General features: G+C 34.0%; 69 protein-coding genes (1 of these 69 running past the window's edge). 48 read left to right on the top strand and 21 right to left on the bottom strand.

The window, feature by feature from the left end:
• Window positions 1-1,255, top strand: the 3' portion of a protein-coding gene (locus ACFWV9_RS14835; RefSeq protein WP_411896013.1) for a TolC family protein. 149 nt of this gene lie to the left of the window's left edge; the window shows 1,255 of its 1,404 coding nt (coding positions 150-1,404); the start codon falls outside the window, past its left edge; it ends in the stop codon at window positions 1,253-1,255.
• A 66-nt stretch (window positions 1,256-1,321) separates the two neighbouring features.
• Window positions 1,322-2,674 (top strand): UDP-N-acetylmuramate--L-alanine ligase, encoded by a 1,353-nt coding sequence (locus tag ACFWV9_RS14830; RefSeq protein WP_411896012.1) that lies wholly within the window; start codon window positions 1,322-1,324, stop codon window positions 2,672-2,674.
• Between the two features lie 4 nt (window positions 2,675-2,678).
• Here ACFWV9_RS14830 and ACFWV9_RS14825 read toward each other — a convergent pair whose 3' ends face one another.
• The 5 genes from ACFWV9_RS14825 to ACFWV9_RS14805 form a co-directional block, all read right to left on the bottom strand.
• On the bottom strand, window positions 2,679-2,978 hold the full coding sequence (locus ACFWV9_RS14825) for an immunity 53 family protein (protein ID WP_411896011.1): 300 nt from the start codon (window positions 2,976-2,978) through the stop codon (window positions 2,679-2,681).
• Window positions 2,979-3,001: 23 nt separating this feature from the next.
• Complete coding sequence (locus ACFWV9_RS14820; RefSeq protein ID WP_411896010.1) at window positions 3,002-4,846, bottom strand: cystathionine beta-synthase; 1,845 nt, start codon at window positions 4,844-4,846, stop codon at window positions 3,002-3,004.
• Between the two features lie 77 nt (window positions 4,847-4,923).
• On the bottom strand, window positions 4,924-5,811 hold the full coding sequence (locus ACFWV9_RS14815) for a dienelactone hydrolase family protein (protein WP_411896009.1): 888 nt from the start codon (window positions 5,809-5,811) through the stop codon (window positions 4,924-4,926).
• Between the two features lie 34 nt (window positions 5,812-5,845).
• On the bottom strand, window positions 5,846-6,436 hold the full coding sequence (locus tag ACFWV9_RS14810; protein WP_411896008.1) for an FMN-binding negative transcriptional regulator: 591 nt from the start codon (window positions 6,434-6,436) through the stop codon (window positions 5,846-5,848).
• Window positions 6,436-6,879 (bottom strand): DUF1569 domain-containing protein, encoded by a 444-nt coding sequence (locus ACFWV9_RS14805; RefSeq protein WP_411896007.1) that lies wholly within the window; start codon window positions 6,877-6,879, stop codon window positions 6,436-6,438. The genes ACFWV9_RS14810 and ACFWV9_RS14805 overlap by 1 nt, the downstream gene beginning before the upstream one ends.
• A 52-nt stretch (window positions 6,880-6,931) precedes the next feature.
• On the opposite strand from ACFWV9_RS14805, the gene radC reads away from it, so the two are divergent.
• From radC to ACFWV9_RS14785, 4 genes are all read left to right on the top strand, one after another.
• The gene (radC, locus tag ACFWV9_RS14800; RefSeq protein ID WP_411896006.1) at window positions 6,932-7,630 is read left to right on the top strand and encodes a RadC family protein; all 699 of its coding nucleotides are present in this window, start codon (window positions 6,932-6,934) and stop codon (window positions 7,628-7,630) included.
• Window positions 7,630-8,925: a polysaccharide deacetylase family protein gene (locus tag ACFWV9_RS14795; RefSeq protein ID WP_411896005.1), complete on the top strand. Its 1,296-nt coding sequence runs from the start codon at window positions 7,630-7,632 to the stop codon at window positions 8,923-8,925. Before radC ends, ACFWV9_RS14795 begins: the two co-directional genes overlap by 1 nt.
• A complete protein-coding gene (locus ACFWV9_RS14790) occupies window positions 8,922-9,608 on the top strand; it encodes a YjjG family noncanonical pyrimidine nucleotidase (RefSeq protein WP_411896004.1) in 687 nt (228 codons plus the stop codon). The genes ACFWV9_RS14795 and ACFWV9_RS14790 overlap by 4 nt, the downstream gene beginning before the upstream one ends.
• 86 nt (window positions 9,609-9,694) lie before the next feature.
• Entirely contained in the window at window positions 9,695-10,546 is an 852-nt protein-coding gene (locus ACFWV9_RS14785) for a hypothetical protein (RefSeq protein WP_411896003.1), read from the top strand.
• Here the strand turns inward: ACFWV9_RS14785 and ACFWV9_RS14780 are convergent.
• On the bottom strand, window positions 10,543-11,820 hold the full coding sequence (locus ACFWV9_RS14780; protein ID WP_411896002.1) for a replication-associated recombination protein A: 1,278 nt from the start codon (window positions 11,818-11,820) through the stop codon (window positions 10,543-10,545). The genes ACFWV9_RS14785 and ACFWV9_RS14780 overlap by 4 nt on opposite strands.
• 114 nt (window positions 11,821-11,934) lie before the next feature.
• On the opposite strand from ACFWV9_RS14780, the gene ACFWV9_RS14775 reads away from it, so the two are divergent.
• Window positions 11,935-12,678 carry a rhomboid family intramembrane serine protease gene (locus ACFWV9_RS14775; protein WP_411896001.1) on the top strand — a complete coding sequence of 248 codons (744 nt, stop codon included), beginning with the start codon at window positions 11,935-11,937 and terminating at the stop codon, window positions 12,676-12,678.
• Here the strand turns inward: ACFWV9_RS14775 and rlmB are convergent.
• From rlmB to ACFWV9_RS14760, 3 genes are all read right to left on the bottom strand, one after another.
• Window positions 12,675-13,409, bottom strand: a complete 735-nt coding sequence (rlmB, locus tag ACFWV9_RS14770) for a 23S rRNA (guanosine(2251)-2'-O)-methyltransferase RlmB (protein WP_411896000.1) — start codon at window positions 13,407-13,409, stop codon at window positions 12,675-12,677. The genes ACFWV9_RS14775 and rlmB overlap by 4 nt on opposite strands.
• A 63-nt stretch (window positions 13,410-13,472) precedes the next feature.
• Window positions 13,473-15,110 (bottom strand): aryl-sulfate sulfotransferase, encoded by a 1,638-nt coding sequence (locus tag ACFWV9_RS14765; protein WP_411895999.1) that lies wholly within the window; start codon window positions 15,108-15,110, stop codon window positions 13,473-13,475.
• Between the two features lie 58 nt (window positions 15,111-15,168).
• The gene (locus ACFWV9_RS14760) at window positions 15,169-16,857 is read right to left on the bottom strand and encodes a POTRA domain-containing protein (RefSeq protein ID WP_411895998.1); all 1,689 of its coding nucleotides are present in this window, start codon (window positions 16,855-16,857) and stop codon (window positions 15,169-15,171) included.
• 178 nt (window positions 16,858-17,035) lie between these two features.
• On the opposite strand from ACFWV9_RS14760, the gene rpsL reads away from it, so the two are divergent.
• The 37 genes from rpsL to ACFWV9_RS14575 all read left to right on the top strand — a co-directional run bounded on the left by rpsL (window position 17,036) and on the right by ACFWV9_RS14575 (window position 43,245).
• Window positions 17,036-17,410, top strand: coding sequence for a 30S ribosomal protein S12 (gene rpsL, locus ACFWV9_RS14755; RefSeq protein WP_114299995.1), 375 nt, complete (start codon window positions 17,036-17,038; stop codon window positions 17,408-17,410).
• A gap of 22 nt (window positions 17,411-17,432) precedes the next feature.
• A complete protein-coding gene (gene rpsG / locus ACFWV9_RS14750; protein ID WP_411895997.1) occupies window positions 17,433-17,909 on the top strand; it encodes a 30S ribosomal protein S7 in 477 nt (158 codons plus the stop codon).
• A gap of 5 nt (window positions 17,910-17,914) precedes the next feature.
• Window positions 17,915-20,044 (top strand): elongation factor G, encoded by a 2,130-nt coding sequence (gene fusA, locus ACFWV9_RS14745; RefSeq protein WP_411895996.1) that lies wholly within the window; start codon window positions 17,915-17,917, stop codon window positions 20,042-20,044.
• A gap of 11 nt (window positions 20,045-20,055) precedes the next feature.
• Complete coding sequence (gene rpsJ, locus ACFWV9_RS14740; RefSeq protein ID WP_007650482.1) at window positions 20,056-20,361, top strand: 30S ribosomal protein S10; 306 nt, start codon at window positions 20,056-20,058, stop codon at window positions 20,359-20,361.
• 126 nt (window positions 20,362-20,487) lie between these two features.
• Window positions 20,488-21,105: a 50S ribosomal protein L3 gene (gene rplC / locus ACFWV9_RS14735; protein ID WP_411895995.1), complete on the top strand. Its 618-nt coding sequence runs from the start codon at window positions 20,488-20,490 to the stop codon at window positions 21,103-21,105.
• A complete protein-coding gene (rplD, locus tag ACFWV9_RS14730) occupies window positions 21,105-21,734 on the top strand; it encodes a 50S ribosomal protein L4 (RefSeq protein ID WP_411895994.1) in 630 nt (209 codons plus the stop codon). Before rplC ends, rplD begins: the two co-directional genes overlap by 1 nt.
• A gap of 7 nt (window positions 21,735-21,741) precedes the next feature.
• Entirely contained in the window at window positions 21,742-22,032 is a 291-nt protein-coding gene (gene rplW, locus ACFWV9_RS14725; RefSeq protein WP_411895993.1) for a 50S ribosomal protein L23, read from the top strand.
• Window positions 22,033-22,042: 10 nt separating this feature from the next.
• The gene (gene rplB, locus ACFWV9_RS14720; RefSeq protein ID WP_411895992.1) at window positions 22,043-22,870 is read left to right on the top strand and encodes a 50S ribosomal protein L2; all 828 of its coding nucleotides are present in this window, start codon (window positions 22,043-22,045) and stop codon (window positions 22,868-22,870) included.
• A gap of 11 nt (window positions 22,871-22,881) precedes the next feature.
• Window positions 22,882-23,160, top strand: coding sequence for a 30S ribosomal protein S19 (gene rpsS, locus ACFWV9_RS14715; protein WP_111685493.1), 279 nt, complete (start codon window positions 22,882-22,884; stop codon window positions 23,158-23,160).
• A 5-nt stretch (window positions 23,161-23,165) separates the two neighbouring features.
• Window positions 23,166-23,573 carry a 50S ribosomal protein L22 gene (rplV, locus tag ACFWV9_RS14710; protein WP_114300008.1) on the top strand — a complete coding sequence of 136 codons (408 nt, stop codon included), beginning with the start codon at window positions 23,166-23,168 and terminating at the stop codon, window positions 23,571-23,573.
• 9 nt (window positions 23,574-23,582) lie between these two features.
• Entirely contained in the window at window positions 23,583-24,293 is a 711-nt protein-coding gene (rpsC, locus tag ACFWV9_RS14705; protein WP_114300010.1) for a 30S ribosomal protein S3, read from the top strand.
• Window positions 24,294-24,313: 20 nt separating this feature from the next.
• The gene (rplP, locus tag ACFWV9_RS14700) at window positions 24,314-24,733 is read left to right on the top strand and encodes a 50S ribosomal protein L16 (protein WP_411895991.1); all 420 of its coding nucleotides are present in this window, start codon (window positions 24,314-24,316) and stop codon (window positions 24,731-24,733) included.
• Between the two features lie 12 nt (window positions 24,734-24,745).
• Complete coding sequence (gene rpmC, locus ACFWV9_RS14695) at window positions 24,746-24,937, top strand: 50S ribosomal protein L29 (RefSeq protein ID WP_224478996.1); 192 nt, start codon at window positions 24,746-24,748, stop codon at window positions 24,935-24,937.
• Between the two features lie 17 nt (window positions 24,938-24,954).
• Window positions 24,955-25,212, top strand: a complete 258-nt coding sequence (rpsQ, locus tag ACFWV9_RS14690; protein ID WP_114300015.1) for a 30S ribosomal protein S17 — start codon at window positions 24,955-24,957, stop codon at window positions 25,210-25,212.
• Window positions 25,213-25,214: 2 nt separating this feature from the next.
• Window positions 25,215-25,583, top strand: coding sequence for a 50S ribosomal protein L14 (rplN, locus tag ACFWV9_RS14685; RefSeq protein WP_411895990.1), 369 nt, complete (start codon window positions 25,215-25,217; stop codon window positions 25,581-25,583).
• A 13-nt stretch (window positions 25,584-25,596) separates the two neighbouring features.
• Window positions 25,597-25,908: a 50S ribosomal protein L24 gene (gene rplX, locus ACFWV9_RS14680; RefSeq protein WP_411895989.1), complete on the top strand. Its 312-nt coding sequence runs from the start codon at window positions 25,597-25,599 to the stop codon at window positions 25,906-25,908.
• A 2-nt stretch (window positions 25,909-25,910) separates the two neighbouring features.
• Window positions 25,911-26,462 (top strand): 50S ribosomal protein L5, encoded by a 552-nt coding sequence (gene rplE, locus ACFWV9_RS14675; RefSeq protein WP_411895988.1) that lies wholly within the window; start codon window positions 25,911-25,913, stop codon window positions 26,460-26,462.
• A gap of 2 nt (window positions 26,463-26,464) precedes the next feature.
• Entirely contained in the window at window positions 26,465-26,734 is a 270-nt protein-coding gene (rpsN, locus tag ACFWV9_RS14670) for a 30S ribosomal protein S14 (protein WP_411895987.1), read from the top strand.
• A gap of 103 nt (window positions 26,735-26,837) precedes the next feature.
• Window positions 26,838-27,236, top strand: coding sequence for a 30S ribosomal protein S8 (rpsH, locus tag ACFWV9_RS14665; RefSeq protein ID WP_411895986.1), 399 nt, complete (start codon window positions 26,838-26,840; stop codon window positions 27,234-27,236).
• A gap of 12 nt (window positions 27,237-27,248) precedes the next feature.
• The gene (gene rplF / locus ACFWV9_RS14660) at window positions 27,249-27,791 is read left to right on the top strand and encodes a 50S ribosomal protein L6 (RefSeq protein ID WP_411895985.1); all 543 of its coding nucleotides are present in this window, start codon (window positions 27,249-27,251) and stop codon (window positions 27,789-27,791) included.
• 10 nt (window positions 27,792-27,801) lie between these two features.
• A complete protein-coding gene (gene rplR, locus ACFWV9_RS14655; RefSeq protein ID WP_411895984.1) occupies window positions 27,802-28,158 on the top strand; it encodes a 50S ribosomal protein L18 in 357 nt (118 codons plus the stop codon).
• A gap of 6 nt (window positions 28,159-28,164) precedes the next feature.
• On the top strand, window positions 28,165-28,689 hold the full coding sequence (gene rpsE / locus ACFWV9_RS14650; RefSeq protein WP_411895983.1) for a 30S ribosomal protein S5: 525 nt from the start codon (window positions 28,165-28,167) through the stop codon (window positions 28,687-28,689).
• A gap of 13 nt (window positions 28,690-28,702) precedes the next feature.
• Window positions 28,703-28,882, top strand: coding sequence for a 50S ribosomal protein L30 (gene rpmD / locus ACFWV9_RS14645; RefSeq protein WP_114300031.1), 180 nt, complete (start codon window positions 28,703-28,705; stop codon window positions 28,880-28,882).
• A gap of 16 nt (window positions 28,883-28,898) precedes the next feature.
• On the top strand, window positions 28,899-29,351 hold the full coding sequence (rplO, locus tag ACFWV9_RS14640; protein ID WP_411895982.1) for a 50S ribosomal protein L15: 453 nt from the start codon (window positions 28,899-28,901) through the stop codon (window positions 29,349-29,351).
• 10 nt (window positions 29,352-29,361) lie between these two features.
• Window positions 29,362-30,723: a preprotein translocase subunit SecY gene (gene secY / locus ACFWV9_RS14635; protein WP_411895981.1), complete on the top strand. Its 1,362-nt coding sequence runs from the start codon at window positions 29,362-29,364 to the stop codon at window positions 30,721-30,723.
• Window positions 30,724-30,732: 9 nt separating this feature from the next.
• Window positions 30,733-30,948, top strand: coding sequence for a translation initiation factor IF-1 (gene infA, locus ACFWV9_RS14630; RefSeq protein WP_007094967.1), 216 nt, complete (start codon window positions 30,733-30,735; stop codon window positions 30,946-30,948).
• A gap of 26 nt (window positions 30,949-30,974) precedes the next feature.
• On the top strand, window positions 30,975-31,091 hold the full coding sequence (ykgO, locus tag ACFWV9_RS14625) for a type B 50S ribosomal protein L36 (RefSeq protein WP_008269159.1): 117 nt from the start codon (window positions 30,975-30,977) through the stop codon (window positions 31,089-31,091).
• 2 nt (window positions 31,092-31,093) lie between these two features.
• A complete protein-coding gene (rpsM, locus tag ACFWV9_RS14620; RefSeq protein ID WP_411895980.1) occupies window positions 31,094-31,468 on the top strand; it encodes a 30S ribosomal protein S13 in 375 nt (124 codons plus the stop codon).
• A 107-nt stretch (window positions 31,469-31,575) separates the two neighbouring features.
• A complete protein-coding gene (gene rpsK, locus ACFWV9_RS14615) occupies window positions 31,576-31,959 on the top strand; it encodes a 30S ribosomal protein S11 (protein WP_411895979.1) in 384 nt (127 codons plus the stop codon).
• A gap of 133 nt (window positions 31,960-32,092) precedes the next feature.
• Window positions 32,093-32,698, top strand: coding sequence for a 30S ribosomal protein S4 (rpsD, locus tag ACFWV9_RS14610; RefSeq protein WP_411895978.1), 606 nt, complete (start codon window positions 32,093-32,095; stop codon window positions 32,696-32,698).
• Window positions 32,699-32,794: 96 nt separating this feature from the next.
• Entirely contained in the window at window positions 32,795-33,787 is a 993-nt protein-coding gene (locus tag ACFWV9_RS14605) for a DNA-directed RNA polymerase subunit alpha (protein ID WP_411895977.1), read from the top strand.
• Window positions 33,788-33,853: 66 nt separating this feature from the next.
• Window positions 33,854-34,327 (top strand): 50S ribosomal protein L17, encoded by a 474-nt coding sequence (gene rplQ / locus ACFWV9_RS14600; protein ID WP_411895976.1) that lies wholly within the window; start codon window positions 33,854-33,856, stop codon window positions 34,325-34,327.
• A 104-nt stretch (window positions 34,328-34,431) separates the two neighbouring features.
• Complete coding sequence (carA, locus tag ACFWV9_RS14595; protein ID WP_411895975.1) at window positions 34,432-35,535, top strand: glutamine-hydrolyzing carbamoyl-phosphate synthase small subunit; 1,104 nt, start codon at window positions 34,432-34,434, stop codon at window positions 35,533-35,535.
• A gap of 152 nt (window positions 35,536-35,687) precedes the next feature.
• A complete protein-coding gene (gene eno, locus ACFWV9_RS14590) occupies window positions 35,688-36,980 on the top strand; it encodes a phosphopyruvate hydratase (RefSeq protein ID WP_411895974.1) in 1,293 nt (430 codons plus the stop codon).
• Between the two features lie 222 nt (window positions 36,981-37,202).
• Window positions 37,203-40,823, top strand: coding sequence for a reprolysin-like metallopeptidase (locus ACFWV9_RS14585; protein WP_411895973.1), 3,621 nt, complete (start codon window positions 37,203-37,205; stop codon window positions 40,821-40,823).
• A 159-nt stretch (window positions 40,824-40,982) separates the two neighbouring features.
• Window positions 40,983-42,269: a citrate synthase gene (locus ACFWV9_RS14580; RefSeq protein ID WP_411895972.1), complete on the top strand. Its 1,287-nt coding sequence runs from the start codon at window positions 40,983-40,985 to the stop codon at window positions 42,267-42,269.
• Between the two features lie 61 nt (window positions 42,270-42,330).
• Window positions 42,331-43,245, top strand: a complete 915-nt coding sequence (locus ACFWV9_RS14575) for a dimethylarginine dimethylaminohydrolase family protein (RefSeq protein ID WP_411895971.1) — start codon at window positions 42,331-42,333, stop codon at window positions 43,243-43,245.
• Between the two features lie 54 nt (window positions 43,246-43,299).
• Here ACFWV9_RS14575 and ACFWV9_RS14570 read toward each other — a convergent pair whose 3' ends face one another.
• Genes ACFWV9_RS14570 through ACFWV9_RS14555 form a run of 4 tightly spaced genes read right to left on the bottom strand, consistent with a single transcriptional unit; the run spans window position 43,300 to window position 46,778 of the window.
• Window positions 43,300-44,175: a sterol desaturase family protein gene (locus tag ACFWV9_RS14570; RefSeq protein WP_411895970.1), complete on the bottom strand. Its 876-nt coding sequence runs from the start codon at window positions 44,173-44,175 to the stop codon at window positions 43,300-43,302.
• A gap of 8 nt (window positions 44,176-44,183) precedes the next feature.
• The gene (locus ACFWV9_RS14565) at window positions 44,184-45,101 is read right to left on the bottom strand and encodes a sulfurtransferase (protein WP_411895969.1); all 918 of its coding nucleotides are present in this window, start codon (window positions 45,099-45,101) and stop codon (window positions 44,184-44,186) included.
• On the bottom strand, window positions 45,085-45,558 hold the full coding sequence (locus tag ACFWV9_RS14560) for a monoheme cytochrome C (protein WP_411895968.1): 474 nt from the start codon (window positions 45,556-45,558) through the stop codon (window positions 45,085-45,087). The genes ACFWV9_RS14565 and ACFWV9_RS14560 overlap by 17 nt, the downstream gene beginning before the upstream one ends.
• Entirely contained in the window at window positions 45,558-46,778 is a 1,221-nt protein-coding gene (locus ACFWV9_RS14555) for a sulfite oxidase (protein WP_411895967.1), read from the bottom strand. The genes ACFWV9_RS14560 and ACFWV9_RS14555 overlap by 1 nt, the downstream gene beginning before the upstream one ends.
• Window positions 46,779-46,913: 135 nt before the next feature.
• Between ACFWV9_RS14555 and ACFWV9_RS14550 the strand changes: the two genes are divergently transcribed.
• Entirely contained in the window at window positions 46,914-47,603 is a 690-nt protein-coding gene (locus ACFWV9_RS14550; protein WP_411895966.1) for a hypothetical protein, read from the top strand.
• Between the two features lie 44 nt (window positions 47,604-47,647).
• Here ACFWV9_RS14550 and ACFWV9_RS14545 read toward each other — a convergent pair whose 3' ends face one another.
• The 6 genes from ACFWV9_RS14545 to rsfS all read right to left on the bottom strand — a co-directional run bounded on the left by ACFWV9_RS14545 (window position 47,648) and on the right by rsfS (window position 52,416).
• A complete protein-coding gene (locus ACFWV9_RS14545) occupies window positions 47,648-47,914 on the bottom strand; it encodes an acyl-CoA-binding protein (RefSeq protein WP_411895965.1) in 267 nt (88 codons plus the stop codon).
• Window positions 47,914-48,564: a phosphatidylserine decarboxylase family protein gene (locus ACFWV9_RS14540; RefSeq protein WP_411895964.1), complete on the bottom strand. Its 651-nt coding sequence runs from the start codon at window positions 48,562-48,564 to the stop codon at window positions 47,914-47,916. Before ACFWV9_RS14540 ends, ACFWV9_RS14545 begins: the two co-directional genes overlap by 1 nt.
• Window positions 48,554-49,372, bottom strand: a complete 819-nt coding sequence (locus tag ACFWV9_RS14535; protein ID WP_411895963.1) for a phosphatidate cytidylyltransferase — start codon at window positions 49,370-49,372, stop codon at window positions 48,554-48,556. The genes ACFWV9_RS14540 and ACFWV9_RS14535 overlap by 11 nt, the downstream gene beginning before the upstream one ends.
• Window positions 49,372-49,980, bottom strand: coding sequence for an LUD domain-containing protein (locus tag ACFWV9_RS14530; RefSeq protein WP_411895962.1), 609 nt, complete (start codon window positions 49,978-49,980; stop codon window positions 49,372-49,374). Before ACFWV9_RS14530 ends, ACFWV9_RS14535 begins: the two co-directional genes overlap by 1 nt.
• A 103-nt stretch (window positions 49,981-50,083) precedes the next feature.
• Window positions 50,084-52,027, bottom strand: coding sequence for an ATP-dependent zinc metalloprotease FtsH (gene ftsH, locus ACFWV9_RS14525; protein WP_411895961.1), 1,944 nt, complete (start codon window positions 52,025-52,027; stop codon window positions 50,084-50,086).
• 17 nt (window positions 52,028-52,044) lie between these two features.
• A complete protein-coding gene (rsfS, locus tag ACFWV9_RS14520) occupies window positions 52,045-52,416 on the bottom strand; it encodes a ribosome silencing factor (RefSeq protein WP_411895960.1) in 372 nt (123 codons plus the stop codon).
• A gap of 94 nt (window positions 52,417-52,510) precedes the next feature.
• Between rsfS and ACFWV9_RS14515 the strand changes: the two genes are divergently transcribed.
• Window positions 52,511-53,242, top strand: coding sequence for a biotin--[acetyl-CoA-carboxylase] ligase (locus ACFWV9_RS14515; protein ID WP_411895959.1), 732 nt, complete (start codon window positions 52,511-52,513; stop codon window positions 53,240-53,242).
• Here the strand turns inward: ACFWV9_RS14515 and ACFWV9_RS14510 are convergent.
• Together ACFWV9_RS14510 and pyrE are read right to left on the bottom strand one after the other, a co-directional pair.
• The gene (locus ACFWV9_RS14510; protein WP_411895958.1) at window positions 53,239-53,634 is read right to left on the bottom strand and encodes an SRPBCC family protein; all 396 of its coding nucleotides are present in this window, start codon (window positions 53,632-53,634) and stop codon (window positions 53,239-53,241) included. The genes ACFWV9_RS14515 and ACFWV9_RS14510 overlap by 4 nt on opposite strands.
• A gap of 25 nt (window positions 53,635-53,659) precedes the next feature.
• The gene (gene pyrE, locus ACFWV9_RS14505) at window positions 53,660-54,304 is read right to left on the bottom strand and encodes an orotate phosphoribosyltransferase (RefSeq protein WP_411895957.1); all 645 of its coding nucleotides are present in this window, start codon (window positions 54,302-54,304) and stop codon (window positions 53,660-53,662) included.
• A gap of 119 nt (window positions 54,305-54,423) precedes the next feature.
• On the opposite strand from pyrE, the gene ACFWV9_RS14500 reads away from it, so the two are divergent.
• Both ACFWV9_RS14500 and ACFWV9_RS14495 read left to right on the top strand, forming a co-directional pair.
• On the top strand, window positions 54,424-55,005 hold the full coding sequence (locus ACFWV9_RS14500; protein WP_411895956.1) for an NUDIX hydrolase: 582 nt from the start codon (window positions 54,424-54,426) through the stop codon (window positions 55,003-55,005).
• Window positions 55,006-55,134: 129 nt separating this feature from the next.
• The coding region (locus ACFWV9_RS14495) for a hypothetical protein (RefSeq protein WP_411895955.1) at window positions 55,135-55,759 on the top strand (625 nt) is incomplete at its 3' end.

Below are 55,759 nucleotides of genomic sequence, written 5' to 3'. Positions count from 1 at the left end.
AGATGAAAGCCAAGCAAAACTTATGAAGTCACGTGGCGCCTTTGATCCGAAATTTGAGGTTGACTATGACCGTAAGAAGTTTAAAGGGACGGAATATTTTGACAGACTCAATGGTACATTTAAAATTCCTACGTGGTTTGGTGTAGAATTAAAAGCGGCCTTTGAGGAGAATACTGGTGATTTTTTAAATCCAGAAGCATTTGTTCCAGATGATGGCTTGTATAGTGCAGGTGTGGCAGTTCCTTTAGGTAGAGGATTATTGATAAATGATAGAATGGCATCTTTAAAACAAGCCAGGTTATTTAGAGAACAAGCTAAAGCAGACAGAGATATATTTATTAATAACATTCTATTTGAAGCATCACTGGTTTACTTTAATTGGTTAAAAGCATATAACGAATTAAGATTATTCGAAAACTTTTTGGTTAATGCTGAGTTGAGATATCGTGGTATTCTCCGTGGTGTAGAGTTGGGTGAAAATGCGCAAATTGATGCAACTGAAGCACGTATTGCTTTAAACAATAGAAAACTGAGTTTAGAACAATCTAAGGTGAAATTAATAAAGGCATCTTTAGAATTATCAACCTTTTTGTGGTTAGAAAATAATACACCTGTTGAGTTACAGCCAAATATAATACCAGACATCAATACAGAGCCAATTGTAGATGCTACTTTTAATATTAACCAATTAAGAGAAGATGAGGCTATTATTGAAGCACATCCTAAAATGATTTCATTAGATTATAAAATACAGGGCTTGGAGGTAGATACACGGTTGAAAGCAAATCGACTTTTACCAAGAATAGATGTTGAGTATAATTTTCTAACGGAAACACCAGAAGTCGCTCGGAGTTTGAATACGGCGGAATATAAAGGTGGTTTAAATATTAGTTTTCCGTTGTTCTTAAGAAAAGAACGTGGCGATTTAAAGTTAGCTCGAATAAAATTAACTGATACTGAATTTGAAAGAGATGCAACTCGTGTTAATCTTCAGAATAAAATTGATGCGCTAAAACAAGAGTTGAGTTCTTATGTTCTTCAGAACGATATTACAACTCAAATGGTTAGTGATTATGAAAGAATGCTTGAAGCAGAAGAGCGAAAATTTCAGTTAGGAGAAAGTTCTTTGTTCTTGGTAAATTCTCGAGAATCCAAATTAATCGACGGACAGTTAAAGGCCATCTCTATTCAGAACAAATTTTTTAACACAAAGGCCAAGCTATTCAATAGTTTAGCGGTGAATCCAGATTTGTAAAAAGTTAGTTCATAATTAACTACTTTGTAATTTGGAAATTGCTCCCTGTAGTTTGATATTTGTTGCATGAATGTACATTTTATTGCCATTGGTGGTGCGGCAATGCACAACTTAGCCTTGGCATTACATAATAAAGGCTATAATGTCACAGGTAGTGACGATACCATTTTTGATCCTTCAAAATCTCGATTAGAAGCCAAGGGATTATTACCAAAAGAATTTGGTTGGTTTCCGGAAAAAATATCTGCTGAATTAGATGCTATTGTACTAGGGATGCATGCTAAAGAAGATAATCCTGAATTGCTTAAAGCTCAGGGCCTAGGTTTAAAAATCTATAGCTATCCTGAATTTTTATACGAACAAGCTAAAAACAAAACCAGGGTAGTCATTGGAGGTAGCCATGGTAAAACCACCATAACATCAATGATCTTGCACGTGATGCATTATCATGACAAAGATGTGGATTATATGGTTGGTGCGCAACTTGAAGGTTTTGATGTGATGGTAAAGCTCACAGAAGACAATGACTTTATGGTGTTAGAAGGTGATGAATATTTGAGTTCACCAATAGACAGACGACCAAAGTTTCATTTGTACAAACCCAATATTGCCTTATTAAGTGGTATTGCTTGGGATCATATTAATGTTTTTCCAACTTATGAGAATTATATTGAGCAGTTCAGCATTTTTGTAGATTCTATAGTTACAGGTGGTAGTATTAATTATAACGAAGAAGATGCTGAAGTAAAGCGTGTTGTTGAAGCCTCTGAAAATCAGATAAGAAAAATACCTTACCAAACTCCGACTTATACGGTTGAAGATGGTGAAACTTTATTGGAAACACCAGAAGGACCAATGCCAATAGAAGTTTTTGGTGCACATAACTTAAACAATTTAGCTGGTGCCAAATGGATATGCCAGCATATGGGTATTGATGAAGATGATTTCTATGAAGCAATTTCTACTTTTAAAGGTGCAAGCAAGCGTTTAGAAAAAATAGCTGAAAATTCTAAAAGTGTTGCTTATAAAGATTTTGCACATTCACCTAGCAAGGTAGAAGCAACAACTGAAGCTGTAAAAGAACAGTACACTGATAGAACTTTAGTGGCTTGTTTAGAACTGCACACTTATAGTAGTTTAAACGCGGAGTTTCTAAAAGAATATAAAGGTGCTTTAGATGCTGCGGATGTGGCAGTGGTGTTTTACTCACCACATGCAGTTGAAATTAAGAAACTAGAGGAAGTTACAGAAAAGCAAATTTCCAATGCTTTTGAACGTAATGATTTAATCATTTACACCAATCCAAAGGATTTTAAAGACTTTCTATTCTCTCAGAGTTTTGATAACAAGTCATTATTATTAATGAGTTCTGGTAATTATGGTGGTTTGGATTTTGATGAGGTTAAGAAATTATTTTAAGCCACTATGTATTCTCAATCTTATCAATCATCTGCTTAAATAAATCTAATAGAAAATTGAGTTTACTGGCATCACCTGCTGCGAAAAATTTTGAGTTTTCAACTTTAACGCCATACCAATCTTGTCGGTTTATTTCATTGAGAATCCACTTTATTTCTAAATTGGCTATAGATGTTCTAGAAATATCAATTTCTACTTCCCAACCAGGTGCAGCTAATGTGGTAATTTGAATGACTTCATTTGTTTCCCATTCGCCATCGCATTGTGATGTAAACCAATCTTGTATCCATTCTAATATGTCCATATAAATTTGAGGTGTAATATTGATTAAATACTTTTAACAAACTCTAAAAACACAGCTTTATGGCGTTCCAAATCCAAATCTGGTGATAACGATGCACGTACAATATAATCTTTATCACCTTCTTTGGTAGTACCTTGAGTTGAAGTTGCAGGTATCGTCCAATAACATCCTTTTAATTGTCCATAACTTACACAGAACTTACTCTCGTTGGGTATTTCTGTAATCATTAAGTTGATGAGTTTTAAATTTAAAGCGCGTTTATAGCTTTCTCGCGCTTCTTCAGTATTACCTTTGGTTGGCAAGTCTAAAGAAAATACAGAAGGTGTAAAGTCCTGTGTTGCCAATTCCTCAGACACAAAATTAATTTTAGCTTTTGGTAAGTTGTCTTGAATAAAATTCACAAACTCACGTGTGTTTTTATAAGCATCTGCAATACGTTGCAGCATTGAAGGCAATTGTTCTGCCAATATTTTATATTGCAAATTCGTAGCTTCATTATCGCATAGGCTTAAATGCTGTTCTATGGTATCCAATAAAACCTCTGCTTTTTTGTTGGTGACGCAATAACCTGCTGTACATTTTCCGCCGCTTGGAAATTTTGAACCACTGGCATAAGCAATTGTTTTTACTGCCGATAGTATTTTACCCTCACCCAAAAAGTGAATGTTTGGGCAAAAGGTTTGGTCTAGAATAAAGACTGGTTCAATAGCAATATGACCTTCTAATGTTTTTCGTTCTTTGGTCAATACTGCTTTTAGCTCTTCCAAATTTGGAACTTCTACGCGCGGATTTGTTGGAATCTCAGCAATAATATAAGGCACTGCATCTTCATTGGCAACTATAGATAATACCCTATCAATACTTTGTACCATGTCATTATCACCATCTACAGGTAAATCTAAGATGTCTACATTATCGAGACAAGCAGCAACGCGCCTGGCTTGGTCATTGGTACCGCCATAACAATTTGGAGGTACTAAAAACTTAATGGCTTTTCCTGGATGGTTTTTTAGGGCATCATCAATTAATCCCATCATAATGGCGTACTGAACTGATAAACCACTAGATCCAACCAATGGTTTTGAAGTGGTGCCAGTTATGGTCTTAATTGAGTTTATAACACTAGTTTTATGAGTTTTGACATTACTCATGTCAATAATTATATCGCGCTGTTCACATAAAGCATTTAAAGCCACGAGGCAGTTGGCTGGTGTCATGGCAATTGTTTCACGTCTACGCACATGCTGGATTGCGGAGATATAACTTTTGGTTTCATCACTATTTATAATACAAACACTACCTAGATTAGGATATAGCTGTATATTAAAATCAATATTAGTATTAAGGGCAATGGTTTCAACTTTATTATGATTAGAAATGAAAATAGTACTACCATCAAACTCAGCAGTAGCATCTGCATTTTCAACTTTTTTTAGGTCAAATTTATAGCCATACACATCTCTTATCAGAGCTACATCAAAAAATTTCGGTAATGCGTCTGTATAAAGAATTTGTGTGTTTTTATGATCTAATAAGTTCTTTCTCAAAACTGCCAATATAGGAGTGATTTGAGAAGAAAAGCTTATCACATTTTTAGGATCGAGTTGGTACAACTTGGCAATTGCCCATTCTAAAACACAAGACAAAGGATGGCCTAAGCGAATATAATCATAAGCTGTTGGTAATTGGTCTAAGGCTACTTTATCAGAATTGTTGCTTTTGTAAAGGTTTTCAAAAGCTTCAGTAAACTCTGTTTTCGCTAATTTTTCATTATAAATATCTAAACGATGTGTAGTTAGGTTTAGCCAGTTGCTTGGTGTATGATGTAATACATTTTTTAAATAATTCAACAGGTTATGATTGTGCATGTTTTATAACTTTCAAAGAATTTATAAAGATACATTAGTTGCAGTTTCTTTGAAACCTTACATGGTGTTTTAACCGTTTATTTTAAGTGTTTATTAAAAAATGCAATTGTCCTTTCCCAAGATAAGTTAGCTTCTTCTTTATCATAACGTGGAGTTGTATTGTTGTGGAAACCGTGATTTACTCCAGGATAAATATAAGCTTCGTAGTCTATGCTATTTTCTTTTAATACTATTTCAAAAGCAGGCCAGCCAGCATTCACACGTTTATCTAGCTCACCATATTGCAGCAATAATGGCGCTTTTATTTTTTTGGCATCTTCTGCTTCTGGTTGTCTGCCATAATAAGGTACTGCAGCACCTAATTCTGGTAACCTAACAGCCATCATATTAGAGATCCAACCACCAAAACAAAAGCCTACAACGCCAACACTACCATTACAATCCTCATGATTTTTTAAATGGTGATAAGCTGCAATAAAGTCTTCTAGCATTTCATTTCTGTCACGTTTCTTTTGCATAGCTCTACCATCATCGTCATTACCAGGATAACCACCTAAAGGTGAAAGTGCATCTGGTGCAAGAGAAACAAATCCGGCTTTGGCAGCTCTACGACCAACATCTTCAATATAAGGGTTTAGGCCTCTATTTTCATGTACTACAACTATACCTGGTAATTTCTTTTTTAAGTCTTTTGGTTTGGATAGAAGTCCTTTAATAGCACCACCACCTTTTGGAGAATCGTAAGTGATATAATCAGAATCTAAGGTTGGGTCATCAGGTTTTACCAACAAAGAATCTACATAATTGGGCGACATAAAACTTAAAAGCGAAGAAACCGTAAGGCCACCAACAGCATAAAGTGATAATTTTTCTACAAATTGTCTTCTGTTGAGTTTGTTGTGAGCATAGTCGTCGTAAAGATCAAACACTTCTTGCTTTATATCTTCTTTTTTAATGTCTTTCATGTCTTCTTTATTTTATGAATTAATAATCCTTATTTTAAAACACCTTATCCAAAAACTGTCTTATACTTTCTTGATTAGCTTTAATCAATGCTTCTCTTGCAGCTTTCGTATCACTTGGTTTTTTATCTTGTGAGAGTTTAAATTTGCCTTCCCAATTTGTGATTTCAATTTCAAACATCTCAATATAATTGAGATTTCTGTCTAATCTTGGATTGTCGGGTTCCAAAACATATTTATGATCTGGTGCTTCTAAAAACTCAGTCATAGTTATTAGAGACTGTTTTAAGGCTTCCTTGCTTTCAATGGCTTTTACTTTACCCTTAAGGTGAACTTTAATATAGTTCCAAGTAGGTAATTGAGTTGTACCATAAACACTAGGTGAGATATAACATTCTGGACCAGAAAATAATAACGTGACATCATTATCGTCCTTCAATAATTTAGCTTGTGGATTATAGATGTCAATATGACCAATAAGTTTGCCTTCCTCCAAAATTAATGGTAAATGTGTAATTAAAGGTGCATTGTCTTTAACCGAAATTACCGTAGCTAAAGGGTAGGTTTTTATCACGTCAACCATATGGCTGATATCATCATCTTGATGGTGTTTAGGAGGATATTTCATTATACTCCAAATTGCCTTAGGTGATGATCTAGATGTTTATACTGCATTTTACCCCATTGGTCCTTGGTTAATTTACCAAAGGCAGGATGTGGTTGCCAATCAGTACGTTCTCTTTGTTCGTTTAGCGCATCAATAAGTGTAGTAATTTCTTGTTTTTCTTTTTCAAAATCTTTCTCATCTGTGATTTTAAAACCTGGTGCCGTTGGCAAGTTTTTTCGCCATAATTTATCACTGTACATAGACTTTTTAAACAATAAATTTACCAACCAATTTGGCTTTACACCATAATCTTCTTTTTCTAAAATAATATTTAAGGGCATTTGGCAATGATTAAACATTTGCCCGGCGTTCATTTTCCCCCATTGTGGCTTTGTGTCCTTTTCTATTTGATTTAATCTTAAGGTGATTTCTTCATATACACCATCCTCGAAAAATGATTTCATAATTCTTATGATTTAATTGATTCTGAAAATTACAATTTTTTATCTTTAGTCCATGGCAGAAAAACCAAGTTCGTTCTCAATTAAAAATTGGTCTCAAGATGATCAACCACGAGAAAAATTAAGGGATAAAGGGAAAACAGTATTAAGCGATGCCGAATTGCTGGCCATTCTCATAGGATCAGGTAGTAGGGAAGAAAGTGCAGTAGATCTTTGCAAACGCATATTAGCAAGTGTAGATAATAATTTAAATGCTCTTGGTAAGCTTAGCATTAAACAATTAATGTCTTTTAAAGGTATTGGTGAGGCAAAAGCAATTAGTATTGTTGGTGCTCTTGAGTTAGGGCGCAGAAGAAGATTAGAAGATGCAATTACACTAGATAAAATCACATCGAGCAAAGCTGTATTTGATACTATGCAACCCCTTCTGGGAGAATTACCACATGAAGAGTTTTGGATTCTGTATTTAAATAATTCTAATAAAATCATTAAGAAAAATCAATTAAGCAAAGGTGGTATAACAGGAACTTTAGTTGATGTGAGAATAGTTCTTAAAAATGCTTTAGAGTATGGTGCAACATCCTTAATTTTGTGCCATAACCATCCATCTGGTACTTTAAAACCAAGCCAAGCTGATAAAGACATTACACAGAAATTAAAACATGCAGCCCAAAGTTTAGATATTAAAGTGTTAGACCATTTAATTATAACGGAACAGGCGTACTTTAGTTTTGCAGATGAAGAAATATTATAATGCTATTAGTTTACACGCATAAAATAACTCCTCGCTTAAAATATACGTTTAAGCATATCTGCAAACGCATACTTGGCTTAGAAGTAAAGTTTACTTCTAAAGTTGAAGATTTTATTGCTCACGATAGCCTTAAAATGTCTTATGCCAAAAAGCCTTTAAGTAACGAATTGTTTGTGAGAAGTCATTCCTTGCTTTTTGAACAAGGTTTGTCCGATATTGATATTAATGTTCAGAATTGGAAGCATACTAAAGGATTTTTTCCTGCTGGCGAACGGAGTGATTTACCTTACGATATATTCGCTGCCTCTTTCTATTTATTAAGCCGATATGAAGAATACCTTCCACATGTTAAGGATGAGTATGGTCGTTTTATGGCCACAGAGAGTTTGGCATATACTCACCGTTTTTTAAATCAGCCTGTTGTAGATATTTGGGCTTATAAATTAAGAGAGGTGTTACAATTGAGATTTCCGAAATTTCAATTCAAAAAACGACGATATAAGGTAAATCCGGTAATAGATGTACCAGTATCATATTATTTTAGGCAAAAGGGATTGTTAAGGACTATCGGAGGAACCTTTAGTGATATTGGGCGTTTTAGGTTGAAACAGTTATACCAGCGCTATTCGGTTTTAATGGGATTAAAGCGTGATCCTTATGATACATTTAAATGGATTATAACCAAACAGAAGCAGTTTGAGCATAAGTTTATGGTGCTGTTTTTAATTGGAGACTACTCAACATACGATAAAAATATTAACACTAATAAAAAGGAGTTTATATCGCTTATTAAATCTGTGGCGGATTATTGTGATGTAGGTATAAAAGCTTCGTACTTTGCTTTAGACAATATTGCTATTCTGAAAAAAGAAAAACAAAAGATAGAATCTATTACCAATAGGAATTTAAAAGCGGTAAGAAACTCATTTTCTAAGTTAAATTTACCAACGTCTTACAGAAATTTGGTGGAGTTAGAGATTCATCAAGACTATTCAATGGGCTATGTAGATACCTTAGGTTTTAGAGCTGGTACCTGTACACCGTTTCAGTTTTATGATTTAGACTACGAAGTGCAAACACCATTGCAAATTAACCCTTATCAATGTATGGATTTTGCACTATTGAAATACCAGTCACAGTTAGATAAAACAGAGCATCTTCAAAAACTTATTGATGAGATAAAAGCGGTAAATGGTGTCTTTACACCAATATTTCATAACTATACATTTAGTGACTCTGAGCAATGGGAAGGGTTTAGGTCATTATTCAATATAATACTAGAATCAGCTGAATGAACAACGGAATAAAACATGTGTTTTTTGATTTAGATCATACCCTTTGGGATTTTGACAAAAACTCTGGTCTAACATTCAAAAAGATTTTTGAACTTAACAATATAGATATTGAACTAAGTACTTTTTTGGATGTATATGAACCAATTAACCTGAAATATTGGAAAATGTATAGAGAAGAACGTGTCAGCAAACCAGATTTACGCTATGGTAGATTAAAAGAGGCCTTTGATGAAGTGGGAGTGCACGTAAATGATAAAATGATAGATCATTTATCTGTCACCTATATAGATTACTTAACTACATTTAACCATTTATTTGATGGAACTATTGAAATCCTTGAATATTTGCAGTTCAAATATCATTTACATATCATAACTAATGGATTTGAGGAGGCCCAAGAACGGAAAATGAAAAATTCAAACATCAGGTCGTACTTCAAAACCGTTACTAATTCTGAAATGGTAGGAGTAAAAAAACCAAATCCCAAGATTTTTAATTTTGCTTTAAATAGTGCAGAAGCAGAACCTAAAGAGAGTATAATGATTGGTGATAGTTTAGAAGCTGATATTGAGGGTGCTAAGAAAGTAGGTATGAGAACAATCCATTTTGATTATAAGGATATCCATAATGGAGATAACCATCCTAGGGTAACGCAATTGAAAGCCCTCATTAACCATTTGTAAATTTATAAGTTTGGCATTAATAGTTATTTTTGTTTAATATTTAGTTTAACTAATTAAATCCCTAGTTGGAATAAAATAAATCTTCAATGAAAAAAATATTTTCAATACTCTTAATATGTTGTTTTACATTTATTAAAGTTAATTCTCAAACAAAAGTTAATTCATATAAATATGTAATAGTACCACTTCAATATAAATTCTTGAAAGGTGAAAATAAATATCGCCTTAACACGCTTACAAAACAGTTGTTTTTAAAAAGTGGCTATGAAGTCTTTTATAATAAACAGTTATATCCTGAAGATTTATTTAAAGATAGATGTTTAGCTATGTATGCAGATGTAAACGAAGTTGACCGAGGTTTTAGGATTACCAACCTAGAAATAGAATTACGGGATTGTAAAGGTGAATTGATTATTAAGTCTGAATTAGGAAAGTCTGGTGTAAATAAACATGTCGAAAGGTTTCAAACTGCATTAAGAAATGCCTATGAAACATTTAGCGATAAATTATATTACCAAGAGTCAGCTAAATTATCTAGTACAGAAGAAAAAGTAAAAGATTCTCAAACGAATGATAAAACCATAGTAAAAACGGCTGTTGCTTTGGAAGTAGCTTCAAATTCAAATAAAGTTGTTGAGGCTAAAAATGAAACAGTAAAAGTAGCAGAGCGTCCTGCTGAAGTTTTGGCTGTTGAAAAGGCAGTTGTTGAGGAAAAAAGTAAGGAAAGTGAAATATTTTATGCTCAAAAAACAGATAACGGTTATCAAATAGTTGATTCCGAACCAAAAATTGTAATGGTACTTTTAAGGACTGCTTTAGAAGATGTTTTTATAGTTAAAGGACGCGATGCTATTGTTTACAAGAAAAATGATAATTGGATGTATTCTGAAAATGGAGATTCTGGATTAAAACTTGAATCTATGAACATAAAGTTCTAATACCCATATTTTTTATTCCATAACCCTCTAAGGTATTTTCTTTGTGCCTCTTCTCTTGCGTTATTGCCAGGATTGTAGAGTTTTGTATTTGCAATATCTTCTGGTAAGAACTCGTGTTCTGCAAAATTGTTCTGGTAATTATGGGCATACTTGTACTCATCGCCATAACCTAGTTCTTTCATTAATTTAGTTGGTGCATTTCTTATTGATAGAGGTACCGGTAAATCACCTGTCTCTTTCACAAGTTGTTGCGCCTTATTAATTGCGTCATACGCCGCATTACTTTTTGGTGAACTTGCCATATATGTAGCACACTGACTCAAAATAATCCGAGATTCAGGATTTCCAATTACCGATACTGCCTGAAAGGTATTATTAGCAATAACCAATGCAGTTGGGTTGGCATTGCCAATGTCCTCACTTGCTAAAATTAGCAATCGTCTTGCTATAAATTTCACATCCTCACCACCTTCGATCATACGTGCTAAGTAGTAAACTGCCGCGTTTGGGTCACTTCCTCTTATCGATTTTATAAATGCGGATATAATATCATAATGTTGGTCGCCTGCTTTGTCATATCGAACAGCTTTATTCTGTACTTGTTTCATCACTAAATCATTAGTGATGGTAATAGACTTTCCTTCAATAGATGAGACAATGAGTTCAAAAATATTCAGCAATTTCCTGGCATCACCACCTGAGAGCCTTAGTAAAGCTTCAGTTTCTTTCAGGTCAATATCTAATTTTGATAAAATTTCGTCTTTTTCAATAGCTCGATTAAGTAAAGCTTCTAGATCTAATTTATTAAAAGCATTAAGTGTATAAACCTGACATCTAGATAATAATGCAGAAATAACTTCAAAACTAGGATTTTCAGTTGTCGCTCCAATTAGCGTAACCCAACCTTTCTCAACAGCTTCTAGTAATGAATCTTGTTGAGATTTACTAAATCTATGTATTTCATCAATAAATAAAATAGGATTCTTTGCTGTGAACAGACCGCCGCTTTTTTTAGCTTTGTCTATCACTTCTCTAATATCTTTTACACCAGAATTTATAGCACTTAGTTTAAAAAATGGACGCTCAGATTCATTAGCAATAACATTTGCTAAGGTGGTTTTACCAATTCCTGGTGGTCCCCAAAGAATTAAAGACGGTATTACTCCACTTTTAATTTGTTGATACAACATACCGTCTTTGCCAACTAAATGTTGCTGACTTAAATAGTCGTTTAGTGTCTTTGGTCGTAGTCTTTCCGCAAGTGGTGTATTCATACCTTAAAAGTACAAAATGACTTTGAAAACAAGTGATGATAAACTGATGAGTTATGACAATATTTCATGATAACATATTTTGGTTATAAATTTGGTATATATTAAAAAACACAGATGGCAAAAGACCAACAATTTAAATATTCTACAAGCGTAATTTTATACCCATTAATTATGCTATTAGTTGTATGGTTGGTTTTTTGGTATCAGGTAAGAATTGATCATAGTATTAAATCCTTTGGTATTAGACCTCATAAGATAGAAGGTTTACTTGGAATATTCACAAGTCCATTTTTACATGGAGATATAAATCATTTATATAATAATTCAATTCCCCTTTTGGTATTATCCTTAGCACTGTTCTACTTCTATAAGAAGATAGCTTGGAAAGTTGTTTTATATGGTATTTTATTGTCTGGGTTACTGACTTGGACTATTGCAAAATCTGGAAATCACATTGGTGCAAGTGGACTGATATATGTTTTGGTGAGTTTTATTTTTTTTAAAGGCATTTTCGCAAAACATTATAGGCTAATTGCATTATCATTAATGGTTGTTTTTTTATATGGTAGTCTAATTTGGTATGTATTTCCGGTAAAGGCTGGTATGTCTTGGCAAGGTCATTTAGGTGGCTTGATTACTGGTTTAGTATTTGCTTTGATTTTTAGAAAACAAGTTGCAAAGCCAGAACGCTACCATTGGGAGGATCCAGATTATGACGAGGAGAATGACCCATTTATGAAACATTTTGATGAGAATGGAAATTTCATTGAGTTTGATCCTGAACCTGATCTTGCATCTGATTTGGATTCAGATGAAAAGGTTGAAATAAAATATAACTATAAAGAAAGTAAAGATTAGTTGCGCTGTCTTACAGCCTCATACAAAAATGCACCACAGGCCACGGACACATTAAGAGATTCAATTTCACCTAAAATAGGCAACTTAGCTTGTTCATCTACAGCTTTTAAAACTGAAGGGTTTATACCTCTGCCTTCGGACCCCATAATTATTGCACAAGGATCTTTAAATGAAACATCATAAAGCAAATCTTTAGCTTTTTCAGTCGCGGCGATTACTTTTATTCCAGATGACTGTAAATGATATACAGCATCTTTAATGTGGTCTACTTTGCAAATAGGTATTTTAAATATTGCTCCTGCACTTGTTTTAATTGTATCACCATTAATAGGAGCACCACCTTTTTTCTGAATTATAATTCCAGTTACACCAGTACATTCTGCTGTGCGAACAATAGCACCAAAATTTCTAACATCACTGAGCTGATCTAATAATAAAAATAAAGGCGTTTTTTCAGACTCGATGGCGTTTAAAACTAAATCATCAATATTATGGAATTCAATGGGAGAAATCTGTGCTACTGCACCTTGATGATTCCCTTTAGATATACGATTTAATTTTTCTACAGGCACATAGGAAGAGCTAATTCCTTCTGATCTCAATAAGTGCTCTAATTCTTGAAACAACTCACCACAAGTACCTTTTTGAAGAAAAACTTTGTCAATACTTTCTCCAGACTTAATAGCTTCAATGATTGCTCTGATACCAAAAATAGTTGTCTCATTTTTCATGCGGTAAAGGTATAAAAAAACCATCCTGATTAAGGATGGTCTTTAAATTATATTGACTTCAAACTAGTTTTTGATAATTCTTTTACTCACTATGGAATTGTTGGTGTGAATCTTAAGTAAATACATGCCATTTTGAAATTGGCCTAAGTCTAATCTACTACCTTTGAACTCTGTAATTTTATTACCTAGTATATTAAAAACTTCAACTTTTGTTATTTCAGTTTTACTATTGATTTGAATTTTATCCTTTGTTGGATTTGGATAAATACTTACCGTATTAATTTCAAAATCATCTATGCTTAGATTATTACAAGGCGTAAGGTCCGGATTTATCTCAATTGGCAATCCAGGAGTTAAGTCTCTGCCTGTAAAAGCAGGATAATCAACGCTATACTTTATAGCTCTAAAGGTTAAATTACCTGTTGCTAAGTTACCTTGTTCAGTTATTGTTCCAATACCGTTATTTACTGGGTTTACATATTCCCAAACTTTGTTATCATTAGTATCTAATTCAAATATATAACCTTGGTTGCCTTCACAAACTAGGATATTACCATTTGGTAATTGTTGCGCATTACTTACAATGACAGAGTAAAGGTCTGAAGGATCAGAACCTGGCTCAGAATAAGTATAATCAGCTGCCAATGGACCATAGGCAGTTCCAGTTGTATAATCAAAGACGCCTAGTGAAGTCTCAGGAGGAGAAATAATATCTACTTGGGAAAACTCTGGTGATCTTTGAAAGCCATTATTAAACAAAATAATTTTGTCTTCGTTTGGTAAACCATCAGGTATAATATAAGGGGAGTGTTGTCCAAATAAAGTCCGTTCTGTTTCCGTACCCTGTCTGTAAGCTTGAGGATTTCCCCATCTGTACAACAAATCACCTCCTTTACCATATGTGCCACCTGAGCCAGTGGCAGCTTCGGCTGTTGTTGTTGAATGGTCAATTACCCAAATCTCACTAACTCTGCGTGCACTGAGTACGATTTGATCTCTTTCTTCATTGTATTGTACGGAGTTTACATGCAACCAATTATTTCCGCCCGTATCATTATTGATAAAATTGATATCTAATTTTTCTGGACTAGTTGCAACATTTCCAAAATTCTGTTTGGTGTTATCAAAATCTTGAATGAGATGATCAAAAATATTCCACTCCCAAACTATGTTCCCATTGGTTGTTCCCAAAATAGGTTGTACTTCAATTAGTTGCTCGTTATACAATTCATTGTCTGGTAATAATGATGGATCCCTACCAAAATCTATTGCATCATCTCCTGATACAACTGTCGCTGCTAAAATTAAAACGTTTCCATTTGGTAAAGGGTGAGCTTCATGGTGTTGTCTAAGCTCATTGGTGCTATAAATGTAGGACCAAATAATATTGCCATCCCAATCAAATAATTCCACAATACCACCTTGTCCACCAAAACCAATATTGCTACTTCCATCTTCAAGTCTGCCTGCTCTTAGAATATTGCCATTTGGCAATAAATATACTGAGCTACCAGGAAGATATGCGCTATTCCATTCATTAATTACCTCGCCACAATTGTTAATTAAGTATACCTTGGTATGTACACTAAAAAGTGTATAACCTTCATACACGTCGTTGGTAATAGAAATAGTTCCAACTGTATTCTGACTGTAACAAAAAAGAGAAGAAAAAAATAAGAGATAAAGTAACTTTTTTATCATCGCAATGGATTTTTTGAGTATAAATATAAACTATTCCTTTAAATGCGAAATTTAAAATTTAGAAGGTTGCAGTTAGACTAATATGGACTTTAGAATCAGACAATTTAAACTGTCTGTTCTCAGATTTTCCACTGGAATAGTTTAATCGAAATAAGCCTGCATTAGTAAGAAGGCCAAACCCAAATCCAAATCCAAATAATTTTTCCTTGCTATCTGTTAAATCATTCTCAAAATAGGCTGCGTCTAACACGGAATGTATATAGATTGTATTGCTTAGTCTAAAACGATATTCAGTATTAAGTACGCCGTAAAGGTTTGCAACGAGACTGTTTTCTTCAAACCCTCTTATGGAGTTGATTCCACCAAATCTGAAGAGTTCATTATCTAAATAATCATCTGAAATTAATATCGCAGTGTTTATACTAGTATAAACACTGTTTCTATTATTGAGATTAAATATTTTATAGGTATCAAGCCTATAGAAACTTTGATCTTTTTTGCCTAGGTCATTATCACGGTTTCCGAATCCTGATGAAAACTCTAACCAAAAATTATAGGGAAACAAAGGGTCATAAAATTGTGGCTTATTGAAATTGTAATTCGCTGTAAAGTAATTTGATTTGTAATCATTTAAAACGGAAGTGTCATTATCTAATAAATTACTAGAATTAATTGTGTTTATACCAATACCTATTCTATGTAACGCGTTAATTTGATAGTTCAGGTTTGCGCGTTGCGTCACGTTAATAAAAGTTGAATCTTTCCTGAAAATATTTAAACCAACCTCCAAGCCAATAGGAGAGGCAAACAAAAACGGCATAGTCGCATTTACTCTAAATGTTTGCTGATCAATTTCATCGCTCTTGTAGTAAAGGTTTAAAGTTTCCCCAAAGTTTAGGTTATTAATCAATCTCAAGTCTAGGTACCCGTCAAATTCAAGTTTATTTGTGTTTTCATTTGTACCAAATCCCAAAAAGCCATCAAAATTGTTGGTTTTTACTTTATCAATATATAGATATAAAGTTGTAGAGTCATTTGTAAATAAAACTTCAGGATCTTTAATTTCATTTGCAAATCTTAAATCTTGCAAAAGCTCTACTTTATCTTTGATTCCATTCAATTTAAAGGATTGACCTATTTTTAGTTTTAAAAAATGTTTAATGTATGACTTAGGAAATTTTTCGTAGCCCTTAACTATAATTTTATCAATACGTCTTTTTTGGTTTTTAATAATTTCTAAATCAGCGCCAATTAAATCAGAATTAATCTTTTGAATATTATTGAGTTGTAAGGTTGAAAAAGGATCACCTTGTTCTGAGATTAATGAGTTTAATTGATTTAGTACATTTTCGAGAGATTCTACATTTAAATCAAAATAATTGTCGCCTTTATTGTGTTCAATAATATTTAGAAGTTGAACATCAAAATTAGAATCATAGTTAATCCTAATAGTATTTATTTTGTTGCCTAAATAGAAAAGAGCCTCAAAAAGTGTATCATTTTTCTTTGTGATACTTTCTATTTTGGTATCAATAAACCCATTTTTATTTAATTTTTTCTTTAGATCATAAACTTCTTTTTCGAGTGATTTGTAATCTGCAAAAGAATTGCTGTAGCCTATAGAATCTATTTTGAATGTTTCTGATTTAGATTTTGAAATTACACTCAAATTAATCGATTGCCCATATATCTCATTGGTTAAAATCGAGACCATAATTAAGAGTGCAATTGAATTAAATCTTTTCATTAAAGAAAATGGATGAATTATGATTTAATAACGTAAAAATAGACCTTAATATATATGTATGAAACGAAAGTTGAATTTTCTTCACAAAATTAATTCAATAGTGTTTGAATAATTAATATATATTTCTACCTTTGCAGCCCTCTAAAGTGAGGGTTAATAAAATTTTTTATAGAAATATATGCCAACAATTTCACAATTAGTACGAAAAGGAAGAGCCAAAATAACCAAGAAGAGTAAATCGGCTGCTTTAGATTCGTGTCCGCAAAGACGTGGTGTATGTACTCGTGTTTATACAACAACACCTAAGAAACCAAACTCAGCAATGCGTAAGGTAGCAAGGGTACGTTTAACAAACGGAAACGAGGTTAATGCATACATCGGTGGAGAAGGTCACAATCTACAAGAGCACTCGATAGTATTGGTTAGAGGTGGAAGGGTAAAAGATTTGCCAGGAGTTAGATATCACGTTGTCCGTGGTGCATTAGATACAGCAGGTGTATCAGGTAGAACGCAACGAAGATCTAAGTATGGTGCAAAACGCCCTAAGAAGTAATTTAAAACTTTAAGAAGAAGACATGAGAAAAAGACAAGCGAAAAAAAGACCGCTTTTACCAGACCCAAAATTTAATGATCAGTTAGTGACACGTTTCGTTAACATGATGATGTGGGATGGAAAGAAGTCTGTGGCGTTTAAAGTATTCTACGATGCAATAGATATCGTTGAAGAGAAAAAGAATGATGACGAAAAAACAGCTTTAGAAATTTGGAAGGAAGCTTTATCTAATGTGATGCCTCACGTAGAAGTGCGTAGTCGTCGTGTTGGAGGTGCTACATTTCAAATTCCAATGCAAATCCGTCCAGACCGTAAAGTTTCTACAGCAATGAAGTGGTTAATTAGTTATTCTCGTAAGAGAAATGAGAAATCTATGGCTCAAAGACTAGCTGCTGAAGTTTTAGCTGCTGCTAAAGAAGAAGGTGCTGCTGTTAAGAAAAGAGTGGACACTCACAAAATGGCGGAAGCAAACAAAGCATTCTCACACTTTAGATTTTAATTAGAATGGCACAGAGAGATTTAAAATATACAAGAAATATAGGTATTGCCGCTCATATTGATGCTGGTAAAACTACTACTACAGAACGTATTCTTTATTATACAGGTGTATCTCACAAAATTGGAGAGGTGCACGATGGTGCGGCTACTATGGACTGGATGGAGCAAGAACAAGAAAGAGGTATTACAATTACTTCTGCTGCGACAACCTGTACATGGAATTTCCCATTAGAAAATGGTGAGCCAACTAACGAAACTAAAGGATACCATTTTAATATCATCGATACTCCTGGTCACGTTGACTTTACTGTTGAAGTAAATCGTTCGTTACGTGTATTAGATGGTTTAGTATTCCTATTTAGTGCAGTTGATGGTGTTGAGCCACAATCTGAAACTAACTGGAGATTAGCAGACAATTATAAAGTACCACGTATTGGTTTCGTAAATAAAATGGACCGTCAAGGATCTAATTTTATGGGAGTATGCCAACAGGTTAAGGACATGTTAGGGTCTAATGCTGTACCAATTGTAATGAACATTGGTGACGAAATCGATTTTAAAGGTATTGTTGATTTAGTGAAGAACCGTGCAATTGTTTGGCATGATGAAACACAAGGGTCAACTTTTGATGTTATTGATATACCAGAAGAACTTAAAGAAGAAGCTGCTGAATTGAGAGCAAAGCTTATTGAAGAAGTTGCAAGTTATGATGAAAATCTTCTTGAGAAATTCATGGAGGATGAGGATTCTATTACTGAAGAAGAGGTGCATGCTGCACTTAGAGCTGCTGTAATGGATATGTCAATCATTCCTATGATTTGTGGATCAGCCTTTAAAAATAAAGGTGTACAGTTCTTATTAGATGCTGTATGTCGTTACTTACCTTCTCCAGTTGATAAGGAAGGTATTGTTGGGATGAATCCAGATACGGAAAAAGAAGAATTGCGTAAGCCAAGTGTTAACGAGCCGTTTGCGGCTTTAGCATTTAAGATTGCTACAGATCCTTTTGTAGGTCGTTTGGCATTCTTTAGAGCGTACTCTGGTCGTTTAGATGCAGGTTCTTATATCTTAAATAACCGTTCAGGTAAAAAGGAACGTATTTCTCGTATTTACCAAATGCATTCTAATAAGCAAAATGCTATTAGTTATATTGAAGCAGGGGATATTGGGGCAGCAGTAGGATTTAAAGATATTAAGACTGGTGATACCATGTCTGATGAAAAGCATCCTATCGTTCTAGAATCTATGGACTTCCCTGATCCAGTAATTGGTATTGCTGTTGAGCCTAAAACTAAGGCAGATGTGGATAAATTAGGTATGGCTTTATCAAAATTAGCTGAAGAAGATCCAACATTTACGGTAAGAACTGATGAAGCTTCAGGTCAGACAATCATATCTGGTATGGGTGAGCTTCACTTAGATATTATTGTTGATCGTTTAAAACGTGAATTCAAAGTTGAGGTTAATCAAGGACAACCTCAAGTTGAGTATAAAGAAGCAATCACACAAGCTGCCAATCATAGAGAGGTTTATAAGAAACAATCCGGTGGTCGCGGTAAATTTGCTGATATCGTATTTACTATTGAGCCAGCTGATGAAGGTGTAACTGGACTTCAGTTTGAATCTACAATTAAAGGTGGTAACGTTCCTAAAGAATTTATCCCTTCTATTGAAAAAGGATTTAAAATGGCGATGGTAAATGGGCCATTAGCAGGTTACGAAGTTGATTCTATGAAAGTCACATTGAAAGATGGATCTTATCATGATGTCGATTCAGACCAATTATCTTTCGAATTAGCTGCAAAGTTAGGATTCAAAAATTCTGCAAAAGCTGCTAAAGCCGTAATTATGGAGCCAATAATGAAATTGGAAGTAATTACACCAGAAGAAAATATGGGTGATATCGTTGGTGATTTAAATAGAAGAAGAGGTCAAGTAAGTGATATGGGAGATAGAGCTGGTGCAAAAACTGTAAAAGCTACTGTTCCATTATCTGAAATGTTTGGTTATGTTACAACATTAAGAACATTATCTTCAGGTAGAGCAACATCAACAATGGAATTTTCTCACTATGCTGAAACACCTTCAAATATTTCTGAAGAAGTTATTAAAGCAGCTAAAGGAGTTGAATCGTAAATCTTAAGAAAATGAGTCAAAAAATCAGAATAAAATTAAAGTCTTACGATCACAACTTAGTAGATAAGTCTGCTGATAAGATTGTAAAAACAGTAAAAAGTACAGGTGCAGTAGTAACGGGTCCAATTCCTTTACCAACACACAAGAAAATTTTCACTGTATTACGTTCACCACATGTAAATAAGAAGTCTAGAGAACAGTTTCAACTTAGTTCTTACAAAAGATTATTAGATATCTATTCTTCGTCTTCTAAAACTATTGATGCTTTAATGAAGCTTGAATTACCAAGTGGAGTTGAAGTTGAGATTAAGGTGTAAGTAAGATTAACATGTCCCACCGATGCGGTCGAGGGAAAAACGGTAAAAAATACAATTCAAGGCTGAAACGTATTTTCGGCCTTAAGTTTTAAATAACAAATATTAAACAATAAATAAATAATAAATATGTCTGGGTTAATTGGAAAAAAAGTCGGTATGACCAGCATTTTCGATGAAAATGGAAAGAATATTCCATGTACAGTAATCGAAGCAGGTCCATGTATCGTTACCCAAGTCAGAACTGAAGATGTTGATGGCTATAATGCACTTCAACTAGGTTTCGATGACGCGACAGAAAAAAACGCTACAAAAGCGACCATTGGTCATGCTAAGAAAGCGGGTACTTCTGTAAAACGCAAAGTCGTAGAATTCAAAGGTTTTGATGAGGAGTACAAATTAGGTGATGCTGTAACAGTAGAGCATTTCATTGAAGGAGAGTTTGTTGATGTATCAGGTACATCAAAAGGTAAAGGATTCCAAGGTGTAGTTAAACGTCATGGTTTTGGTGGTGTTGGTCAAGCAACTCACGGTCAACATAATCGTTTAAGAGCTCCTGGTTCTATTGGAGCTGCTTCATATCCTGCAAGAGTTTTCAAAGGAATGAAGATGGCAGGTAGAATGGGTGGTGAAACAGTTAAAGTTCAAAATTTAAGAGTATACAAGGTTGTTCCAGAAAAGAATTTGCTTGTAGTTAAAGGATGTGTTCCAGGACACAAAAACTCTTATGTAATTATTGAGAAGTAATGAAAGTAGCAGTTTTAGATATAAACGGAAAAGACACTGGTAGAAAAGCTGAGCTTTCTAAGGAAGTGTTCGCTATTGAGCCTAATAACCATGCTGTTTATTTAGATGTTAAGCAATACTTAGCAAACCAAAGACAGGGTACACACAAGGCAAAAGAAAGAGCAGAAATTACAGGTAGTACACGTAAGATAAAGAAACAAAAAGGTACAGGTACAGCGAGAGCAGGTAGTATCAAGTCTGGTGTATTTAAAGGTGGTGGTCGTATGTTTGGACCAAGACCAAGAAACTACGGCTTTAAACTTAACAAAAATGTTAAGCGTTTAGCACGTAAATCTGCATTGAGCATTAAGGCAAATGATAAGTCAATTGTTGTATTAGAAGATTTTAATTTTGATGCGCCAAAGACTAAAAACTTTGTTGATGTTTTAAAAGCACTAGAAATAGAGAACAAAAAGTCTCTGTTTGTGTTGGGTGACACAAATAATAATGTATATTTGTCGTCGCGCAATTTGAAAGGCTCTGAAGTTGTAACCTCTTCAGAATTAAGCACTTATAAAATAATGAATGCTAATAAAGTAATTCTTTTAGAAGGTGCATTAGAAGGAATAAAATCGAATTTAAGTAAATAGAGCAACGATGAGTATCTTAATAAAACCTATCATCACTGAAAAAGCGACAGCACAAAGCGAATTGCTAAATGCTTTTGCATTTGAAGTGAATCCAAAGGCGAACAAGGTAGAAATCAAGAAAGCAGTTGAAGCTGCTTATGGAGTTTCTGTTGAAAAAGTTCGTACAATAAATGTCCGTCCAGAAAGAAGAACACGTTTTACAAAAACGGGTATTCAACATGGTAAAACAAATGCTGTTAAAAAAGCAATTGTACAACTGGCGGAAGGTGAGACAATAGATTTATACGCTAACATGTAATTAGACACAAATGTCAGTTAGAAAATTAAAACCGATCACATCAGCCCAGCGTTTTAGAGTAGTTAATGGATTTGACGCCATTACTACTGATAAGCCGGAGAAAAGCTTGCTTGCTCCGAAAAAAAGGTCTGGTGGTAGAAACAGTCAAGGAAAAATGACCATGCGTTACAAAGGTGGTGGTCACAAGAAGAAGTATCGTATTATTGATTTTAAACGAAACAAAACTGGTATTCCAGCGGAGGTAAAATCAATTGAGTATGATCCAAACAGAACAGCATTTATTGCATTACTAAACTATCAAGATGGTGAGAAACGTTATGTTATCGCTCAAAATGGTTTACAAGTAGGGCAAAAGATAGTTTCTGGAAAAAATGGTATAGCTCCTGAAATAGGAAATGCAACGCCATTAAGTGAAATTCCATTAGGTACAATAGTTTCTTGTATTGAGTTACATCCTGGTCAAGGTGCTGTAATGGCTCGTAGTGCAGGTGCATTTGCTCAATTAATGGCAAGAGACGGAAAGTTTGCCACAATTAAATTACCATCTGGTGAAACTAGAATGGTATTAGCAACTTGTATGGCAACTATAGGAGTTGTATCTAACTCAGATCATCAATTAATTGTATCGGGTAAAGCTGGTAGAAGCAGATGGTTAGGAAGACGTCCACGTACTAGACCAGTAGTTATGAACCCAGTAGACCATCCAATGGGTGGTGGTGAAGGTAAATCTTCAGGTGGTCATCCAAGATCTAGAAACGGAATACCTGCTAAGGGTTACAGAACGCGTTCTAAGACGAAAGCGAGTAATAAATATATTGTAGAACGTAGAAAGAAATAAGATAAGATAGTATGGCACGTTCATTAAAAAAAGGACCTTATATCCATTATAAATTAGAAAAGAAAGTTGCAGAAAATGTAGCTTCTAACAAAAAGACAGTAATCAAGACTTGGTCAAGAGCTTCAATGATTTCTCCAGATTTCGTTGGCCAGACAATCGCTGTACACAACGGTCGTCAATTTGTACCAGTTTATATTACTGAGAATATGGTAGGTCATAAATTAGGAGAATTTTCACCAACAAGATCTTTTAGAGGTCATGCAGGTGCAAAAAATAAAGGTAAAAAATAAGAATCATGGGAAGTCGTAAAAAACAAATGGCTGAAGCTATAAAAGCGGAGAAGAAGCAAGTTGCTTTTGCAAAGCTAAATAACTGTCCTACATCTCCAAGAAAGATGCGCTTAGTTGCGGATTTAGTAAGGGGTCAAAAGGCAGAGAAAGCTCTTCAGATTCTTAGATTTAGCCAAAAGGAAGCATCTCGTAGATTAGAAAAACTTGTTATGTCTGCAATTGCAAACTGGCAAGCAAAGAACGAAGATGCAGATGTTGAGGAAGCCGATTTGTTTATTAAAGAAATCAGAGTAGATGGTGGGACAATGTTAAAAAGATTGCGCCCAGCACCTCAAGGTAGAGCACACAGAATTAGAAAAAGATCAAATCACGTTACAGTGGTTATTGATTCATTAAACAAAACACAAAGCTAAGATAAAGATATGGGACAAAAAACAAATCCAATCGGAAATCGCTTAGGAATTATCAGAGGATGGGAATCTAACTGGTACGGAGGAAACGATTATGGTGATAAACTTGCCGAAGACGATAAGATTAGAAAATACGTTCATGCTCGTTTATCTAAAGCTAGTGTGAGTAGAGTAATTATTGAGCGTACGCTTAAACTTGTAACCGTTACTATCACTACTGCTAGACCTGGTATTATTATCGGTAAAGGTGGTCAAGAGGTAGATAAGTTAAAAGAAGAGCTTAAAAAAATTACGGGTAAAGAGGTTCAATTGAACATCTTTGAAATTAAAAGACCTGAACTAGATGCACATTTAGTAGCAGCAAGTGTTGCACGTCAGATAGAAAGCCGAATTTCTTACAGACGCGCGATAAAAATGGCAATCGCTGCAGCTATGCGTATGAATGCTGAAGGAATTAAAATTCAGATTAGTGGTCGTTTAAACGGTGCTGAAATGGCACGTTCTGAGCACTATAAAGAAGGAAGAATTCCACTATCTACATTTAGAGCAGACATTGATTATGCTCTTGTTGAAGCACATACTACTTATGGTAGATTAGGTGTTAAGGTGTGGATTATGAAAGGTGAGGTATATGGAAAAAGAGAACTTTCTCCATTAGTTGGTCTTTCTAAGCAAAAAGGAAAAGGTGGACGAGGTGGAAAAAACCAACGTCGTAGAAAGTAATTTTTTAAAGAAAAGAAAAAATGTTACAGCCTAAAAGGACAAAATTTCGTAAGCAGCAAAAAGGTCGTATGAAGGGTAATTCCGGTAGAGGTCATTTATTAACAAATGGTACTTTCGGTATTAAATCATTAGACTCTAAATTTATAACTGCTCGTCAAATAGAAGCGGCTCGTATTGCTGCAACGCGTTACATGAAGAGGGAAGGATCAATTTGGATTAAAATATTTCCAGACAAGCCTATCACTAAAAAGCCTCTTGAAGTACGTATGGGTAAAGGTAAAGGTGCCGTAGAATATTGGGCAGCTGTCGTAAAACCAGGACGTGTATTATTTGAAGTAAGTGGTGTGCCAAAAGAAGTAGCTCAAGAAGCTTTACGTTTAGCAGCCCAAAAACTTCCGGTAAAAACTAAGTTTATCATAGCTAGAGATTACGAAGCTTAATAAAAAAATATTATGAAGCAATCAGAAATTAAACAGCTTTCAGTAGCTGAGTTACAAGAAAAACTTGGTGAGACTAAAAAGAGTTATGCAGACCTAAAAATGGCTCATGCGATTTCTCCTTTAGAAAATCCAATTCAGTTACGTAACGTTAGACGTACAGTAGCTAGATTGGCGACTGAATTAACTAATAGAGAAGGACAATAATTGTATTCTGCTGAAAGATGGAAAAAAGAAATTTAAGAAAAGAACGTATAGGAGTAGTTACTAGTAACAAAATGGAGAAATCTATTGTTGTGGCTGAAGTAAAAAAAGTAAAACACCCTATGTATGGAAAGTTCGTGTTAAAGACAAAGAAGTATGTCGCACACGATGAAACAAACGACTGCAACGAAGGTGATACTGTAAAGATCATGGAAACAAGACCTTTAAGTAAATCTAAGTGTTGGAGATTGGTAGAAATAATTGAAAGAGCGAAGTAATTATGGTACAACAAGAATCAAGATTAAAAGTAGCTGATAACACTGGTGCAAAGGAAGTTTTAACTATCCGTGTATTAGGTGGAACAAAGAAGCGATATGCTTCAGTAGGAGATAAGATAGTAGTATCTGTTAAAGATGCGACTCCTAATGGAAGTATTAAAAAAGGAGCTGTTTCTACAGCTGTTGTTGTACGTACAGCTAAAGAAGTAAGACGTCCAGATGGATCTTATATTAGATTTGACGACAACGCATGTGTATTATTAGGACCTCAAGGGGAAATGAGAGGTACTCGTGTTTTTGGTCCCGTTGCTAGAGAACTTCGTGATAAACAATTCATGAAAATTGTATCATTAGCACCAGAAGTGCTTTAATTGATAAATAAAGATGACAAAGCTTAGAATAAAATCAGGAGATACAGTACAAGTCATTGCTGGTGACCATAAAGGGTCTGAAGGTAAAGTACTTAAGGTATTTAAAGATAAGAACAAAGCCATAGTAGAGGGTATAAACATGGTTAAGAAACATACTAAACCAAGTGCACAAAACCCTCAAGGTGGAATTGTAGAGAAAGAAGCATCTATCCATATGTCTAATTTGTCTTTACTAACAGGTAAAGGTGAAACTACTAGAGTAGGTATTAGAATGGATGGAGATAAAAAAGTAAGATTTTCCAAAAAATCTAATGAAGTAATTTAGTTATGGCTTACGTTGCAAGATTAAAAAAAGAGTATCAGGAAAAAGTAATTCCAGCTCTTACAGAAGAATTTGGATATAATAATGTAATGCAAGTTCCTAAACTTGAAAAGATAGTATTATCTAAAGGTGTAGGTGCTGCAGTTGCAGATAAGAAGTTAATTGATCATGCTGTTGATGAGTTAGCTAAAATTACAGGACAAAAAGCTGTTTCAACACTGTCTAAAAAAGACGTTGCATCTTTTAAGTTACGTAAAGGCATGCCAATTGGCGCTAAGGTAACTTTAAGAGGCGAGCGTATGTATGAGTTTTTAGATCGTCTAGTTACTTCAGCTTTACCACGAGTTAGGGATTTCAATGGTATCAAAGCTACAGGTTTTGATGGTAGAGGAAACTATAACTTAGGTGTAACAGAACAGATTATATTCCCAGAAATTGACATTGATAAAATCAATAAAATTTCAGGTATGGATATCACATTTGTGACTTCTGCTGAAACTGACAAAGAAGCAAAGTCATTATTATCAGAACTAGGATTACCATTTAAAAAGAATTAAATATGGCTAAAGAATCAATGAAAGCTCGTGAGGTGAAGCGTGCAAAGATGGTTGCTAAATATGCTGAGAAAAGAAAAGCTTTAAAAGAAGCTGGAGATTACGACGCATTACAAAAGTTACCAAAAAATGCATCACCGATACGTATGCACAACCGTTGTAAACTTACAGGAAGACCAAAAGGATATATGAGACAATTTGGTATCTCTCGTGTAATGTTTAGAGAAATGGCTAACAAAGGGTTAATTCCTGGTGTGAAGAAAGCAAGTTGGTAACATTGAGGAAGCGAGTAAGCTTCTGTACAATTATCAATATAATTATTGTATAATCGGGATTTAGGTTCGAATAATCGAAAACCGTTTTCCAAAATTAAAAACTATGTACACAGATCCAATAGCGGATTATTTAACGCGAGTTAGAAATGCTGTGAAAGCTAACCACAGAGTTGTGGAGATTCCAGCATCTAACTTAAAAAAGGAGATAACTAAAATATTGTTCGATCAGGGCTTTATTTTGAGTTACAAATTTGATGACTCTTCAGTTCAAGGCATAATAAAAATTGCTTTGAAATACAACAAAGACACAAAGGAGTCTGTCATCAAAGAAATTCAAAGAATCAGTAAACCAGGTTTGCGTAAATATGCAGGTGCTAACGAAATGCCAAGAATCTTAAATGGTTTAGGTGTTGCAATTGTTTCTACTTCTCATGGAGTTATGACAGGTAAACAAGCGCAAAGAGAAAATGTTGGTGGCGAGGTATTATGTTACGTATACTAAAAACAGGAAATTATGTCAAGAATAGGTAATAATCCAATAACAGTTCCTGAAGGCGTTACAGTTGAGATAAAAGACAACTTAATAACTGCAAAAGGTAAATTAGGTGAATTAACTCAAGAGTATTCAGATATTGAAATAAAAATAGAAGACGGTACAATTACATTGTCACGTTCTTCTGACAAAAAAGAACACAGAGCAAAACACGGTCTATACAGAGCGTTAATTGCTAATATGATAGAAGGTGTCTCTAAAGGCTGGACAAAAGAACTAGAATTAGTAGGTGTAGGTTACAGGGCATCAAATCAAGGACAGAAATTAGATTTAGCTATTGGTTTCTCTCACAATATAGTATTAAGTATTGCTCCAGAGGTAAAAGTTGAGACTATATCAGAAAAGGGTAAAAACCCGATAGTTAAATTAACATCGTATGACAAGCAATTGGTTGGTCAAGTAGCGGCTAAAATCCGTAGCTTCCGTAAGCCAGAGCCTTACAAAGGAAAAGGAATTAAGTTTGTTGGTGAAGAAATTAGAAGAAAAGCAGGTAAATCAGCTTAATAATTAAGTTATGGCATTGACAAAGAACGAAAGAAGAATAAGAATTAAAAACAGAATCCGCAAGGTTGTATCTGGTACTGAAACTAGACCAAGATTATCTGTTTTTAGAAGTAATAAAGAGATTTATGCTCAAGTCGTGAATGATGTAACTGGTGAAACAATTGCTGCTGCATCTTCAAGAGATAAAGACTTAGCAAAGTCTAAAGGAAACAAAACAGAGGTTGCTGCATTAGTTGGTAAGGCTGTTGCTGAAAAAGCTTTAAAAGCTGGTGTTGAAACTATTTCTTTTGATAGAGGTGGTTATTTATATCATGGTAGAGTAAAATCATTAGCAGAAGGCGCTAGAGAAGCAGGACTTAAATTTTAAGACATTATGTATCAAAAATATAAAAACGCAGAGCTTGTTAAACCAGGCGGATTAGAATTAAAAGATCGCTTAGTAGGTGTACAACGTGTAACTAAGGTAACTAAAGGTGGTAGAGCATTTGGTTTTTCTGCTATAGTAGTAGTAGGGGACGAAGAAGGTGTTGTTGGTCATGGATTAGGTAAATCTAAAGATGTTGCAACGGCAATTGCTAAAGCAGTTGAAGATGCAAAGAAAAATCTTGTTAGAATACCTATAGTAAAAGGAACGTTACCACACGAGCAAAAAGGTAAATATGGTGGTGCTAGAGTAAATATTATTCCTGCTGCACCTGGTACGGGAGTTATCGCTGGTGGTGCTGTAAGATTAGTGCTTGAAGCAGTTGGTGTACATGATGTATTATCAAAATCTCAAGGATCGTCAAATCCTCATAACGTAGTAAAGGCAACTTTTGATGCTTTATTGCAACTGAGAGATGCGAAAGCTGTAGCCAGAGAACGTGGTGTATCACTTGAAAAAGTTTTTAACGGATAATCTAAAGGATAAGATGGCAAAGATTAAAGTAACTAAAGTAAAAAGTGCAATCAATCGTACTAAGAGACAAAAGCTAACATTAGAAGCTTTAGGATTAAAAAAGATTGGTCAGGTTGTAGAGCACGATGCCACACCAAATATCCTTGGTATGGTTAAGAAAGTTGAACATTTAGTTTCTGTAGAGGAAGCTTAAAAATATAAACTTAACAATGGATTTAAGTAATTTAAAACCTGCAGAAGGTTCAGTAAAAAGTCAAGGAAAGCGTGTTGGACGTGGTCAAGGATCAGGTAAAGGTGGCACTGCGACAAGAGGACACAAGGGTGCTAAGTCGCGTTCTGGTTATTCTAAGAAATTAGGATTTGAAGGTGGACAGATGCCATTACAGAGACGTGTTCCTAAATATGGATTCAAAAATATTAATCGTGTTGAATATCAAGGTGTAAACATTGATACATTACAACAATTGGTTGATGAAAAGAAAATAAAAGAAACAGTTGATTTTGATACTCTTGTTTCATTAGGTTTAGCTGGTAAGAATGAACTAGTTAAAATCTTAGGAAGAGGAGAGTTAAAATCTAAGTTAACTGTTACTGCTCATAAATTTACTGCTACGGCAAAGGCTGCTATTGAGGCTGCTGGTGGTGAAGCTGTAACTTTATAAGACGTTAAGGATGAAGATAATAGAGACATTAAAAAACGTTTGGAAAATCACTGAGCTTAAGGATAGAATAATTCTAACTTTAGGTTTATTATTAGTGTACCGTTTTGGTGCACAGGTAGTATTACCAGGTATTAATATTGATGCTTTAGGTGGTTTACAAGCTGGAATGGATGGTGGAATATTAGGATTATTAAATGCTTTTACAGGAGGTGCTTTTGCAAATGCCTCTGTATTTGCACTTGGTATTATGCCTTATATCTCTGCATCTATTGTTGTTCAGTTAATGGGTATTGCGATTCCTTATTTGCAGAAGTTACAAAAAGAAGGAGCTAGTGGTCAAAAGAAAATTACGCAAATTACACGTTGGTTAACAATAGGAATTTGTTTGGTGCAAGCACCTGGTTATTTAGCTAGTGTACCTGCATTATCCGGTGCGCCTTCAATGAGTACTTTATTGGTGCCAGGATTTAATGAGAGTATTTTCTATTTCTCATCTGTAATAATATTAGTTACTGGTTGTGTATTTGCAATGTGGTTAGGTGAGAAAATTACAGATAAGGGAATAGGTAATGGTATTTCATTATTAATTATGGTTGGTATTATCGCAACTTTACCTCAGTCATTTATGCAAAACTCACTTTCAAGAACTGAAGGTAATGGTGGCTTTATGATGATACTTATAGAATTAGTAATTTGGTTCTTAATCATATTAGCTTCAGTGTTCTTAGTAATGGCAGTACGTAAAATTGCTGTACAATATGCAAGAAGAACAGCTTCTGGTGGTTACGAAAAAAATGTATTTGGATCTAGACAGTTTTTACCTTTAAAGCTTAATGCTTCTGGTGTAATGCCTATCATTTTTGCACAAGCAATTATGTTTGTACCAAGTTTAATCGGTGGTTCTTCTTTATTAAAGGAGACTACTACAGGACAATGGATGCAAACTAACTTTTCAGATATTTTTGGTTTTTGGTACAATCTTGTATTCGCATTATTAATTATTGTATTTACATATTTTTATACTGCAATTACGGTACCTACAAATAAAATGGCTGACGATTTGAAGCGCAGTGGAGGATTCATACCAGGTATTAGACCAGGTTCTGAAACATCTGAGTATTTGGATAAGATTATGTCGCAAATAACATTACCAGGATCTATATTTTTGGCTTTAATAGCTGTGTTCCCAGCATTTATAGTTAAGCTTATGGGGGTTCAACAAGGTTGGGCATTGTTCTTTGGTGGTACATCACTATTAATTATGGTTGGTGTTGCTATTGATACAATGCAACAGATTAATTCTTATTTATTAAATAAGCATTATGATGGCTTAATGAAGACTGGTAAAAACAGAAAAGCGGTTGCACAATAAAATAATATTATGGCAAAGCAAGCAGCAATAGAACAAGACGGGACAATTATAGAAGCATTATCTAATGCTATGTTTCGTGTAGAATTAGAAAATGGTCACATTGTGACTGCCCATATTTCTGGTAAAATGCGTATGCATTACATTAAATTATTACCAGGTGATAAGGTAAAATTAGAAATGAGTCCTTACGATTTAACTAAGGCTCGTATAACTTATAGATACTAAAAATTAGTATTTAAAAACTAATACAGATGAAAGTAAGAGCATCAGTAAAGAAAAGAAGCGCAGACTGTAAATTAGTACGACGCAAAGGAAGACTTTACGTAATTAACAAAAAGAATCCAAGATTCAAACAAAGACAAGGGTAATTATGGCAAGAATTGCAGGTGTAGACATACCAAAACAAAAAAGAGGAGTTATCTCTTTAACTTATATCTATGGAATAGGTAGAAGTAGAGCTAAAGAAATTTTAGCAGTTGCTAAAGTTGATGAAAGCACTAAGGTTCAAGATTGGACTGATGATGAAATAGGAGCTATCCGTGAAGCGGTAGGATCCTTTAAAATCGAAGGTGAATTGAGATCTGAAACACAATTGAACATTAAGAGGTTAATGGATATTGGATGTTACAGAGGTATTCGTCATAGAGCTGGTCTTCCTTTAAGAGGTCAACGTACTAAGAACAACTCTCGTACTAGAAAAGGTAGAAGAAAGACAGTTGCTAATAAGAAAAAAGTAACTAAGTAATAATTAAAGACATTAGTCATTAGTAATTAGAAGTTAGATGAATCTGTCTGAAATGTAAAAGTTTAGGATTCTAACAACTAAAAGCTAACAACTAGAAACTAAAAAACATGGCAAAGTCAAGTACAAAAAAACGTAAAGTAATCGTTGATGCAATTGGAGAGGCACATATAACAGCTTCTTTTAATAACATCATAGTTTCTTTAACAAACAAAAAAGGTGACGTAATTTCTTGGTCATCTGCTGGTAAAATGGGCTTTAGAGGTTCTAAAAAGAATACTCCATACGCTGCTCAGTTGGCAGCAGAAGATGCAGTAGCTGTTGCTAAAGAAGCTGGTTTAAAGAAAGTAAAAGTTTATGTAAAAGGTCCTGGTAACGGTAGAGAATCTGCTATCAGATCAATTCATAATTCAGGTATTGAAGTATCAGAAATTATTGATGTAACTCCATTACCACATAATGGTTGTCGTCCACCAAAAAGACGTAGAGTATAAGTTGTGCTTATTGCACATTTAATGTGTAATTTTGCAGACTGAAAAAATAAACAAGTATAACAGGGAGATTAACGATTGTAAGAGGATAAGTTTAAGACCTTAATTTTATAATCACTCTCAAATTAAATTTAAAATGGCAAGATATACTGGTCCTAAAACTAAAATAGCTCGAAAATTTGGTCAAGCTATATTCGGAGATGATAAAGCCTTCGATAAAAGAAACTACCCTCCAGGTCAACACGGCCCAAACAAAAGAAGAGGTAAAAAGTCTGAGTATGCTATCCAATTAATGGAGAAGCAAAAAGCAAAATATACTTATGGTATATTAGAAAAGCAGTTCAGAAACATGTTTAAAAGAGCTACTGCCGCACCTGGAATTACTGGTGAGGTTTTACTTCAATTATGTGAATCTCGTTTAGATAACGTTGTTTACAGAATGGGTGTCGCTCCAACAAGAAGTGGTGCTAGACAGTTAGTTTCACATAGACACATTACAGTTAATGGCGAAAAGGTAAATGTTCCTTCTTACCAATTAAAAGCAGGTGATGTTGTAAGTGTTAGAGAAAAGTCTAAATCATTAGAAGCAATCCAAAACTCATTAGCAAATTCTAGTAGTGTTTATGAATGGATTACTTGGAATACTGATACAATGGAAGGAACATATGTTTCTGTGCCAGCTAGAATTCAAATACCAGAGCAGATCAACGAACAATTCATCGTTGAACTTTACTCTAAATAATAAAACTAATCATATTGGTATTTAGCCAAAGGGTTTATTAGTCTTCTTCAAACTGGTATTCCGCGCAACTAAATAACAATTAAAACGAAGACAAAAATGGCAATATTAAATTTTCAGAAACCCGACAAAGTAATCATGATTGATTCTACTGATTTCGAAGGTAAATTCGAATTCAGACCACTAGAACCAGGATATGGATTAACAGTAGGAAATGCACTAAGAAGAGTTTTATTATCTTCTTTAGAAGGATTCGCAATTACATCAGTTAGAATAGAAGGTGTAGATCATGAGTTTTCTACAATTTCTGGTGTTGTTGAGGATGTAACTGAAATGATTTTGAACTTAAAGCAAGTTAACTTTAAGCGTCAAATTGATGAAATTGATAATGAAGCTGTTACGATTTCAATTTCTGGACAAGAGCAAATCACTGCTGGTGATTTCCAAAAGTTCATTTCTGGGTTCCAAGTACTAAATACTGATTTAGTGATTTGTAACTTAGACCCTAAAGTGAATATCAATATGGAACTTACTATCGAGAAAGGTAGAGGTTATGTTCCAGCTGAAGAAAACAAAAAAGCATCTGCACCTGTAGGTACTATTTTTACAGATTCAATCTACACACCAATTAAAAATGTTAAGTATAGCATTGAAAATTTCCGTGTGGAGCAGAAAACGGATTACGAGAAATTAGTTTTCGAAATCATTACTGATGGTTCAATTCATCCAAAAGATGCATTAACAGAAGCAGCTAAAATATTAATTCACCACTTCATGTTATTCTCAGATGAGCGTATCACATTAGAAGCTGATGAAATTGCACAAACAGAGACTTATGATGAAGAGTCACTTCACATGAGACAATTATTGAAAACTAAATTAGTTGACATGGACCTTTCTGTACGTGCATTGAATTGTTTAAAAGCAGCAGAAGTTGATACTTTAGGAGATTTGGTATCATTCAATAAAAATGATTTAATGAAATTCAGAAACTTTGGTAAGAAGTCTTTAACTGAACTAGAAGAATTAGTTAACGTTAAGGGTCTTAATTTCGGAATGGATTTAAGTAAATATAAATTAGATAAAGATTAATTATAACTCCTTTATATTTTGCTCCTTAAAAAAGTTGAAGCAAGATAAAGGTTTAAAACAAGAGTCATGAGACACGGAAAAAAATTCAATCATTTAGGTAGAAAAACTGCGCATAGAAAAGCAATGTTGGCAAATATGGCATGTTCATTAATTGAGCATAAGCGTATTAACACAACTACAGCCAAGGCTAAAGCTTTAAAGCAGTTTATTGAGCCAATGATCACAAAATCTAAAACAGATACAACTCACAACAGACGTGTTGTTTTTTCTAAATTAAGACAGAAAGATGCTGTAGCAGAATTGTTTAGAGAAGTTGCTGCAAAGATAGGTGATCGTCCTGGTGGATATACACGTATCATCAAATTAGGTAACAGACTAGGTGATAACGCTGATATGGCTATGATTGAATTAGTAGATTATAACGAGCTATATAATGCTGGTAAGTCTGCTAAGAAAACAACGCGTAGAAGCAGAAGAGGTGGTAAGAAGGCAACAACGGTTCCACCAGTTGATACTAATGCTTCAAACGAAGAAGAATAAATGTTAATAAGCATTAATAAATATCAAGGGTAAACTTTTTAAGTTTATCCTTTTTTTTTGGATTTTTGCGAAACCTATAATATTAAACTTTTCAATAGAGAAAAATGAAATATAAACAAAGAAAGAAAGCCCTGATTTTACTAGCAGACGGTACAATTTTTTATGGTAAATCAATAGGTAAAGAGGGTTCTGCATTTGGCGAAGTGTGTTTTAATACGGGTACCACAGGATATCAAGAGATTTTTACAGATCCTTCATATTATGGTCAATTGATGGTAACAACAAATGCTCATATTGGTAATTATGGTACGAAGTCTGATGAAGTAGAATCTGATAATATTAAAATTGCTGGTTTAATTTGTAAAAATTTCAGTTTTGAATATTCACGTCCAGGAGCTGATTTATCACTTGAAGAATTCTTCGAAAAATACAATACACTGGCAATTGCAGATGTAGATACAAGAGCTTTGGTTAGTTATATAAGAGATCATGGAGCTATGAACGCCGTGATTACTACTGAAGTTGATAATATTGAAGCCTTAAAGAAACAATTGGCAGAAGTACCATCTATGGTAGGATTGGAATTGGCTTCTAAAGTATCCACTAAAGAACCTTATTATTTTGGAAATGAAAATGCAACTTATAAAATTGCAGCCTTAGATATTGGCATAAAAAAGAACATATTAAGAAATTTAGCCAATAGAGATGCTTATGTAAAGGTGTTCCCGTACAATTCAAAATTTGAAGATTTAGAAGCTTTCAATCCAGACGGTTATTTTTTGTCAAATGGTCCGGGTGATCCAGAACCTTTAGTTGAAGCTCAAGAAGTAGCCAGGGAAATCATTAAAAGGGACAGACCATTATTTGGAATTTGTCTAGGACATCAAGTAATTGCATTAGCCAATGGTATATCGTCTTACAAAATGCATAATGGCCACAGAGGGATTAATCATCCTGTAAAAAATCTAATTACAGGCAAAGGAGAAATTACTTCTCAAAATCATGGGTTTGCTATTAATAGAGCAGAGACAGAGGCTAATCCTAATGTAGAAATCACGCATTTACATTTAAATGATGATACAGTTGCCGGAATTAAAATAAAGGGTAAAAATTGTTTCTCAGTGCAATATCATCCTGAAGCAAGTCCAGGTCCTAACGATTCCGTTTATCTATTCGATCAGTTTATAGAGAATATAAAGAAGGCTTAAATAAGAAAAAACGCAATAAATCAGATGATTATTTGCGTTTTTTTTGATACGAAAACATTATAGTAAATATTAATCGCAAATATGATTTTTGTTCTGTTTTACGCATTAGATTTTCGTAATTTTGAACAAATCAATATTAAAAAAACAAAATAATGAGCATTATAATTAATGTACACGCAAGACAAATTTTAGATTCTAGAGGAAATCCTACGGTTGAGGTTGATGTTGTAACAGAGAGTGGCATAATGGGAAGAGCAGCTGTTCCCTCTGGTGCATCTACTGGTGAGCATGAAGCAGTTGAATTGAGAGATGGTGGTGACACGTATATGGGTAAAGGTGTTTTAAAAGCTGTTGAGAATGTAAATTCTGTGATTGCTCAAGAATTATTAGGGATATCTGTATTTGAACAAAATATGATCGATCAATTGATGATTGAGATTGACGGTACACCAAATAAAGGAAGACTAGGAGCTAACGCAATTTTAGGTGTTTCTTTAGCAGTTGCAAAAGCAGCAGCAAACGAATTGGGTATGCCATTGTATAGATATGTTGGTGGTGTTTCTGCAAACACATTACCATTACCAATGATGAATATCATAAATGGTGGTTCACACAGTGATGCACCAATAGCTTTTCAAGAATTTATGGTTATGCCAGTGAAAGCAAAAAATTTCACACATGCTATGCAAATGGGTACAGAGATTTTCCACAACCTTAAGAAAGTTTTACACGATAGAGGATTAAGTACTGCTGTTGGTGATGAAGGTGGTTTTGCGCCTAATTTGGCAGGTGGTACAGAGGATGCATTAGATACTATTAAAAAGGCTGTTGAAAAGGCTGGCTATAAGTTTGGTGATGAAGTAATGATAGCTCTAGACTGTGCAGCTGCCGAGTTTTATAAAGATGGTAAATATGATTATACCCTTTTTGAAGGAGATAAAGGTGTTGTAAGAACAAGTGCTGAGCAGGCTGAGTATTTAGCAGAATTAGCATCTAAATATCCTATTATTTCTATTGAAGACGGAATGGATGAAAATGATTGGGATGGCTGGAAAGATTTAACAGAAAGAATTGGTGACAGCGTTCAATTAGTTGGTGATGATTTATTTGTAACTAATGTTGAACGATTATCTAGAGGTATAGAAAACGGAATTGCTAATTCAATACTTATTAAAGTAAACCAGATTGGTTCTTTAACTGAGACAATTTCTGCAGTGAATATGGCAAAGAATGCTGGTTATACATGTGTCATGTCTCACAGATCAGGAGAGACAGAAGATAATACTATTGCAGATCTAGCTGTTGCCTTAAATACGGGGCAGATTAAAACTGGTTCAGCTTCTAGAAGTGATCGTATGGCAAAATACAATCAATTACTTCGTATAGAGGAAGAATTAGGTGATGTTGCTTATTTCCCACAAGAAAAGGCCTTTAAGGTGAACTAATTTCAATAATATATATTAGAAAAGGCGACATATACATGTCGCCTTTTTTGTTTAAAATTCTTACAAAATATAGCTAAAATATGTATATTAACGATAAAAAATAACACTTTATCGTTAAAAACTCACTTTTTTCCTTGGTTTTAAGTTTTATAATCCTAACTTTACGCAGCTTAAAATTATTAGTTAAGTTGCCCTTATCTAATTAAACATAAACAACCTACTATGAAACGTACACTACTCACGTTGGTATCATTTGTTATGATATTGCCAGTTATTGCCCAAAATCAGAAGAATGTTTGGGTCAAAAAACAAGAATCAGAACTTTTTCAGAAAACCCAGAATTTGGAGCGGGTTATTATTCCTAATTCTTATAAAGTCTTTTCTTTGAATTTAAATCAATTATCATCTAGTATTGATAATGCACCAAAGAGAATTTCAAGTAGTTTATCGGGGAGTAATACAATTATTCAATTTCCAAATCCTGATGGAACTTTAGAGGATTATAGAGTTCAGAAAACAGAGGTTATGCACCCAGATCTTGCCTCGAGATATCCTAATATTTCGACTTATTTTGGACAGAGTATAAGTAATCCATTACACAAAATATATTTTACGATTACCTCTCAAGGTTTTAGAGGTGTGATTACCGGTGAAAAAACAGTTTATATAGATCCTTATGCTAAAGATGATAGATCAAACTATATTGTTTATAATAGAAAAGATTACACCAGAAGTGCAAACGATAATTGGAGATGTTATGCGGATGAGGTTGAAGATACGGTTGATGAAAGTTTTGATATTGGCCTAATTGATAGAAATATCCAAGATGGTAAACTGAGACGCTATGATCTTGCCATAGCATGTACAAGCGAATATACTGCTTATCATGATGACGGTAATATTGGTAATGGTAATGCAAAAGCTGATGCCTTAGCAGCAATGGTTATAACTGTTGCTCGTGTAAATTCTGTTTATGAACGTGACTTCGCAGTGACATTTCAATTAGTGGCAAATAATGACTTATTAATTTATGAAAATGGGCTTTCGGTTGGAGGTGACCCAGAACCATATGATAATTATAGTGGTAGCCAAATGCTCGGTGTTAATACATCGAATATATCTGGATTAATTGGGACAGGAGGCTATGATATAGGTCATGTATTTAGTACTGGTGGTGGTGGAATTGCAGGGACAAGTCCTTGTGCAACATCATCTAAGGGTAGAGGTGTTACTGGAATTGTAACACCAGAATTTGATCCATTTGATATTGATTATGTTTCTCATGAGATTGGTCACCAATATGGTGCAGGTCATACTTATTATAATGCGTGTTTCGGATCTAAAGTTAGTGATGATTACGAACCTGGAAGTGCGTCAACAATAATGGGTTATGCAGGTATTTGTGCTCCTAATGTACAAGATAATAGTGATGGTTATTTCCATGCAAGGAGTATAGTACAGATGTCTTCATCAATTTTGGCAGATGCATGTGAAACAGAAATTACAATTGCAAATACGCAGCCAACAGCGGATGCAGGTTCAAATTATACTATTCCAATATCAACACCATTTATTTTAGATGCGAGTGGTTCATCAGATCCAGATAGTGGTGATGTATTAACCTACAACTGGGAGCAATACGATAACGATGGTACTTATGCACAACCACCATTATCTACAAACGCTGGAGGCCCAGTGTTTAGAACCAACTTTCCTGTAAGTGATCCAACTAGAACTTTTCCGAACTTAGAAGCAGTTATTAATAATGAAACACCTACATGGGAGGTTCTTCCTAGTGTTGGACGTCAGTTAGATTTTAGATTAACCGTTAGAGATAACTCTACTTTAGGAGGTCAAACAGATCAAGATGATACTATAATAACAGTTTCCGGTTCTGCCGGACCATTTTTAGTGTCTTCGCCAAATATAGGAAGTGAAGTATGGTATGCAGGTGAAACTAAAACTGTAACATGGAATGTAAATAATACAGCGTCTTTATCCGCAAATGTCAATATTTTATTGTCAACTGATGGTGGTTATACTTATCCGGTAACTTTGGCATCAAATACAACTAATGACGGTTCTCATGACATTACAGTACCTGACAATGTCGGCACTACTAATAGAATAAAAATTGAAGCATCTAGTAATATCTTTTTTGATTTATCTAATGCAGATTTTGAAATAAAAGCAGGGACTTTTGAGATAACAGCTAATCAGCCAACTGTATCTATTTGTCAACCAACTGATGCTGTTTTCAATTTAGATTATGCTCCTGCTCCAGGATTTACCGAAAATGTAGTTCTGTCAGCCATTGGTTTGCCTGGTGGTGGAATAGCAACATTTTCTCCGACGTCTATAAGTTCTAATGGAGCTTTCACAATGACAATTTCTAATACAGGTGGTGTTGTTCCTGGTAATTATCCTATTACAGTTCAAGGCGAAGGACAAACAACATTTGTTACAGAGACTTTTGATATTCTGTTAAATGTTTTCGATAATAATATTGGAGAGGTTTCACTGTCTACGCCTTTAAATGGCGCACAGAATCAATCTTCTGATCTATTGTTGTCTTGGAATGCACTTAGTAGTGCATCACAATATGACGTAGAGGTTTCTGATAGTCCTGATTTTTCATCAATTGTTGAATCAACTACTGTTATTAATGAGACGGAATATCAAACAACCAATTTATTAGCAGGAACTATTTACTATTGGAGAGTTAAACCAGAGAATACTTGTTTAGCAGGTGACTTTGGGGAGATATATGTATTCCAAACCGCAAATGATGTTTGTAATACCTATGACAATGAGTATTTTGAAAACGGTGATAATACATGGGAAACAGGTTCTAACAATGCGGTAAGTGCTAGGGTTGATGTACCAGACGATATTGTTGTTAGTGATGTGACCTTTTTTATGGACGCTACCCATAGTGATGTTGGTGACATTAAGATGCAATTTAGTTCTCCAACAGGAATATTTGCAGAAGTTTATAATAGAGACTGTGCTAACGGTAACAACTTTAATGTAACGTTTACTGATACAGGTTCATCATTATCTTGTTCTGGTACTCCGAGGGTAAGTGGTAATGTGTTACCAAGCCAGGCTTTTGCCAGATTTGATGGTTCTAATGGTCAAGGTACCTGGGTATTATTGGCAACAGACAGAACATCCAATTCAGCAGGTGGTACATTCAACCAGTTTAGTGTTACTATTTGTGGTGAATTGCAAATAGTTAATGACGTAACAATTGTAAATAAAACAGATATCACTTTGGATGAAGGCAATTCTACGGTTATAAATTTATCTGAACTCGAAGTGGCGCAACCTGGAGCAACAAATAATGATCTTACTTATATAATAACTCAAGCACCTTCAAATGGTACACTTTTATTAAATGCTGTACCAATTGCAATTGGCAATACGTTCACTCAAACGGATATTCAAAATGGATCATTTTCTTACTCGCATGGTGGTGCTAATACAGATCCTGATAGTTTCAAGTTTTCAGTTGAAGGTAATGCAAGTGCTATACTTGGAAATCAAGAATTCAATTTTAATATTGTTCCAGTTTTGGGTACCGACCAATTTGATAATAGTAATATTATGATTTATCCAAATCCGAATAAGGGAGACTTCAATATAGTATTAAACAGAGATTTTCAAGATGTCAATATACAACTATATGATATTCAAGGTAGAGAAATATATAATAAGAGATATGGTGTTAATTCTAATGTAATAAAGATGAATAGTTTTAACCTTTCTAATGGTGTTTACTTAATTAGAATTAATGCTGATGGATTAATACTAGATAAAAAACTTGTTATAAAGAAATAGAATAGTTTTTGAGTTTATTAAGGCTGAAATCTAATTACAGGTTTCAGCTTTTTTTTGTAATCTAAAATCTGTTAAAACGATTATAATTCCACTAGCGAAATCGTTTGATATTTTGTAATTTTACACTCCTTTTAGAAATAACATTCAATAATAAAAAAAATGTCAGATAAAGCTACACTAGAAATTGATGGTAAGAAGTATGAATTCCCTATAGTGAGAGGAACAGAAAATGAGGTTGCTATCAATGTAAAAACTCTAAGGAATGCCACGGGAGGTCTAATTACACTAGATCCTGGTTATAAGAATACTGGTAGCTGTGAAAGTGGAATTACATTTTTAGATGGTGAAAAAGGCATTTTAAGATACAGAGGATATTCTATTGAGGAACTTGCTGAAAAAGCAGATTTTTTGGAAGTAGCCTACTTGCTAATTTTTGGAGAGCTACCAAACCAAGAACAACTTGATAAATTCCATTCAGATATCAAAGCAAAATCTTTGGTAGATGATGATATCAAAAAAATACTAGATGCATTTCCAAAGTCTGCTCATCCAATGGGAGTATTATCTTCATTGACGAGTGCATTAACAGCTTTTTATCCATCACCAGTAGATGTTAGTTCAGAACAAGCAATGTATGATTCTATCGTTAGGATTTTAGGAAAATTCCCAATTCTTGTTGCTTGGACTATGAGAAAGAAACATGGTCTACCTTTAGAATACGGTGATGACAAACTAGGGTATGTAGAAAATATTCTTAAAATGATGTTTAAAAACCCAAATAGTGATTATGAACAAAATCCTATTTTGGTAAATGCATTGGATAAGCTCTTAATTTTACATGCTGACCATGAGCAGAATTGTTCTACATCAACTGTTAGAATCACAGGTTCTTCTCATGCCGGTTTATTTGTATCTCTTGCATCTGGAATATCTGCATTATGGGGACCGCTACATGGTGGTGCTAACCAGGCAGTATTGGAAATGCTTGAAGCAATAAAAGAAGATGGTGGCGATACTAAGAAGTATATGGCTAAGGCTAAAGATAAAAATGATCCGTTCCGTTTAATGGGCTTCGGTCATAGAGTTTATAAAAATTTCGATCCACGAGCACGTATAATTAAGAAGGCAGCAGATGAGGTTTTAGGGGATTTAGGTGTAGAAGATCCTATTTTAGATATTGCTAAAGGACTCGAGCAAGAGGCCTTAAAAGATCCTTATTTTGTAGATAGAAAGTTGTATCCTAATGTTGACTTTTATTCGGGTATAATATATCGAGCTATGGGAATACCTGTTGAAATGTTCACCGTAATGTTTGCACTTGGTCGTTTGCCAGGTTGGATTGCACAATGGAGAGAAATGAGACTGCGCAAAGAGCCTATTGGTAGACCAAGACAATTATATACTGGTGCAACTTATAGAGAATTTAAAAGTATAGATCAACGCTAATTAAATTATTTAGCAACGGAAGCTTCATACCTCATATGAAGCTTTTTTTTATTTTTGACGCATGTTAAAACTGAATATTCAAAACGAAACATCACGACTAAGAGCTGTTGTTTTAGGTACTGCCGAAAAAAGTGGTCCAATTCCAACACCTGATCAAGCCTACGATCCAAAATCCTTAGAGCATATATTGGCTGGAACATACCCTAAAGAAGAGGATATGGTTAAAGAGATGGATGCCGTTAGCACGGTCTTTGAAAAGTACGACATCAAGGTATATCGTCCTGAGGTGATCGAAAATGTCAACCAGATCTTTGCGCGTGATATCGCTTTGGTTATTGATAATAAGATCATTGACTGCAACATCTTACCAGATCGACAGGAGGAGATTGAGGCCATTCGTTATGTGCTCGACCAGATAGACCGTAGAAACATAATAACCCTGCCTCATGAAGCGCATATAGAAGGTGGCGACGTAATACTCCATAACGACTATATTTTTGTGGGTGTTTATACTAAACCGGATTATAAGGACTTGATAACAGCTCGAACCAATAGTCTCGCCGTAAAGATGCTCAGAGACCATTTTCCGAATAAAACAGTGAAATCTTTTGAGTTACGTAAGAGCAATACAGACCCAAGAAACAATGCCTTACATTTAGATTGCTGTTTCCAACCCGTTGGTAATGGCAAGGCAATTCTTCACAAGAACGGCTTTTTTATAGAAGAGGAATACCAGTGGCTGGTTAACTTCTTTGGTAAGGAAAATGTTTTTGAAATTACCAAGGACGAGATGTACAATATGAAAAGCAACATATTTTCTATTGCTCCAGATGTAGTGATCTCCGAAATTAATTTTGACCGCTTGAACACCTGGTTTGATAAACAAGGTATTACTGTAGAAAAAGTACCTTATGCCGAAGTTGGTAAACAAGGTGGTTTACTACGCTGTTCCACAATGCCTTTAATAAGGGATTAATTATCTATCCTTGTTTTATTAAATACGATTCTATTGAAATAATCAATAGCTTATTTATTTACTCTGTTTTCCAAATCCATAGGTATTTTGGCCTATGAAATCTTGAGGAAATTTGTCATCGCCTTTAAATCCAATTTCTATAGTTCCGCTATCTTCTGGCACGTAATTGGTTTTAAAAATATAGTCCCATAGACTTAAACTTATACCATAATTTACGCCGTGTTTACCTTCTGGTAAATGATATGCATGATGGTATAAATGCATTACTGGATTATTGAAGACATACTTTAAAGGCCCCCAAGTTATCTTAATATTGGAGTGATTGAGATGTCCTATGGCAATAGCGATAAAATGCACAATAAAAGCTTGTTCTGGTTCAAACCCACCAATTAGCATCACACCAAATGTTTTCAGAGGCTTATATAAAATGTTCTCCATCCAATGATATCTTAGATGTGCTGCAAATCCCATTTCTTTTACGCTGTGATGAACCTTGTGAAAATTCCATAAAAACTTGTAACGGTGTAAAAGAACATGTGTAAACCATTGTACAAAATCTAGAATAATAAAGAAAATGAACAATTGAAGTGCAGGAGACCAGTTAGATATGTCTAGAAGGGCAATGCTTTTTGCTGTGATGTTAATTTCGCCAAAAAGCAATCCAATAATCTTATATACACCACTTATGACAATGGAGAACATAAAAAAATTGAAGAACATATAAAATGCATCTAACCAAAAATCTCGTCTAAATATTGATTGATTTTTACGCCAAGGAAATACGATTTCTAACAACCATACAACAAGTGAAATGGCAATCAGTCCCCAAAAATAATTTGTATACCATGGCACCTCAAAAATTATTGATTTCCATGTCCAATCTAATGTGCCATTAAAGGCGTTAACAAAAGCGTCTAAATACTTTTCCATTTTACTTTTTAATTTATTGGATGAAAATCATTTTCGAAGGGGAGCTCATCATATTGACTCCACTCCGTCCACGATCCATCATAGTTCATAACATTTTTGTATCCTAATAATTGAGTTAGTACAAAGGTTGTGTTTGCTGAACGTACACCGCTATGACAATACAAAATTATTGAATCTGTTTTTTTAATATTTAATTTATTGTAAATACTTTCTAATTCTTTTATAGATTTTAGGCGTTTATTACCATGATAATTTATATTATTTGCCCAATCTATGTTTATACTATTCGGTATTCTTCCTGGTTTTTCTGCTCCCTTTTTCTTGTATTTTCCAGAAAACTCATCAGAGTTTCTTGTGTCAATTATCACAGTCTTAGGTTTCAGAGCTTTAAAAACCTGATTTTTAGAAACATAGTATTTCAATTTTGGTTTACTATTTAATCTGAAATTGGTTTTTGTTATTTCCGGAATAGTGGTTGTTATTTTACCATTATTATTAATCCAATCAACTATTCCTCCATTTAACATTCTTACTTTATTATAATTATAATTTTGCAATATCCACCAAAACCTTGCCGCTTCACACATACCATTATCATCATAAATTATAATGGTGTCTCTGTTACTTATACCAAGTTTTCCCAGTAGATCTTCCATTTGTATTCTACTTGCCATCATTCCACCGTATGGATAGTTTTTATCTTCAATATCACTCCTTGAGATGTTCAATGCACCTGCTATATGGCCATTGTCATAATCTTCTTTTTTTCTAAAATCTAATAGTTTAATATTAGAATTGTTGATTATTGATTTTAATTCTGTTGCTTCAATTAGATAATCAACATCTGTCTCTGTAATTGCTTTTACATTGTTATTCTGGCAAGACCAACAGATTACTAATAATAAAATACTATTCTTCCAATTCATACCAATCTACATTGGTTAATATCATTCGTCTACCTTTTGCTATTGGTGGGTAATTTGCTACAAGATAATTGACAATTATTTCTTGATTACCACCCAAATCCCAAAGGTTTTGAGTCTCTTGCATCCATTTGATTGTTGAATTCCAACTATCAGCACTCATTCTATTTTGAGTTACTAATTTTGCCGAGTGGCAATTGGTGCAATTATTAACTACGGTCATTAATCCTTCAGCCTCAATCAATCCTGTTCTTAGGTGAATACCATTTTCTATACGATCAGAATCATCTTCAATAGGAATCGCAACTAAATTGTTTGACTTCTTTTTGAAGCTAAATGCTCCAGGATTATTTACATAATAAATTAGACTACCGCCAGCAATAACAAACAATAAGAACAATACCATTAATAATTGGTATATACTTCTAACTTGTGAATTAAATGAAGGTTCCTTGCCCATTATTTTACTTTAATTGCAATTCGGTGACTCGCATTGTTTAAGTAGCCTTTTGGGTTCCAACCTGGCAAAATCATAGGCTGTGATTTACCATCACTATCTGTTGCCTTTGCCCAAACTTCATAATATCCTGGCTGCGGGAAATATATTTTTGCAGAAAAATGTTGCCATGCTAGTCTATTTGCTGGTTCATCTAATTCGCATTCGTTCCACGTAACTCCAAAATCAATAGAAAATTCCATTTTAGACACTTTCAATTCTCCTGCCCATGCATGGCCTCTTATATTAAGTGCCTTGCCGTCCTTAATTATTGCTCCTGATTTAGGGTAGGTAATTAGTGATTTTACAGGCATAGATTCAATTATACACATATCCTCATCTTTCACCTTAGATCCTGGTGCCACTGGTTTGCAAGGAATGCGATATGCAGTTCCTGTCATTTTAGTGCCATCATGTATTTTATCTCGTATGCTAATTCTATTTACCCATTTTCCAGATACAGAAGCTGGCCAACCACCAGCAACAAGTCTCAAGGGATAACCATGTATAAGAGGAATATCTTCACCGTTCATTTTAAAAGCTAATAACGTTTCTTCTTGTAATGCTTTTGACATAGGACACCCCCTTGAAATTGGTTCTTTATTAGGGTCTCTACTTAAGTGTTTATCTATTGCATGATATCCAATATAAACTGCATTGCTTTTTATACCAGCATCCTTTAAAACATCACCTAGACGAACGCCTGTCCAAGATGCACAATGTACGGCACCAACAGTCCATTGATTCCCTTTGGCAGGAGGATCAAATTCCGACCTACCGTTGCCGCCACACTCAAGGGTTAATTGATATGTGTGTTGATTGAATTTAGATTTTAATTCACTTAACGTGTAAACTTTTTTATTTTTTACGGATTCACCATCAATAGTTAGGGTCCAATTTTTAACATCAATATCTTCTGGAACAAATCCATTATTTCTAACAAACATAGATGAGTTTGGAGTAATCTTATCATCTAATAAATGGGCTTGCGCTTCAATATTCCATGGTTTATTATTAAGCACTACCATATCCTTATGCTTATTAAAAAGCTTGAAAGGATCTGGGTCTTGAAGTGCTATAGGCGTATAACCTTCAATTAAATTAGAACCGAAAACGACTTCCGCACCAATTATTGTTGCCAAGGATGATAAAGTAGTTTTTTTTACAAAATCTCTTCTCTTCAAAACACTGCTTTTAATTCATTCTTCAATTTAACTCTAAAAGATACTTTGAATGTCTGAAATACCATGTAACATAAGTTACATAAAAAAGTCGCCTATAATGGTAAATTGAACAAATTCAAATAAAATTAGATTGAAATGGACAATATTCAAAAGAACTTTGAGACAAGATTTACAGGTTGGGCTTTTATTTTGGCGGCTCTATTATTATGGTTTGGTTGGGCCTTGTCTCCACATCATATAGGAGAATATATTGTTGCCTCGGATTTTGAAGCAATTGGTGAAAGTGTTTGGACTTGGATTTGGATTTATCGGATTCATATATTTGGTTGGGTAACGATGGGAATTTCATTATTCGCCTTGGTAGCGGCAACGGCAAGAAAACCATATAGAGTTGTTATATTGCCTGGTGCGGGAATGGTTATAATTGGAACATTTACCCTGGCTATTGCAAATGCTTACTTCTATAATTTTGGAGCTTGGGGTGTAGGTGAAACTGCAGGAAAAACAGCAATGGAAATTGAAGCATTTGTCAATGATATTTTATACACAAACCAATATGTTACTTGTTTTATAAGATTTGGACGTGTTTTCTCTGGCGTAGGATTGGTATTGCTAGGTTTTGCATTTATAAAATGGAATATGGTCAGCAAATTGTTGGGGTGGTTTACTGCTCTATTAGGTTTAGCAGCTATGGCTGTAATTATGGGTATTCCTGATAATTTTGAAATTTATAAACCATTATTTCAAGTTAAGGTATTGTGGTTGGTTGCAATGGGAGTTGTGATTTTAAAGAATGGAATTAATCTACCAAAGTCTGAAGATTAAATAATGGCTTAGTGAATAATGGAATAATTGATTTTTAAATACTATTATTCTCTATATAGGAAGTAGTTATTTACAAGTTTTATATACTCTTCTTTGGCTTGATCTTCGCTAATATCCTGTATCTGAAACAAGGCATTGGTCTTGAAAGCATTTATTATTGGTTTCCTACTATTAGGTCTGCCATAATCGTTAGTCGCTTTTTTATAATAGGCATATAGGCGTAACAAAAAATCAGCTGGAAAAGGTTCAGTATGACCGTTAACACGATCTACAGCTTCATCAAATTCTATGTCTAATTTTTTTGCAGCCATTACATTTCTGCTATAACGCTCTCGCCACCACGTACTTTTTGATTTAACTCAACTTTCAACTGAGCATCTAAAGGTAAAAATAAATCTACACGCGAACCAAATTTTATGAATCCAGAATCATCTCCTTGAGATACCTTTGTATTTGTTTTAGCATAATTAACTATACGTTTTGCCAATGCTCCAGCAATTTGTCTATATAGTACTTTGCCAATAGTATTATTTTCTAAAACAACAGTTGTTCGTTCATTTTCCTCACTTGCCTTAGGATGCCAAGCGACTAAATATTTGCCTGGATGATATTTAGAAAATATTACATTTCCAGAAATTGGGTAACGAGTTACATGCACATTTAGTGGTGACATGAATACAGATACCTGAATACGTTTGTCATCAAAAAACTCCTTTTCAAATACTTCCTCAATTACCACAACTTTACCATCAACGGGTGACAAGACATGATTTTCATTGAAATGCGTATGTCGTTTGGGATTTCTGAAAAATTGAAGTATTAGTATAAAGAAAATTAATATACCAATCATTAACCCCTTTCTTAACCATTCAATAGTTATAAAACCATCAATTAAAAAAAATAAGCCTACTACAATTACAAGCGTTATAAATACTATTTTATGACCTTCTTTATGAAACATAATTTAAAATTCTAAGGAATAAATAAATAAATGGTGATGCAAAGATAAGACTATCTAGCCGGTCTAATAATCCACCATGACCTGGCATAATTACTCCACTATCTTTTACATCAGCTTGTCGTTTAAATTTAGACTCTATTAAGTCGCCAAAAGTCCCCATAACACTTACAATAATAGCTAAGATGAGCCAGTTTGTTGAAGTTAGGGTTTCAGTATAACTGAAAATAAAAGAACTCGATACACATGCGAAGAAAAGACCGCCCAAAAATCCTTCAACTGTTTTTTTAGGTGATATACGTGGAAACAATTTTTGCTTTCCAAAATTCTTGCCAATTAAATATGCCGCACTATCATTAACCCAAACCAATATAAAACCACCAAGCAATAGAAGAGGAGTAAAACGGTTATTATAGTTTGCAATTAATAGCATGAATATAAACCCACTGGTTAAGTAAAAAGTGGTTAAAATAAATCGTTTGGATTCAAAAAGTGGTATGTTATTTTCCGTGAATAAATCTTTGATTAAAATTAAGTTTACAAAAATTGTCACTACTAGCAAAATCTGAATAACCTCATTACTGACAGACATATTTTCCAATAAACATACATACCAAAATGTAATGTACATCAGTAAAAAAAGGACGTATTGAATGAATGATTTTAGTTTAATGAGTTTACTGAATTCAGCCAAACTAAGAATACCGAAAATAGCCATTACAATTACCAATCCAGTTTGATAGTATAATGAGCCAATCAACAATAAAACATAAATAATTCCAGAAATGGCTCTAATGGATAGCTCTTTCATTATAAATCTTCTAATAGAAGTAAGTATAAGTTTTTCGCACTACTACCATATGTTAAAAAATCTTTATCATCTGCAGCTTTGAAATGTTTGATGGTAGTAATATTTGTAGGAATGCTAGCTTTACTTTTTTCTTTTATACCTTTTAAACCCTCTCCAATATTTTCTACAAATTGGCTAGTGGTAGCATATATAATAAAATCATGAGGTAGTTCTTTTAATTTCTTCTCGGCTATCTGGTTTGATGAAATAAGCAATGACCCATCATCGGAAATCAAATACTCACAAGTTGAAAGGAAAAAAGAGGTTTCAGATATTTTTCTAGATTTATTAAGTTCAAAGCCTTTAAATAAATTCTCAAGGCGCTCATCCAAGATAAAAGCTTTTTTATTATGCCAATCATTTTCACTTAAAATAGAATTAAAGCTATCCTTAATCTCATCCATATTTTCGCAATATAGAAACTTACCGCCATTTGCCTTAAAATTTATCGTAAATCTCTCATCAGCAGGCAACTTGATTTCTGGCATATACTTGCCACGCTCTTCATTTGGTATAGTTTCTTCAGAAGGATCCTTTTTTTTCCCGAAGAGTTTACGAAATAAGCTCATTCAATTGTCGCTATTAATGCTGTAGTTAGTGTATTTATCAAATATAAAAAAACTTAAATTAACATTTAGTCAATTTAAGTTTTTTATAAGATGTAAAGCGTCTCTATTCTTCTTCTTCGGTTAGTTTTTCATCCTTATCATAGGGACGTTTTCCAAAGATTTTCTCGAGATTATCTTTAAATATTACTTCTTTATCTAATAATACTTCAGCAAGCTGAGTCAGTTTGTCCTTATTTGCAGCTAATAAATCTACTGCTCTATCATATTGTTTCTCAATGATATCAGAAATTTCTTTGTCAATTAACTCAGCCGTTTGTTCACTATAAGGTTTAGTGAAACCGTATTCTGATTGACCTGATGAATCATAGTAAGTTAAATTACCTACTTTTTCACTTAAACCATAGATAGTTACCATAGCTCTCGCTTGTTTTGTAACTTTTTCTAAATCACTTAATGCTCCTGTAGATATTTTGCCAAAAATAACCTGCTCAGCTGCTCTACCACCTAAGGCGGCACACATCTCGTCTAACATTTGTTCTGGTCTTACAATAAGGCGCTCTTCTGGCAAATACCATGCAGCACCTAGGGAGCGTCCTCTAGGGACAATGGTTACTTTTACTAATGGAGCTGCATGTTCTAACATCCAACTAACGGTTGCATGTCCTGCTTCATGGAAGGCAACAGCTCGCTTTTCATCTGGAGTAATTATTTTATTTTTCTTTTCTAAACCACCTATAATTCTATCTACGGCATCCAAGAAATCCTGCTTGTTTACAGTTTTGTTACCTTTTCTCGCTGCAATTAATGCGGCCTCATTACATACATTCGCAATATCTGCTCCAGAAAAACCAGGAGTTTGTTTTGCCAAGAAATCGATATCTAAAGAATCATCTTTTACAAGTGGTCTAAGATGAACCTCAAAAATCTCTTTACGCTCTCTTACGTCTGGTAGATCTACATAGATCTGTCTATCAAAACGACCTGCCCTCATCAATGCACTGTCTAACACGTCAGCTCTATTGGTTGCTGCTAATACAATAACATTTGTATTTGTACCAAAACCATCCATTTCTGTTAAGAGCTGATTTAGAGTATTCTCCCTTTCATCATTAGAACCTGAAAAATTGCTTTTACCACGGGCTCTACCAATTGCATCAATTTCATCAATAAATATTATAGAAGGTGATTTCTCCTTTGCTTGTTTAAACAAGTCTCTTACACGAGATGCACCAACACCAACAAACATTTCAACAAAGTCAGAACCTGATAGTGAGAAAAATGGTACCTGTGCTTCACCAGCAACAGCTTTTGCCAATAAGGTTTTTCCTGTTCCCGGAGGTCCAACTAACAATGCACCTTTGGGAATTTTACCACCTAGCGCCGTATATTTTTCTGGGAATTTTAAAAAATCTACAATTTCTTGTACTTCTTCTTTTGCGCCTTCAAGTCCGGCAACATCCTTAAATGAAGTTTTAGTATCGGTTTTTTCATCAAACAGTTTAGCTTTGGATTTACCAATATTAAATATTTGGCCTCCAGCGCCTCCGCCACCACCAGATGACATTCTTCGCATTATAAATATCCAAACACCTATTATGAGTATAAAAGGTAAAAGTGTAAGAAGAAAATCTCCCCAAACATTTTGCTCAGTTTCATATTTAACTTCAGTAATAAGATTATTGTCTTGAATACTTTGTCTAATATCTTTTTCAAAATTCTGAAGATCACCAAATTCAAATTTATAATTAGGAATTGGTGAAACAGAAGGTAAAATTGTTTTTGGTTTTGACTTCTTGTGAATTTCTAGTTGCTGTGCTTCTTTAGTTAAATAAACACGTGCTTCTCTTTTATTCACTATTTCAACTTTTGAAACCTCACCATTATCTAAATACTCTAAAAATTGAGCAGGTGTAGTTTGTGTACCAGTTGAACTTGCAAAACCACCAGAAAATAATTGTATTGATAAGAATACAGCGATTATTACGCCATATACCCAATACGGGCTTACTTTAGGTTTCTTGTTTAAATTTTTATTATCCTTTGCCATTCGTAGCTTTTCTCTTTTTAATAACTTGTTTCAATTTGGGTAGTTTTAGCATCTCCCCAAAGACTTTCTATATCGTAATATTCGCGCACATGCTTTTGAAATACATGTACTACCACGTTTACATAATCCATTAATACCCATTCTGCATTGTCTTCACCTTCAACATGCCATGGCTTATCTCTTAAGGTTTTACTAACTTGTTTTTGGATGGAATTAACTATCGCGTTAACTTGAGTGTTTGAAGTACCTTCACATACTATAAAATAATCGCAAACAGTATTTTCTATTTCTCTTAAATCTAAAATTGTAATTTCTTTACCTTTAACCTCCTCTATACCACCAATTATCGTTGTAATGAGTTGGTCTGCACTAGGTTTTTCTTTCGTCATTAATTTAATTTAAATTTATGCAAAGTTATTATTTTTTTAGTTCTTGTAAGTTGAATTTCTCATAAGAAAACCATAAAATAAAACTCCGGTTGAAATGTATATAATCAAACTTGATGCCATTGACTCTACAAATGCCTATCTAAAGGGAATGACTTTAACGTCGTTGCCCCAAGATTATACTGTTGTTGTATGTGAGCATCAAACCAATGGTAGAGGTCAAATGGGAACAAAATGGGAGACTGAATCTGGTAAGAACCTTACACTTAGTGTGTTTAAGAAAATATCAAAGCTTAAAATTGACCAACAGTTTTATATTAGTATGTGCGTTTCGTTGGCAATAACAGAAGCATTAAGGAAATTCCAAATTCTTCATTTAAGTATAAAATGGCCTAACGACATTTTGTCAGCAAATAAGAAAATATGTGGCATTTTAATCGAAAATATTATAAAGAACAACAATTTGGTTGGTTCAATTATAGGAATAGGGTTAAATATAAATCAGAAATTTTTTCAGAATTTACACCAAGCCTCATCACTTAGTCTTTTAACAGGTGTTATTTATAGTAAGGATGAAATTCTATCTGAAATACTAAAGCAATTGAAATATCATTTTGACCTACTTGAATCAGATGATCTGCCCTTGATAAAGAATAAATATGAAGCTCAACTATTCAGAATGGATAAACCATCAACCTTCAAATTGAACAATGACGAAATTTTATCAGGTATAATCAAAGGAATAGATACAACAGGGAAATTAATTGTTTGGACGGAAGACGAAATATTGCGAACCTTCGATCTAAAGGAAATTAATTTAATGTATTAAAAGGCTGTTTCCAAATTAGTGGCTAAAGTTTCAATGAATTTACTTATTGGACCTTTAATCATCATTGCCATCATTGCATTGAATTCACCATCAAAGATTAATTGAACCTCACTTTGGTTAATAGAAACTTCCGAAATTTGGCTAGTTAAGGAAAAATCTAATTTACCTCCTGCAGCTCCTAACACAATCTTATTGTGCGGTGTTTCTTCCTTCTTCTTTAATATAATCTCTGGCATTCCCTTTAAAGCAAAAACAAATTTGTCATCTTCCAAAACTTCAAACTTGCTAATGTTTTCTGGCATTAGAGATTCAAAATTTTCAACTTTTGATAAAAAGTTATAAGTTTCTTCAGGTGATTTGTCAAGTGTTACCGTTGGTGATTCTAAATTCATAAATTGTATTTTTACAATAATTACATCAATTTGCGTTCCATTCGCCAGGATTGGCATTCCATTTTGTTAAAATGTCTTGTTGCTTTTGTGTAATATAATTAGTATCAAGGGCCTGTTCTAATAAAGTCTCATAGTTACCAAGTGTATGTAACTGCACATTAGCTTTTTCAAAATTATCTTTTGCAATTTCAAATCCGTAAGAAAAGATACCTACCATGCCTTTAACTATAACTTCTGCCTCTAATAATGCCTTAACCGCATTTAAACTACTTTTACCTGTACTGATTAAATCTTCAACCACAACTACATTTTGTCCTTTTTCAATATAGCCTTCAATTTGATTTTGTCTGCCATGTTTTTTAGCTTCTGGTCTTACGTAAATAAAAGGCAGATTTAAATATTCTGCCACCAGTGCACCGATACCTATTGCTCCAGTAGCAACACCCGCTATTACGTCTGGTTTGCCATAATGTTCTTCAATGTGCTTTGCCATAGTTTCCCTAACATAATTTCTAATTTGAGGGTAAGAAAGAACAATTCTATTATCACAATAAATTGGTGATTTCCAGCCAGAGGCCCAAGTGAATGGGTCATTAGGTTGCAGTTTTATAGCGTTTATCTGTAATAAAACTTCAGCCGTTTTTTTTGCGGTTTCCTTATTAAAAATCATGATGCAAAATTAATCAAATTAAGATGTAATAAAATTTTAAATTTAAATTAATTGCAATTTAAAGTTGAACGGTTAAAAAATTTTATTTTTACCGTACCAAGTAAATAATCATTTTATTAATGTACACTGTTTATGTAGGTAATAAACCTATAATATTGACAACGGAAATAGAGCATGAAACTGATTTCAAATCATTTTTGCTCAAATCAGTAAATATTGGAAAGGTTATTAAAACTCTTAATTCTACAAATTTAAAGGGAGTTCACTTAGTTCATAAAAATCCAGATAAACTTTTACCAAGTTTTCTCAAGTTGTTGCCTAATGTTGTTGCTGGTGGCGGCAAAGTATATAATGCTAATAATGAGATCTTATTTATTTATCGTAATAACAAGTGGGATTTGCCAAAGGGTAAAATTGAGGGTAAAGAATCAATTCGGGAAACTGCAATAAGAGAAGTTGAGGAAGAAACGGGTGTCGAGGCATTAAAAATTACTAAGGAATTAGCTACCACTTATCATATTTTTAAACGAAATGGTAGGCACAAAATAAAGATTACCTATTGGTTTGAAATGAAAACTAAGTTTAACGGTAAATTATTTCCACAAGAAAAAGAAGGTATAACAAAAGTGAAATGGCTCAATGACGATGATTCTCAAAAAGCATTGAGAAATAGCTATGCTAACATCAAAATCTTAGTTTAAACCAATAATCCTTATTTTTTAGCATTTTATCTGATTTCTTGTTAATAAATCTTAAAATTTTATGCCAGTAAATAATTGAAATTGCATTTTGTTTAACTTTATAACATAAAACGTTAAACAAAATAAGCAATGAGAAACAAGTTACTTTTCCAGACCCCAAATCTGAAAACTAACCTATTTGTTTTAATGTTGAGTTTGTTCATTTCTAGTTTTGCTCAAACAGATTCTAGGTGGTGTGGTAGCATCGAGAATTTTGAGTTTACAAATGGACAAGAATCAATAGCAATTGAAGACTATGGCACTTATGATCTTAGTGAAATACCTGATGGTTTTTATTTGAACTCTATTATTCATGGGTATTCCCAAAGTTTACGTTACAAAATTACTAATTTAGACACTGATGAAAATTATCAGATTGTCGAGAACCTATTACCATACACATTTCCTGCGGGAAATAACGAATGGAATTTAGGTACTGGAACATTTAGGGTTAAGGCAACCTTACATGCATTTGATCATGGCTTAGGCTGGTCTTGTGATACCGATTATATCATTTTTACTATTACTGACAATGAGCCTTGCCTTGCAGACGCAGGCACATTGACAGCAACGGAGACACAGGTATGTTCAACAGGAGAGGTAATGATATCGGCACATGCCAATGGAGATGCAGTGGTACCGGCTGATTATTCGGTATTGTATGTATTGACCCAAGGTGAAGGCCTTGTGATCCAGCAAGTGAGCACAGAGGCAC

The sequence above is a fragment of the Winogradskyella sp. A2 genome (assembly GCF_046762865.1).
GTDB lineage: Bacteria > Bacteroidota > Bacteroidia > Flavobacteriales > Flavobacteriaceae > Winogradskyella.
This window is presented reverse-complemented; position numbering and strand designations above follow the sequence as displayed.

Excerpts from the sequence above, each read along its gene's own strand:
- ACFWV9_RS14830 (WP_411896012.1), top strand. The coding sequence starts at position 1,322 with ATGAATGTACATTTTATTGCCATTGGTGGTGCGGCAATGCACAACTTA.
- ACFWV9_RS14825 (WP_411896011.1), bottom strand. The coding sequence starts at position 2,978 with ATGGACATATTAGAATGGATACAAGATTGGTTTACATCACAATGCGAT.
- ACFWV9_RS14820 (WP_411896010.1), bottom strand. The coding sequence starts at position 4,846 with ATGCACAATCATAACCTGTTGAATTATTTAAAAAATGTATTACATCAT.
- ACFWV9_RS14815 (WP_411896009.1), bottom strand. The coding sequence starts at position 5,811 with ATGAAAGACATTAAAAAAGAAGATATAAAGCAAGAAGTGTTTGATCTT.
- ACFWV9_RS14810 (WP_411896008.1), bottom strand. The coding sequence starts at position 6,436 with ATGAAATATCCTCCTAAACACCATCAAGATGATGATATCAGCCATATG.
- ACFWV9_RS14805 (WP_411896007.1), bottom strand. The coding sequence starts at position 6,879 with ATGAAATCATTTTTCGAGGATGGTGTATATGAAGAAATCACCTTAAGA.
- radC (WP_411896006.1), top strand. The coding sequence starts at position 6,932 with ATGGCAGAAAAACCAAGTTCGTTCTCAATTAAAAATTGGTCTCAAGAT.
- ACFWV9_RS14795 (WP_411896005.1), top strand. The coding sequence starts at position 7,630 with ATGCTATTAGTTTACACGCATAAAATAACTCCTCGCTTAAAATATACG.
- ACFWV9_RS14790 (WP_411896004.1), top strand. The coding sequence starts at position 8,922 with ATGAACAACGGAATAAAACATGTGTTTTTTGATTTAGATCATACCCTT.
- ACFWV9_RS14785 (WP_411896003.1), top strand. The coding sequence starts at position 9,695 with ATGAAAAAAATATTTTCAATACTCTTAATATGTTGTTTTACATTTATT.
- ACFWV9_RS14780 (WP_411896002.1), bottom strand. The coding sequence starts at position 11,820 with ATGAATACACCACTTGCGGAAAGACTACGACCAAAGACACTAAACGAC.
- ACFWV9_RS14775 (WP_411896001.1), top strand. The coding sequence starts at position 11,935 with ATGGCAAAAGACCAACAATTTAAATATTCTACAAGCGTAATTTTATAC.
- rlmB (WP_411896000.1), bottom strand. The coding sequence starts at position 13,409 with ATGAAAAATGAGACAACTATTTTTGGTATCAGAGCAATCATTGAAGCT.
- ACFWV9_RS14765 (WP_411895999.1), bottom strand. The coding sequence starts at position 15,110 with ATGATAAAAAAGTTACTTTATCTCTTATTTTTTTCTTCTCTTTTTTGT.
- ACFWV9_RS14760 (WP_411895998.1), bottom strand. The coding sequence starts at position 16,857 with ATGAAAAGATTTAATTCAATTGCACTCTTAATTATGGTCTCGATTTTA.
- rpsL (WP_114299995.1), top strand. The coding sequence starts at position 17,036 with ATGCCAACAATTTCACAATTAGTACGAAAAGGAAGAGCCAAAATAACC.
- rpsG (WP_411895997.1), top strand. The coding sequence starts at position 17,433 with ATGAGAAAAAGACAAGCGAAAAAAAGACCGCTTTTACCAGACCCAAAA.
- fusA (WP_411895996.1), top strand. The coding sequence starts at position 17,915 with ATGGCACAGAGAGATTTAAAATATACAAGAAATATAGGTATTGCCGCT.
- rpsJ (WP_007650482.1), top strand. The coding sequence starts at position 20,056 with ATGAGTCAAAAAATCAGAATAAAATTAAAGTCTTACGATCACAACTTA.
- rplC (WP_411895995.1), top strand. The coding sequence starts at position 20,488 with ATGTCTGGGTTAATTGGAAAAAAAGTCGGTATGACCAGCATTTTCGAT.
- rplD (WP_411895994.1), top strand. The coding sequence starts at position 21,105 with ATGAAAGTAGCAGTTTTAGATATAAACGGAAAAGACACTGGTAGAAAA.
- rplW (WP_411895993.1), top strand. The coding sequence starts at position 21,742 with ATGAGTATCTTAATAAAACCTATCATCACTGAAAAAGCGACAGCACAA.
- rplB (WP_411895992.1), top strand. The coding sequence starts at position 22,043 with ATGTCAGTTAGAAAATTAAAACCGATCACATCAGCCCAGCGTTTTAGA.
- rpsS (WP_111685493.1), top strand. The coding sequence starts at position 22,882 with ATGGCACGTTCATTAAAAAAAGGACCTTATATCCATTATAAATTAGAA.
- rplV (WP_114300008.1), top strand. The coding sequence starts at position 23,166 with ATGGGAAGTCGTAAAAAACAAATGGCTGAAGCTATAAAAGCGGAGAAG.
- rpsC (WP_114300010.1), top strand. The coding sequence starts at position 23,583 with ATGGGACAAAAAACAAATCCAATCGGAAATCGCTTAGGAATTATCAGA.
- rplP (WP_411895991.1), top strand. The coding sequence starts at position 24,314 with ATGTTACAGCCTAAAAGGACAAAATTTCGTAAGCAGCAAAAAGGTCGT.
- rpmC (WP_224478996.1), top strand. The coding sequence starts at position 24,746 with ATGAAGCAATCAGAAATTAAACAGCTTTCAGTAGCTGAGTTACAAGAA.
- rpsQ (WP_114300015.1), top strand. The coding sequence starts at position 24,955 with ATGGAAAAAAGAAATTTAAGAAAAGAACGTATAGGAGTAGTTACTAGT.
- rplN (WP_411895990.1), top strand. The coding sequence starts at position 25,215 with ATGGTACAACAAGAATCAAGATTAAAAGTAGCTGATAACACTGGTGCA.
- rplX (WP_411895989.1), top strand. The coding sequence starts at position 25,597 with ATGACAAAGCTTAGAATAAAATCAGGAGATACAGTACAAGTCATTGCT.
- rplE (WP_411895988.1), top strand. The coding sequence starts at position 25,911 with ATGGCTTACGTTGCAAGATTAAAAAAAGAGTATCAGGAAAAAGTAATT.
- rpsN (WP_411895987.1), top strand. The coding sequence starts at position 26,465 with ATGGCTAAAGAATCAATGAAAGCTCGTGAGGTGAAGCGTGCAAAGATG.
- rpsH (WP_411895986.1), top strand. The coding sequence starts at position 26,838 with ATGTACACAGATCCAATAGCGGATTATTTAACGCGAGTTAGAAATGCT.
- rplF (WP_411895985.1), top strand. The coding sequence starts at position 27,249 with ATGTCAAGAATAGGTAATAATCCAATAACAGTTCCTGAAGGCGTTACA.
- rplR (WP_411895984.1), top strand. The coding sequence starts at position 27,802 with ATGGCATTGACAAAGAACGAAAGAAGAATAAGAATTAAAAACAGAATC.
- rpsE (WP_411895983.1), top strand. The coding sequence starts at position 28,165 with ATGTATCAAAAATATAAAAACGCAGAGCTTGTTAAACCAGGCGGATTA.
- rpmD (WP_114300031.1), top strand. The coding sequence starts at position 28,703 with ATGGCAAAGATTAAAGTAACTAAAGTAAAAAGTGCAATCAATCGTACT.
- rplO (WP_411895982.1), top strand. The coding sequence starts at position 28,899 with ATGGATTTAAGTAATTTAAAACCTGCAGAAGGTTCAGTAAAAAGTCAA.
- secY (WP_411895981.1), top strand. The coding sequence starts at position 29,362 with ATGAAGATAATAGAGACATTAAAAAACGTTTGGAAAATCACTGAGCTT.
- infA (WP_007094967.1), top strand. The coding sequence starts at position 30,733 with ATGGCAAAGCAAGCAGCAATAGAACAAGACGGGACAATTATAGAAGCA.
- ykgO (WP_008269159.1), top strand. The coding sequence starts at position 30,975 with ATGAAAGTAAGAGCATCAGTAAAGAAAAGAAGCGCAGACTGTAAATTA.
- rpsM (WP_411895980.1), top strand. The coding sequence starts at position 31,094 with ATGGCAAGAATTGCAGGTGTAGACATACCAAAACAAAAAAGAGGAGTT.
- rpsK (WP_411895979.1), top strand. The coding sequence starts at position 31,576 with ATGGCAAAGTCAAGTACAAAAAAACGTAAAGTAATCGTTGATGCAATT.
- rpsD (WP_411895978.1), top strand. The coding sequence starts at position 32,093 with ATGGCAAGATATACTGGTCCTAAAACTAAAATAGCTCGAAAATTTGGT.
- ACFWV9_RS14605 (WP_411895977.1), top strand. The coding sequence starts at position 32,795 with ATGGCAATATTAAATTTTCAGAAACCCGACAAAGTAATCATGATTGAT.
- rplQ (WP_411895976.1), top strand. The coding sequence starts at position 33,854 with ATGAGACACGGAAAAAAATTCAATCATTTAGGTAGAAAAACTGCGCAT.
- carA (WP_411895975.1), top strand. The coding sequence starts at position 34,432 with ATGAAATATAAACAAAGAAAGAAAGCCCTGATTTTACTAGCAGACGGT.
- eno (WP_411895974.1), top strand. The coding sequence starts at position 35,688 with ATGAGCATTATAATTAATGTACACGCAAGACAAATTTTAGATTCTAGA.
- ACFWV9_RS14585 (WP_411895973.1), top strand. The coding sequence starts at position 37,203 with ATGAAACGTACACTACTCACGTTGGTATCATTTGTTATGATATTGCCA.
- ACFWV9_RS14580 (WP_411895972.1), top strand. The coding sequence starts at position 40,983 with ATGTCAGATAAAGCTACACTAGAAATTGATGGTAAGAAGTATGAATTC.
- ACFWV9_RS14575 (WP_411895971.1), top strand. The coding sequence starts at position 42,331 with ATGTTAAAACTGAATATTCAAAACGAAACATCACGACTAAGAGCTGTT.
- ACFWV9_RS14570 (WP_411895970.1), bottom strand. The coding sequence starts at position 44,175 with ATGGAAAAGTATTTAGACGCTTTTGTTAACGCCTTTAATGGCACATTA.
- ACFWV9_RS14565 (WP_411895969.1), bottom strand. The coding sequence starts at position 45,101 with ATGAATTGGAAGAATAGTATTTTATTATTAGTAATCTGTTGGTCTTGC.
- ACFWV9_RS14560 (WP_411895968.1), bottom strand. The coding sequence starts at position 45,558 with ATGGGCAAGGAACCTTCATTTAATTCACAAGTTAGAAGTATATACCAA.
- ACFWV9_RS14550 (WP_411895966.1), top strand. The coding sequence starts at position 46,914 with ATGGACAATATTCAAAAGAACTTTGAGACAAGATTTACAGGTTGGGCT.
- ACFWV9_RS14545 (WP_411895965.1), bottom strand. The coding sequence starts at position 47,914 with ATGGCTGCAAAAAAATTAGACATAGAATTTGATGAAGCTGTAGATCGT.
- ACFWV9_RS14540 (WP_411895964.1), bottom strand. The coding sequence starts at position 48,564 with ATGTTTCATAAAGAAGGTCATAAAATAGTATTTATAACGCTTGTAATT.
- ACFWV9_RS14535 (WP_411895963.1), bottom strand. The coding sequence starts at position 49,372 with ATGAAAGAGCTATCCATTAGAGCCATTTCTGGAATTATTTATGTTTTA.
- ACFWV9_RS14530 (WP_411895962.1), bottom strand. The coding sequence starts at position 49,980 with ATGAGCTTATTTCGTAAACTCTTCGGGAAAAAAAAGGATCCTTCTGAA.
- ftsH (WP_411895961.1), bottom strand. The coding sequence starts at position 52,027 with ATGGCAAAGGATAATAAAAATTTAAACAAGAAACCTAAAGTAAGCCCG.
- rsfS (WP_411895960.1), bottom strand. The coding sequence starts at position 52,416 with ATGACGAAAGAAAAACCTAGTGCAGACCAACTCATTACAACGATAATT.
- ACFWV9_RS14515 (WP_411895959.1), top strand. The coding sequence starts at position 52,511 with ATGTATATAATCAAACTTGATGCCATTGACTCTACAAATGCCTATCTA.
- ACFWV9_RS14510 (WP_411895958.1), bottom strand. The coding sequence starts at position 53,634 with ATGAATTTAGAATCACCAACGGTAACACTTGACAAATCACCTGAAGAA.
- pyrE (WP_411895957.1), bottom strand. The coding sequence starts at position 54,304 with ATGATTTTTAATAAGGAAACCGCAAAAAAAACGGCTGAAGTTTTATTA.
- ACFWV9_RS14500 (WP_411895956.1), top strand. The coding sequence starts at position 54,424 with ATGTACACTGTTTATGTAGGTAATAAACCTATAATATTGACAACGGAA.